Raw genomic sequence first — 57,671 nt, 5'->3', positions numbered from 1 at the left:
ACCGCCGCCGCCGTTCGCTTTATCGATCGCTTTGTCGATAACGTGAGCGGGTACTTGGTCTTTCTTCGCTTTAGCAATCAGGTGCTTAAGAGGTAAGTTCATGTCTGGGTCAGAGCTACCGTTCTTAGCCAGTACGTAAATCTCTTTACCGTATTTAGAATAAACTTTAATTTTTGCGCCTGCAGTTTTCGCCATTGAGGCCTTGCGCACTTCAAAACTTCTTCCCATCGGGATCTTCTCTCTGATTCAATTAACGGTGCAAATTCTAGCAAATTACTGCGTCATTTCAATTCAACAGCTTTGCTGGGTAAGGTTTGTCTGCGTTTATGCGACACCCATTACTCGTTTGTATTTTTCAACAGACTGATCAAACCAAGCCTTTTCTTCTGGATCACCTAGCTTCATTGCTTCTTCAACAATGGCTTCAGGGCCACATTTCGCTTGCTTCAGTTTCCATACAAGAAACGATGCCTGCTTATCCAGTTCGATTTTATTTTTCTCACTGGGTGGAAGGAGTGAAAGGTTGATAGACATTATTAGCCTTCGTCTGTAATACGCTTGGCCGAGAAATATATCATAGAGCAGCCTCATAAAACCAATACTATGAGCAATAGTGGGGGTTGTAGGACGAGAAAGCAGCAAGTCGCTGATGCAGGTCAAGCAACTTTGGGAGAAGTTACGCCCAATGATACGAAAGTATCGCTTATTCAACTCATACCATGAGCCGTTTAAGCGCTTATTCGACTCACCTTATGAGCCGAATAATAAGATAATCACATCACAGAGGTCGGAAAAAAGCCTCATCTATACCCAAAAAGGCTACTCACTCACCGCAAACACATCGCAGCGTGAGGCGCAGATAAAGTCATTCTTGTGCAGGCCTTTGATTGAGTGGCTCCACCAGGTGACGGTGACTTTGCCCCATTCCAATAAGATCGAAGGGTGATGGAATTCTTCTTCTGCTAACTCTGACACTTTGTTGCTGAATGCCCATGCTTGTTTGTAGTTCTTAAACTTAAACACCTTCTCAAGTTGTGGGATGCCGTCTCTTTCGATGATCTGCCAATCAGACAACTCCAACAGTAAAGATTGTTGGTCATCTTTATTAAGAGAAATTGCATCGATACTGCAGGCTTCGCATTTTTGTTCATTCAACATGTGTTGGTTCCTTAGGTTCAAAAAGTGGTGGTAGTAATCCCTCGTCTATCGCGAGATCAACTTGCTGCAATAGGTTTTCCTGACTGATTTTGAAGAGCTCAGACAGCTCATCAATCACGTAATATTTCGGTTGTATGATGTCGATGCGATAAGGGGTTCTTAAAACCGTTTGCAGATCGAACCGCTCACGAACGGCCAAATCCCCTCCCAACGCATACATGGTTTCCGCCGGAGACGAAAGGATGCCACCGCCATAGATTTTCAGCCTATCGCCTTCTTTTACTAAACCGAACTCGACCGTAAACCAATACAAACGGGCAAGATACGCGCGCTGTTTAGGTGTGGCTGCTTGGCCTAGTTTTCCGTAATGCTCAGTGAATGTCGCAAAATCGGTATTGGTGAGCATGGCACAATGGCCGAAAATTTCATGAAAGAAATCAGGTTCTTGTAAGTAATCGAACTCATCTCGTGTTCTCAGAAATGTCGCAACTGGGAATTTCTTGTTGGCGAGCAAATCAAAGAAACGGTCGAAATCGATCAACGCTGGCACAGGCTGTACCTGCCAACCTGTTGTTTCCATTAGCACTTTGTTTATCTCTGGAAGCTGGGGAACTCTGTCTAATGGCAGATCCAGCAAGGTCAGGCCGTGCAAATAGGCATCGCATGCGCGGTCATTAATGACGTCCAGTTGCCTTTTCACTAAGTCGTGCCAAATGGCGTCTTCTTCGAGGCTCCACTCAACCCATCCCTCTTGGCTCACGGGCTTAGAATGATATTGAGTCATTACACACCTCCTTTCGAATGTCTCCCTTTAAGCCTATCTCGACTCCTTATATCCGCCAATTTGCACGATTTTTCGAAACAGGCAATCGTGTAACATTTTATTTACACAATTCCGACAACCCCTTATTTTGCTGATCTTTTGACTTTGTAAAACCTAAATACCAGACTGAAATCGTTAACTTTTTGTTAAAGGTAAAGGAATGCACGAAAGCAATAAGCCAATTTGGCAACCTAGTGAGCAGCGTATAGCACAAGCCAACGTGACCCGATTCATGGATAGCCTTAATCAGCAGGGCATACTCGATCGGGAATTGAAAAACTACGCGGAGCTTCATCAATGGTCTGTGGAACATCCCGAGTCGTTTTGGCAAAACGTCTGGCAGTTTTGTGGAATGGTCGGCTCGCAAGACTGTATTAATAAAGCACAAGGCGAGCACATCAAAATTCAAGGTGGGAGCCGCTGGCAGCAGCCGAAATCAAATCGCGATGCGGTGTGGTTTCCGAATGCTCAAGTTAACTACGCCGAAAACTTGCTGCATTCAGCCAAAACGTTGCCAAACGAGCTTGCGATTTGGTTTGAGAATGAGCGCGGCGAACAGCAAAGCTACACATGGCAAACCTTGTGTGAGGAAGTATCTAGCGTTCAACAATGGCTTGTTGATAGCGGAGTGAAGCAAGGTGATATGGTTGCTGCTTATACGCCTTATCTACCGCAAACCGTGATAGCGATGTTGGCGACCACCAGCTTAGGTGCGATTTGGACATCGACCTCTCCCGACTTTGGCGTTGAGAGTGTGATTGAACGATTTGGCCAAGTGAAGCCCAAGGTGCTGTTCACTTGTGACGGCTACACCTTCAATGGCAAGACGTTCGATATGGCGGACAAGAACCGTGAAATCATCGAGCACTTAAACGAATTAAAACAGGTGTGTCAGATCAGTTACTTGAAACCGAACAATGATTTAGATAAGAGCGATTTAGAGAAGAGTCATTTAGAGAAGAACAACGTTGAACACAATGTGTTAACCCAAAGCTGGCACAGCATCATTAATCACTATCAGCCAAAACCTCTTCGATTCACTCGTGTGAACTTCAATGAACCTCTGTTTGTACTCTACTCTTCCGGCACAACGGGCAAGCCAAAGTGCATTGTGCATTCTGTTGGCGGCACCATCATCAATCACCTAAAAGAGCATCAACTTCATTGCGATATAAAGCCCAACGATCGCGTGTTCTATTACACCACTTGTGGTTGGATGATGTGGAACTGGCACGTCTCTGCACTCGCCAGCGGTGCCTGTTTGGTGATCTTTGATGGCAGCCCAGTTTATCCGCAACCTAACGTTCTGTGGGATTTAGCGCAGCGAGCTGATGTATCGACATTTGGCACTTCAGCCAAGTATCTAGAAGCGATTGAGAAGGCAGAGCTCTCGCCTATCGACAGTCACAACCTTCCTAAATTAAGAGCACTGTGCTCGACGGGTTCTGTACTCTACCCAGAGCAGTTCGATTACGTCTACAAACACATCAAACAAGACCTGCATTTAGCGTCCATTTCTGGCGGCACGGATATTTGTGGCTGCTTTGTTTTAGGTAACCCTATTTCGCCAGTGTATCGCGGTGAGTGCCAACAAGCCGGGCTCGGCGTCGACATCAAGGTGTTCAATTCGTCGGGCCACAAGGTCAATCACGAACGAGGCGAGCTAGTATGCACCAACTCCTTACCCAACTTCCCTGCCGGCTTTTGGAATGATACCGGAGAACGCTATCACAGCACCTATTGGGATAAGTTCGATAATGTGTGGCATCACGGAGATGAAGTCGCGCAGAGCGAACATGGCGGCTACCTGTTCTATGGGCGAGGCGACACCACACTGAACCCTGGTGGTGTGCGAATTGGTACTGCCGAGATCTACCAGCAAGTGAACACCATTGACGGCATAGTTGATTCTATCGCAGTCGGTAAAGACATCGACCGTAACGAACAGATATGGCTGTTTGTTCAACTACAACAAGGTGTAGATCTAGATGTTGAGTTACTGACAGCCATCAAAAGCAAACTCAAATCCTCTTGTTCGCCGAGGCATGTACCAAGCCAGATATTTGCGATCAGCGACGTACCAAAAACACGGTCGGGCAAGCTTGTGGAGCTAGCAGTGAAACAGGTCGTGAATGGCAAAGATGTAGAAAACCTCGGAGCAATCGCTAACGCCGAGGTTTTAGAAGAGATAAAGCGCGCCGTTTCGCTTTAGCGTTAAGCCTTAGAAAGTGGCTAACTATCTCCAATTATCACTTGGCTGTCAGATAACATCTAGAGTAAAGGCAGCCGATTGAAAACCGATGACTGAGTGAAGCAAGCAACGCGAGAAGCATTAAACACTGAACACTTTAAGCAGCCCTTGATTGGCCGATAAAAACCGAATCGAAACCACTCTTTAAGCTCGTGAACCCCCACCTCAGTTTTGCCCCATACCGTTTCTAAAGTTCTTAATGAGATCTGAACGTCATATTTAAAACAAAATTTGAAAATTAATCATTTTATAGCCAGAGATAATATTCACTAAAGACGAATCATTTATACAAAAAAAGAGTCCACCACTGGATTGTATCCAAGCTTATGGATATTTAATCGAATTGCAATAACTCCCGTTTCCACAGCTCCATTTCTAGTGAAATAATAATTTGATAGCTATCACATTTAGGACGGTTATTTTCCCATACTATCTCGGCATGTTAATTACTTAAGAGTAATTAAAAACCTAGTCATTGTTATTAATAAGCTTGAATTTAATTAGAAACAAGCGGTTAATCCCTACGTAAAATAAAATCATTATTAAATGATCGGAGACATTATCATGCGCATAGTATTAGCTTTAGGCGGTAACGCTCTTTTAGCAAGAGGCCAAGCATTAACGGCTGAGAACCAACGTGAAAATATAATCAAATCAGCGGCGAGTATTGCTGCGATAGCACGCGAGCATGAGATTGTTATCGTTCATGGTAATGGCCCACAAGTAGGTTTGTTGATGGAACAAAACGCGGCTTATAGCGAATATTCGCCAGAGACGACACCATACCCAATGGATGTACTCGGCTCTCAAACCTGTGGCATGGTGGGCTACATGTTACAACAAGAGCTCAGAAACATTGACCCTGAATTAGACGTAGCGACGCTAGTCACGCAAACTGAAGTATGCAAAAAAGACCCTGCGTTTGCTAACCCGACTAAATTTGTTGGCCCTGTATATACAGAGCAACGAGCTAAAGAGTTAATGGCTCAAAGCACAATGCAGTTTAAAGCTGATGGCGAGTACTACCGACGCGTTGTGCCTTCTCCTATGCCAAAAAGCATTGTTGAAATTCAGCAAATTGAAACTCTTCTAGATACAGAAAACCTTGTTATCGCTTGTGGCGGCGGCGGTGTTCCCGTGAGTATTGAGCAAGGTAAGAGTACTGGCGTAGAGTGCGTCATTGATAAAGATCTTACGGCCGAACTACTGGCTGAAAAAATCCATGCCGACTTATTTATTATCTTAACCGATGGTTCGATTTTCCGTAACTATGGTAAAGAAGACCAAGCGGAAATGAAGCAAGCAACGCCTGCTGGTTTAGCCGAGTTTTCATTCCCTGCCGGTTCTATGGGACCAAAAATTGATGCCGTTTGTAAATTCGTTGAAGCTGGCTTGGGTAATGCGGCGATTGGTTCATTATTTGATTTAGATAAAATAATTACCAATGAAGCTGGCACTCTGATAACGAAAGGCGAAGGTATTGTTTATTACTAATATTATCGAGTGATAAATACCACTAATATAAATTATATTACAAGCCTCTTATTTAATTATAATGAGGCTTGTTTTATTCGGCCCGTTTAATGCTAGATGAGATAAATATTCATAGAATTGGAAATTAAACCTGAAAATAATGAATACATAATATCTTTAAATATACCAAAGCGTAATTATAACGAGACTTCATCCAAATAATGTTTCCAGTTCATTAAAAAACAATTCAATACGTTCACATCGGTGCATTCGCATCCGCTTGGTTCTCTGGCATCGCATCAATAAAAGCGGGCAACTGATTACACGCTTCGACAATTGAGTTAATCAGCGGAAACGGCGACATATCAACGCCAAAGCGCAGCGCGTTATACACCTGCGGCACTAAGCAAATGTCTACGATACAAGGCGAATCTGTGAGGCTACACACCGAATCACCGTGTGTTTTTCGGTGTTTGGCCAGCTTCTCTTCTAACGCTGAAAACCCTTGGCTCATCCAATGATGAAGCCAATCCATTTTAGCCTCTTGCTCGCACGACAATTCTCGCTCCAAATACTGCAACACGCGTAGGTTATTGAGAGGATGAATTTCCATCGCAATATCCTGAGCCATTGCCAACGCTTGATAACGCAGCGGCACTTGCTCTGGAATGAGCGAGGTGTCTGGGCTGCTCTCACAAAAATAGTGCTCATCAAGATATTGAAGAATAACCAGTGACTGAGTGAGTTGAACGTCACCATCCACCAGCACAGGCACTAGTTCACTGGCATTGAGATCGCGATATTGTGGGTCATGTTGCTCGCCGCCATTACGCACCAAATGCACCGATTTAGACTCATAGTTGAGCTGTTTTAGGTTCAACCCAATACGCACCCGATAGGCAGCCGAAGAGCGCCAGTAACCGTAAAGTATAATGTTCTTGTTCACGATGCTCTCGCTCATACAGAAATCCTATTATGTGGATTATAGCGCTCGATACTGGCTCACTTTTTGGTCTATCGCGCCAAAAATAGAATGACCTGCTGCATCAAACATCTCAAGCTTGATCGAGTCACCAAACGACATGAATTGAGTCGACGGTTTACCATCACGGATGGTCTCAATCATACGAACTTCAGCTATGCATGAATATCCCACACCACCTTCAGAAATCGAGGTGCCATGGTCAGTGCCTTGTTTATTAGAAACCGTGCCTGAACCTATGATCGCACCCGCCGATAATGGTCGAGTTTTAGCTGCATGCACAACCAACTCTGCAAAATTGAAAGTCATATCTATACCGGCATTCGGACAACCAAAAGGCTGGTCGTTGTAGGTCGATATCAGCGGTAAATGTACCTTGCTGCCTTTCCACTGTTCGCCAAGCTCGTCAGGTGTGACTGCGACCGGAGAAAACGCTGAAGAAGGCTTAGATTGGAAGAAACCAAAGCCTTTCGCGAGCTCCGCCGGAATCAAACCACGCAAAGACACATCGTTCACCAGCATCAGCAAGCGAATCGAATCGTGCGCCTGTTTAGCGCTAGCGCCCATAGGCACATCACCGGTGACAATCGCAACCTCACCCTCGAAATCGATGCCCCATTCGTCGCTGGCAAATTCTATGTTGTCACGAGGGCCGATAAACGCATCTGAACCGCCTTGATACATTAATGGATCAACCCAGAAGCTTTCTGGCATTTCAGCACCTCGAGCCTTACGCACCAGTTCAACGTGGTTTACATAAGCGCTGCCATCCGCCCATTGATATGCGCGTGGCAGAGGTGATTCACAATACTGAGATGCAAACACTTCACTGCCAGTCACATGCCCGTTGTTTAACGAGGTGTATAACTCTTCTAACTGAGAAACAACGCTGTCCCAGTTATCCAAAGCTACCTGCATGGTGGGTGCAAGGTGCATCGCGTGGAAGATTTCGGTGGCAGCGACGCACTGTTTGAGATCTTTACTCACGACCATCAATAGACCATCGCGAGTGCCATTTTTCTTGGTTGCTAATTTCATCCTTGTCCCTTATTTCTTATCGTCAGCCATTTCTTTCAAACCAGAGTCTTGCCAACTGTAGACATATTCTTTGTTTTCAACGCTATCGAGTTCCTCAGAGAACTGCAGCGCATGGCGAGTATCGATCATCACCGCCACTTCATCGGTAAACTTCTTCTTGTGCGCTTGCCCAGCCTTGAAGGCCTTTGGATGAGGCCCATGCGTAAAACCAGCCGGATGGAAGGTCACCATGCCCGCTTCAATGTTGTCGCGGCTAAAAAAGTCACCAGCGTGATAGAAGAGTACTTCGTCATAGTCGTCATTGTTGTGGTAGAACGGCACTTTCAATGCACCTGGGTCGCTCTCAATCGGGCGCGGCACAAAAGTGCACACCACAAAGCCTGCGCCAACAAAGGTGGTGTGTGCAGACGGTGGCAAGTGGTAACGATGTGACATCAGCGGTCTGATATCGCGCCAATTCACTTTCACCACCGCTAAGTCGCCATGCCAGCCAATTACATCCAATGGATTGAACGGATAGGTGATCACACTGACTTTGTCGTGGCGTTTCACCTGAACCTGAGTTTGATTTTCTGAGTACTGAGCGCGGAATTGATCGTTGATTGAAGGTATGTCGAGCACCGCCGGATCAAACACCGCGTGATTACCGACCATACCTTTCTCTGGCAGGGAGTAAGCCGCGTCGGTGTTCTCAATCATCAAGATGAACATCGGCTCACTTGGCTCTAAGCGCCAGTTGGTCGAGCGCGGGATCATCACGTAATCCCCTTCACTCACCGCTAGATGACCATAGTCACAATAGAGATCGGCGCTGCCTTGATGAATGAACAGCAGCTCATCACCGTCGGAATTACGCACTAAGAAATCCATCTTCTCATCCATGCGCCACACACGAATTTTGCAGTCCGCATTGTGCAAAAGATGAGGCACCGCCCAAGGGGTTATCTGGCTGGCTTTTTCCACCAGCGTAAAATCAAAAGCGCGAGGGCGCAGATCGCCCTCCCACTCCGACCAACCTGTTGGGGCATGTTGGTGATGAAAATGAGCGGCAGGGCCGAAGAATCCACTTCGGCCCGCCTCTCGCTCATAAATTGCCTCTTCGGGGAAGTCGGCATGCGCTTGTTTAGAGCACACCCCCTCCCGATGAGGAAACGAGATCCATTTATGCATCGTCTAATACTCCTCGACGAATCTGGTCCTCTTCAATCGATTCAAACAGCGCCTTGAAGTTACCTTCGCCAAAGCCTTCATTGCCTTTACGCTGAATGATTTCAAAGAACACAGGCCCGATTACGGTCTGCGTGAAAATTTGCAGCAAGATGCCGTCTTTGGTCGGTGCGCCATCAATCAGAACACGCAGGTCGCGCAGCAAATCAGTGTCTTCCCCGTGGCCTTTCACACGATCGTCAACTTTCTCATAGTAGGTGTCAGGAGTTGGCATAAAGTCCATGCCGCGATCACGCAGAGTCTTCACGGTTTTGTAGATATCATCGGTGGCGAGTGCGATGTGTTGGATACCTTCGCCGTTGTATTCACGAATGAACTCTTCAATTTGTGATTTGTCGTCGGAAGACTCATTGACAGGGATACGGATTTTGCCACACGGTGAGGTCATGGCGCGGCTTACAAGGCCTGTCAGCTTGCCTTCAATGTCGAAGTAGCGAATCTCACGGAAGTTGCCAAGACGCTCATAGAACCCAGACCATACATCCATATTGCCTTGTTTCACGTTGTGCGTGAGATGGTCGATTTCATACAAGCCAACATTGGCTTCGGCCATGCGCTGCTCCGCATCGTCATAGAATCGGAAATCGACGTCATAGATGCTCTGCTTGCCATAACGATCCACAAAATAGAGCAGGCTTTCACCGATACCGTAAATGGCAGGAATGCTCAGTTCCATCGGCCCTATTTCTGTTTTGTACTCTTCACCACCGCCCTTAAACGCTTGTTCCATTGCAGCTGTCGCTTCGTTGACACGAAAAGCCATGCCACAGACCGATGGCCCATGCACTTTAGCGAACGCTTCCGCTTGGCTGTGCGGTTGTTCATTAACGATGAAGTTGATGTCACCTTGTCGATACAGCCAAGCCTCTTTTGAGCGATGCTTGGCGACCTCAGCAAAACCAAGTGACACAAACAGTGCTTTAAGTTGCTCAATCCCCTTGTGGTCAACGGCCGTGTATTCAACAAACTCGAATCCATCCGTGCCAAGCGGGTTGTATGTATCCACCATGAACTTTCTCCTTGTACCTATTGGTTTTGTATTACGTGATTTTTGTCCTTAATTAAATTTGGCCCACAAGCGGAAAGATTGGAATGCATCGAAGGAAATGGGCAATAACGCTAAAAACCCGTCAAATTGTAAAATAATTGTTACACACAAACCCTTACAACAGGAAAGTGAGTGCTATCAAGGGATTGAAGAGTGATGGTTTGATTTACAGCAAAGCAAGAGATGTTACTTAATTGTTACAAGTGATTTTTTGGCTAAAGCAGAAAGAGATAAGTGTATGTTGAACGTAAAAAGAGCATCACAAAACAGGTGATGCTCTTTTAAAAAGCTTCATATCCCAGCGGTATTCTTATGGGACGAAGTATCAAACCTAACCCATTACTTTAATGGTGGATGGTCAAATAGAGGTTGTTTCTCTCGTGAGCACGTCATCAATTTAGGCAATCACAGAACGAGACTTTTTCAAGCGAACTGAAAGCACAGACATTAAACTGATAAGCACCAATAGCCCGGTACCGGCACCACTACGTTCAACATCTTCAGCGCTATCATCACTTCTTTCAGCAATGTCTTCACTTGTTGCTCCAGATATCGGGATAAGTTTTACAGCCACCACCCTCTCGTCACCTACTCCATCATTACAATAAGCAAAGTGTGCGGTTGAATCATAAGCCATAGAAGAGGAGCTACTTTCACTCGCAAAACATTGTATTGCCGTCCCTGAGATAACACCCGCGTCATTAATATCGGTTGCGTCCAATATTCTAAAGTGGTTGTTGGCATCACTGTCGTCACCACCGTTAGTTAGGTCGTCTAACCACCAAGCTTGATCATTATATCTTGCACGTCTATCAGCATCGGTACCAGTGTCGTTATAAGGGAAAATGAAGCCGCGATGCCTTCTTTCATGGCCGTCTACTTCAGCGTGAGTTTCGGCGTCAACATAGCCAACGATTTCATTGTAGCTGTTGATCTCACTTGCTTTTCCCTCTGCACTGTCAAAGAAAATATCTTCACCTAAACTTGCGAAGAATGTGGCTGTTGGCGTTGTGTCATTCGCATCAGCGACGAACATACGATTATCAGACACACGATCCGACGGATAATCACCATCTCGTTTTGCATAACCAATAACCATCATGTTTTCATTAATGTCTGTTGCGACAGAATTACTGTGAATGTATGAATCACTCACTTCTACCGTCGCATTAGCGATAAATGTAGTCGTCCAAGCATTTTCCGAAACGCTGAAATTTGACGTACTGCTTGGCCTAAACACAGCAGCCTGCATAAGAAAGTTATCTGAATCATCTAGTTCCGTATTGTAACCAACTAAAACAGGATAAGAGCTATATGTCCCTCTAGACGAAATCGTTGCAGCCCTCACACTCGCTTGTGCTGAAGCTTCATCATCGTTGTAAGAGTAATAGGTCGAACTGGTTTCCCAATCGGATACTGCAAAACGGTTTCCATCATCATTGGGACCATTCGCATCGGTTATATTCCAGACAAAAGCTCGATTAGCAAAAGCAAAGTTCTGACACTCTGGATATAAAGCAGGCTCAATATCTTCATCGATACAATTATCTAGATCCTCAGCATCACTGTCGGATGTGTACGGAGAGTCATAATCTTTGTATCCATCACTGTAATAAAAAGTCGCAACGGACGCGCTTCCGACCACATAGCTTTCCCCTCCATAACTGAAAGAGTCAAAAGCCATCGTTCTTCCCATTTGGGATATTATATTCGCTTCGCCGTCAGCATCGCTGATCGTAATGCTGGTATCGGCTTCAGGTTGGAGAACCGTAAATTCAGTGCCTGTATCGTAGTAACCACGCTGCCTATACAACTGAATATATTGGTTGTTATAACTGTAGTAACCACTGCTGGTGTTACCAAGAACAAAACCATTCTCGTCAACTTTAGTGATGACCTTCTCCTCTGTTCCATCAACAAAAGAATAACTATAACTGCTCACATCAGGTGAGTTACTACCGACATCGGGGATCTCACTTAATGAGTAAGAGTCATAAAAAGCCGTGGAATTCGTCTGATAGCTCAGCCCGTAATACGCATCACGCTCATTTTTCAAGCCTCCAATGCCCGCATCATCATCGCCATACCACAATAAAGAACTCCAAGCTTCACAAGTCGCGTAGCCAAGTTCGCTCGTGCAGTAGCTATAGATATCGTCATAATCCAAATAGTAGAACGTGTTATCGATACCAAAGGGGACCTCCTCTTTAAAGGAAAAACCTGGTTCTGCATTTTGAGCTTCCCCTGCGAATGCGTAGTCGGTGTCACCACAACTGGTACTAAAGCAATCCGTTGCACCAAGCTCTGGTTCAACTGCGACTCCATACACCGATTCCGTTTCTACTGGTGACTCCTCTAAAACCACCCTATAAAGCGCAGCGTTACTATAAGAAGCAACCAACAACGTAGAAGAGACAACGACTGATTTTTTTACCATTGCCTTCATTCTACGGCTCCTAAAAAATAATCCATTTCAATACCAACGATAGCTTTCTGCCTTTATTGCTAAAGGCATTAAATTCATGAGTTCAATAGTTGACTAGGATAAAAATAGAAAATGTGGAAACTATGTAGAAACAATGGAGGTTTAAACAACCTGACTTGATGGGCTAATGATCTGATGCTCTTATAAAGTTAAGCGCTAACTTTCATCTCCTAGATTTATCCATTTTCTCTGCTAATTTGATCGCTAACCTATTTGCGTCAAAGAATTACACTTATATTTGGTTACGAATAGGAATTAAATGATGAACAAAATCACGACGGCATTACTTTTACTGACATCGACATTCGCGCTTCAAGCGTGTGCTGAAAGCCGTGAAGGCCCAAGAGAAATGCCAAGCTTTGAAGAAATGGATGCAAACGGTGATGGCGAATTACAATTAGAAGAGCTCAGAGGTCCACTCGCCGATGACTTTGATAAACTAGACGCAGATGGAAGCGGTGGTCTATCGGAAGAGGAAGTTCCGCCACCACCACCAAGACGTCAATAATTGTTAGAGGGTTATCCTAAAATAGTGATAATTCAATGCGAGCTGATGGGGTATAGCCCCCTGTCAGCTCGCTATTCGTTTCTAACAAAAGAGTGCTTATACATGGCCTAAGATGAATAAAGAAATCAATGTCCATATTTCCCACACGATCGAGGGCTAATATTGGTTTATCTCATTTTATTGTCTTAACTCACTCTATCGTCTTAATTCACTTTAATTTCTGGAGAGAACGTGCGCATATCAATTTTCACCAAACTGTTTGTTTCAATACTAATGGTGTGCGTGACCATGCTCTTTGTACTGACCTATTTTATTAACTCCAGTTTTCAAAGAGGGCTCCAAGATTTCACAAATAATAATGAGATTGCCCTAGCTCAAGAACTCGCCAATAACTTAAAGCAATATTACTCACCTTCCGAAAAATGGAGGCGGCTAGAGCGTGAACCACATTTAATCGCCAGTAGCATTGGCGGCCCCTCACGACCACATCCTCGTGACAGACACCCATCGCCACCACCATTAAGAGAGCCGGAAGCGCCAGGCCTTCAACCTATTTGGCAACGACTCAACATTTTAGATCAAGACGGGCGAGCCATAATTGGACCGCCTGAAAACCTACATCACCTTGAAGATGGTCAGCATCAAGCGCTAGTCGAAATAACACTGGATGATCAAGTTATTGGGTATATCTCTATCGTCCAGATGGATGAAATATCAGGGCCTTTAGCAGAAAGCTTTTTCAAACAACAAACGACGCATGTAAGCACTATCGCATCGATTACCGTGTTACTTTCATTCCTTATCTCTTTGTTTCTTGTTAGGCGATTTTTGAAACCATTGCGTGCTTTGTCGAAAGGTGCCAAATCTATCGAAAATGGCGATCTCGATTTCTACATTAAAAAAAGCGGCAATGATGAATTGTCTGATCTCATCGGAATATTCAACGGTGTTGTCGAGACACTAAGAAAACAGAAAACACTTAGAGAACAGTGGTTATCAGATATTTCACATGAACTTAGAACGCCTATCACCGTGCTTAGAAGTGAACTAGAGGCGCTACAAGACGGTATTCGATCACCTGAACCAAAATACATCGACTCGTTACATCAACAAATCATCACGTTGGGTCAACTCGTTGAGGATCTTCACCAACTCTCCCTGTATGACATCGGATTTAACCTCAATGTTAAAAACAACGTTGATATACATAAACTGATTGATTCTGTGATCGTTCAAAACTCGATCCGTTTAGAACAAAAAAACATCACATTAACAAAGCACTATGACCATTCAGCCCCACTGTTTACCTCGTGTGATGAGAGATTACTGACACAACTGTTTGTGAATCTGTTGGAAAATAGCGCACGATACACTAGCGATAATGGGCATGTATCGATAGATGTTACCGACATTAGTGATAGTATTATTATCAACGTTGAAGACAGTGATCCAGGTGTACCTGATGCATCACTTCCGCGTTTGTTTGAGAGGCTTTACCGCGTTGATAAATCGCGCAGTCGATCAAGTGGCGGTTCTGGGCTTGGCTTATCTATCTGTAAAAATATCGTTGAAGCGCACCAAGGACACATTACTGCCGACCACTCAGAATTGGGTGGACTACGAATCATCATAGCGTTACCAAAGGAAATAAAATCGTGATTTTAGTCGTCGAAGATGAGCCTGCATTAGCAAGTGTACTGTGTGAGTACTTAGAGCACTCTGGCCTTGAAAGTCATCATATTATCGATGGTAACCTTGTCATTGACTGGGTAAAGCAAGCATCGCCTAAACTCATTATTCTCGACCTCATGCTACCCAATCGAGACGGGTTGGATATTTATCGAGAGCTGAGAACGTTCAGTGACATCCCAGTGGTTATGGCGACAGCCAAGGTCGAAGAGATTGATCGACTCGTTGGGCTTGAACTGGGTGCAGATGATTATATATGTAAGCCGTACAGCCCGAGAGAAGTGGTTGTGAGGGTGAAAAATATTTTGCGCCGTTCCAACAAGCCCCAAGCCACGTCAACAACGAACGCCATTGATATTGATGAATTGAGTATGACCGCCGTCCTATGTGGTATTAAGCTAAGTTTAACGCCAGCTGAGTTTCGGCTTTTACACCTTCTCTATCAAAATGTTGGCCGCATTTATAGTCGCGATCAATTGATTGATAAAATCTACGACGATAGAAGAGTGGTCAGTGATCGCACTATCGATAGCCATATTAAAAACTTACGCAAAAAAATGGTCTCGATAAATGAAAAATGTGACTACATCAAATCCATTTACGGGATAGGTTACAAACTAGAAATAGAATAATACGAATCAAAAAGCCGCTTTCATCAGCGGCTTTTTTCGTTCTAAAGCGAACATAATTCAAAGATGGGATCAGCGTTAATCCCAGTCGAGAATCGACCAATTCGGTTGATCGGCTATTGCTTTTAAACGCGGACACGGATTCACCAGATAGGCAAAATCAGCGTGTTCACACAAAGGTAAGTCATTGATTGAATCCGTATAAAAGTGGATGTCTGAGTAATTGGTTTCTTGTTTATCTAACCACTCTTTTAAGCGAGTCACTTTACCTTCTCGGTAACTTGGCACACCTAAGATTTCAGACGTAAAACGACCTTGGCTTTCTACTAAATCGATACCGAGTGCATTCTCGATACCCACCTTACGACCCACGGCTTCTACTAAGAAAGTCACGCTAGCAGAGATGATCAACATATCGATGTTGTCGCGATCTAGCTGCTCAATCAAGGGTTTAGACTGCTTAAACTGCTTAGGCAAAATATGCTGTTCAACACACTCTTCGACCAATGCTGTAACTTGCTCTGTTGGCATGTCGGCTAAAGGCAGCATGGAGAATGCTAGGTAATCTTCCATGTTCAGTTTGCCTTCCGAATACAGGCCCATTAAGCGCTTATCTTCTTCGATAAAGTTAGGCGCAGTAGCAATGCCCTTTTCAACCAAGAACTCATTCCAAAGCATCGCTGCATCGGCATTGATCAGCGTTTCGTCCATATCAAATACATACAAAGGTTTGAACATCTTAGGCTCTCACAGGTTGAATTTCGTTAAGGTTAAACAGGAGTTCAAGTTGGCTGCCGTTTGCCAACAGTCGCTCAGAGGAGCGGTTAAGCAAGTCGACCGTCAGTTCACACTCATCAACGTCGACTTGGTAGCGAATCACGTTGCCCAAGAGCTGATGGTTGCGAATGGTACCCGTTTTCGGCGCAGAGATGTGTTCGCCATACTGTCGGCCTTGCTCTTTAACGTAGATAGATTCAGGTCGAATCGCCACCTTCCACTCGGTTTCAATATCGAACAACTGCTTAGCCTTGTTCGCTTGCACCAAATTGTAGTGCCCCATGAACCCAGCCACAAATTCATTGGCTGGTTGAGTGTAGATCTCTTCGGGTGTCCCCGCTTGTACGATCTCGCCTTTGTTCATCAAGAAAATACGGTCAGACATGATCATCGCTTCTTCTTGATCGTGGGTCACGAAGATCGTGGTCAGGTTCATCTCTTTTTGAATATCTCGGATCTGTTGGCGTAGGTGCTTTCGGATCTTCGCATCCAACGCCGAAAGCGGCTCATCTAATAACAAAATACGCGGCTTGACCACCAAAGCTCTTGCCAAGGCCACACGCTGGCGTTGACCGCCCGATAACTGATGCGGGTAGAACTTCTCTTTGCCCGTTAAGTCCACCAGCCCAATCACTTTCGCGACTTCACGCTTAATCTCGTCAGCAGCAAGCTTTTTCATTTTCAGGCCAAACGCAATATTTCCTTCAACCGTCATGTTCGGGAACAGGGCATAAGATTGAAACACCATGCCGATACCACGCTGTTGCGGCACTTGGTGGGTGATCTCTTCGCCGTTGACCCAGATCTCGCCACCATCGACAGGATTCAGGCCAGCCAAGCTGCGCAGTAGAGTTGATTTACCACAACCACTTGGGCCAAGCAGAGTAATAAATTCACCCTTCTCAATTGAAAATTGAATGTCTTCAAACACTGTATTGTCACCAAAGCTCTTGGTGAGGTTTTTCGCATTTACATAGCTCATTATTTGGTTCCCTGGCTGAAACGACTTGCCAACCAAGTCAGTAAGAAAATAAACAGGAAGTACGTCATCACAAGGGCTGACGTGAAGTGACCACTGGTTTGACGCATGTTGTATAGGTAGATTTGCAGTGTCTCGTAGCGTGTTCCTACCAAGATGTTGGCGAACACGAACTCGCCCAATAGGAACGAAAACGATAAGAACAGCGACGCCATTAAGCCTTTCTTAAGGTTTGGCAGAATAATCAATAAGAACGCCTTGGTGGTGCTTGCGCCGAGCAGGTGTGCTGCGTCCATCAAGTCATGCAAGTTAATCGCTTCAAAGCTGTTGGCAATCGCGCGATACATGAATGGCAACGCGATGGTGAAGTAGGTGCCAATCAAAATCCACGGCGTGCCTATCAGTGAGATTTCACTGTCTGCATACAATTGAAGTAAACCAACCGATGACACTACTGGCGGTACAGCGAATGGCAATAAGATTAGGATATTCATTACTTTGTCGAGCTTCGGGAAATAGTAAAACACCACAAAAATCGCAGGTAGAACCAACACCACACTCAGTGACAGCGCAGCCACACAGATAAACAGTGAGCGGCCAAAGGCTTGTAAGAAGCGAGGATCGGTCAGCAGGTTGATGTACCAATCTAACGTGAAGCCATCCGGCAGGATCGTTGCGCCCCATCGAGAAGAGATCGAGTAGATAAAGGTCGCTAAGATCGGGATCATCATGATGCCGACAATCGAATAGACAACCGTTTTATGAAAGCGAGTATTGACGGTGTTCATTACTTTCTCTTCCCTGCGTAGCTTTTGCTGATCAGCCATTGGTTAATCACAGTGATGAAGGCCAGCATCGCCATCAGAATCACAGAAATTGCGGCGGCTAGGTTGGGTTCTAAGAACAAGTCGCCTGATACCAAGCTCGCGATTCGAATCGTAATCACGTTGTAGTTGCCCGAGGTCAACGCATACACACTCGCATAGGCGCCAATCGCATTAGCAATCAAGATGATGAAGGTGCCAAACAAGGCAGGCGATAGCACAGGCAGCGCGATTTTGGTCCAGTACTGCCAAGTTTTCGCGCCAAGCAGTGCCGAAGCGGCTTGCCAGTCGTCACTCAGAGCATCAAACGCTGGATAGAGCAACAACACCGCCAATGGGATCTGGAAGTAGATGTAGATCGCCAGCAAGCCCCACTTGCCGTAAAGGTCGAAATCACCCAGCAATCCATACTGCTTGAGCAATAAGGTAATCGCACCATTGGTGCCCAAGATGATGATGAATGCGAACGACAAAGGCACACCAGAAAAGTTGCTGCTCATATTGGTAAACGCGATCACCGCATCGCGGATTTTAGAATCAACGCGGCGCAGTGAAGAAACGAGCAGAGTCGCGATCGCTAAACCAATAATGCTCGACCAAATCGACAGCCATAAACTGTTACCGAAGGCCTGCATCATGAAGGCAGAATCGAATATTTCAGAATAGTTTTCGAGAGAGAGTTCGTCGTCATAGAAGAAGCTGTTGATCAGCACCCAAACCATCGGTGCCAGTTGGAACAGATAGAAAAACAGCGCGAAAGGCGCAAGCCACAAAGCGGGCTTGAAGCGTTGAAACAAAGATTTGGTTTTGGGTTTAAGCGCAGAGCCATCGGTCTGCGTGATTACAGAACTGCTCATAGGGCCAACAATTCCTGAGTGTAAGATTTATCGTGTTCAAGGTTGAGTAGCTGACAGACGTTGCCGCAGATGTCGGTCTGTTTCACTGAACATTCTTGGTGTGTAAACTTATCGCCAATCACAAAGAAAGGCACTTCACGCTCTTCAGGCAGAATGCCACCATGAGACAAGTCATTGTTCATGCCATGGTCACTGGTGATGATCACTTGATAACCATCATTTACCCATTTCTCAAGGTAGTTCGATAGGTAGATATCCGCGCCACGAGCACTATTACGGTACTGGCGAGAATCCAGCCCATGCTTGTGTCCCATGTCGTCAATGTTCATTGGGTGAATCAATAAGAAATCAGGTTGATGAGTGACGCGCAGATGCTCTGCATCCAAGAACAAGGCTTCGTCTGGGTAGTGATCCCAGTGGTAGAAACAACCATGTTGGATGTTCATGCTTTCATCATTGGTGAAACGGTCGCGTACTGCATCAAATGGCGCTCGGTTATATAACTCGCTCACCCAATGGTAAGCCGCAGCTGCCGTCACTTTGTTCTGCGACTTCGCCAAGCTAAAGATCGACTCGTGATTCGACAAACGCACGATTTGGTTGTTGACGATGCCACTCTCGACAGGGCGAACACCGGTCAGGATGCACTCATACAGTGGACGTGACATAGACGGCAGTTCGCACTGCACAGGGTAAAGCGTGGCGCGCAGCTTATTTTTTTGCGTGCTCTGCGAAGTACTCTTTTTATTGTACGAATCGCTCTGTTCATTGTGCGAATCGCCCTGTTTTGTCTGCATATCACTTAGTTCTAGAAGACCGTTCAGGTAGCCCATGCAATCACGGGCTACCTGATAGTTCAGTCCATCTAGAACAACAAGGATAACCTTATTGCTCATGGTCTAATCTCTATTGCTTGTTTCTATAAGCCACCTGTTACAGGTGGCGTGTTGTTAAGCGGGGTTATTGCTGGTGAATCAATACGCTTTCTTGCCATTGGCGTGGTAGGCGACGTGCTGATTTTTCCCATGCTGAGAAGTCAGTCACTGGGTGAACGTTGCTGTATTGCTCGTTCGAGATCAGCTTGTCTTGTACTGATTTAGGTAACGTAACGCTGCTACGGATAGGGCGTGCGTAACCTTCTGCTAGGTTGATTTGGCCTTGGTCGCTGAAGATGTATTCACGAGCCAACTTCGCCGCGTTCGGGTTTTTCGCGTATTTGTTGATGATGGTGGTGTAACCAGAGATCACTGAACCATCTTGTGGAATGCTGACGGTAAAGCGCTCACGGTCAATCTTGTCGCGGTAATTCAGTGCGTTGAAATCCCACATGATTGCCACTTCCACTTCGCCTTTTTCAAGATTCGCGATGCTTGGGTCGGTGTAAGACAGACGGCCTTGCTTCGCTAGCTCACCAAAGAATTTAATCGCCGGTTTTAGGTTTGACTCGTCACCACCGTTAGCAAATGCAGCCGCTAAAATCGCGTTGTTTGCTTGCGCTGCTACGCCTACGTCACCGACTGTGACTTTGTAGTCACCTTCTAGTAAGTCACTCCAAGTTTTCGGCGCATCTTCAACAAGGTTGTTGTTGGAAATGAAAGAGATGGTGCCAGTGTAAGCCAGAGCCCAGTGACCATCTTTGTCTTTTGCCCAGTCTGGAATGTCATTCCAAGTGGTTGGTTTGTATGGCTGAGTGACGTTTTTCTTCACTGCCACACGTGCAAATGCAAAACCCACATCACCAATATCAGCGGTTGCGTTTTTCTTCTCTGCTTCAAATTTCGAGATCTCTTGAGCCGAGCTCATATCGGTATCCTGATGCTTCAAACCGTAGTTTGCTTTCAGATCAGTCCATGTGCCTTTCCAGTTTGCCCAACTGTCTGGCATACCCACACTGTAAACTGCACCCTCTTTTTGAGCGGCTTCAATCAGTGACTCAAGATCAGCATCCTTCGCCATCGCTGGCATTGAAAGTGTTGCCGTAAGTCCTGTTACACCAATCAATTTAGCGGTTGTGCCTATTAGCTTTGTAGGTGAACCCATCAATTTTCTTGGCGATACAGTTGAACGGCTAAGCAAAGTTTTCATTGTCTCTATCCTTCTGGACTAGGTCAGTAAGTTCGTTTTGTATGCTATAGCCGGAATGTGACGGTTTACCGTAAGTTATTTGACAGTTCGAGTGCATTTACGTGGCAGTTATATTTCACTCATATGACAGTAAGCCATTGTTTACTGTCACATTCCTGTTAACTCCATGGTTTACCTTATTAAGCACACGAACTTATGGACTAGATCAGTAATGAGAACATTGGGCACCGGGCAATCAGGGACACAGTTAGGAAGAATTAAGGCGAGTATTCGAGAGCAGCTTCAATCAGGTATCTTCATTGAAGGGCAAAAACTGCCATCCGAAAGAAACCTTAGCGAGCTGTTTTCCACCACACGAATCACGCTCAAAGATGCATTGGTGTCATTAGAAACCGAAGGTCTGATATACAGAGAAGAGCGTCGAGGCTGGTATGTGTCACCCGAACGAATTCGCTATAACCCATTGTCTCGTTCTCACTTTCATCAAATGATTCGCGAACAACATCGTATTGCAGAAACAAGGCTGCTGAGCACCCGCACAGAGATGGCCGCGGGCGATTACGCCAAAGCATTAGAAATAGAACAGATAACGCCAATACACGTGATTGAGCGCTTGCGTTTTATTGATGGCAGAGCAGTGCTGTTCGTTGAAAACGTCTTGAAAGCGCCTCTATTTGAAAAGGTGTTGTCAGAAAACCTCACTATGTCGCTGACAGGCATCTACCGAGAAAAATACGGCTACGAGACCAAACGATCGCGCTTTGATGTGATACCCACCTCTGCCCCTGCGCATGTCGCCAAGGCATTGAATTTGGCAGAGGGCCAGCCCGTTCTAAAGATCTGCCGGGTGAACTACAAACAGGACGGTGAACTAATGGATTGCGAGTTGGAATACTGGCGACCCGATTCTGTGGTGATTCATATTGATAGTATTGGTTAGCGTCACGTAACCATTTGCCTAGGCTTAGGAAAAAAAGCGAGCACATACAAAAACTCCGACTGATTCAGTCGGAGTTTTTATTTTCAACGGTTACGTTTAATGAGGCACTAACTAAACAATCTTTTGCTCATCTTCTTCTTTGGTCGAATCGGTTTCTTTAGATAAAAAACTGGCAACTATCTCTCTCAGCTTTCCTTGATTAACCGGTTTTGGTAAGAACTCATCCATACCCACATCAAAACACAAATGCTTGTCTCGCTGCACAACGTTGGCCGTGAGTGCGACGATTGGAATATGTTGTGAAGAGCCCTCTTCTAACGCTCGGATCTGTTTAGTGGCTTCGAAGCCATCAAGAACTGGCATCTGGCAATCCATAAAAATCATCTCGTATTCGTTGGCCTGGAATTTCTCGACACCAATCTCACCGTTATCGGCAATATCAACCTCAAAGCCAAGTTTCTTGAGCATCATCTTGGCAACTTGCTGGTTTACTCGCGAGTCTTCAACGACCAATACCGTACCACTAAATTCTCCAGCAACCGCGACAGGTTTTGACTCTGCTTGAATTGGATCTTGCTTATCTACTTTTCTGGTTTTAACAGAGACAGTTGGTGTAGCTTCAGCAGAACTCGCAGGTTTAGTTAATGGTACAGGTTCATTGTCTTTGAACGCGACCTCACCTCTGTTTGGATAAGTAAAGTTTGAGGTATCCGCTGCTCTCGCGAGGACTTCACTCAACGTCCATTTAAGTTGGTTATCTTGATAAGGACGAGCTATGTAGGCAACAAAACCCACTTGTTTAGCGCGAGCCTCATCTTGCTTTCTAGGGTCAGCGGAGATCATCACTAATTTAGGACACTCGCTACCAAAGCGTTCAACTAAGCTTCTCGCCAGTTGAAAGCCATCAACGGATGGCATCACTTTGTCTATCAGCACTAGATCATAGGGTGATGACTTAGCCACAGACTCTGAAACAAGCTCTAACGCTTGGGTGGCGGTTTCACAACACTCAGACTTAACGCCGAATGATTGAAGCTGTGTTGAGGTAATACGCATATTCAGCTGACTATCATCAACCAGAAGCACCGAAACTTTATTAAAATCGATATTGCTTTCGTCAACGTCCAGGCTCGGGTCAAAGTCAGCGGTAAAGTAGAATGTACTCCCCTTGCCTACGACACTGGTTAGCTCAAGCTTGCTGCCCATCAATGTCACGATCTTCTCGCATATCGTTAAACCAAGCCCTGTGCCTCCGTAAATACGCGTGGTACTGCCGTCGGCTTGTTGAAACTTATCGAACACCGATTTCTGTTTGTCTTCTGCAATACCTATACCGCTGTCAGTCACCTCAAATTTCACTCTGAGCTTTTGTTTTGGTTCTATGACTTCTTCCAAGCGAAGTGAGAGTGTGACATGACCATGCTCGGTAAATTTGATGGCGTTACCGACCAAGTTATTCAGTACTTGTCTTAGCTGGGTGCCATCGCCAATCACCATAGTTGGGATCTTAGGATCAATCGCCAGTTGGAATCTGAGCCCTTTCTGCTCGGCTTTAACTCTAAACGTCGATTCAACATCGGCAGCAATACCCATCATTTTCATCGGTTCTTGTTGCAGTTCTAGTCGCCCCGCTTCTATCTTCGAATAATCCAAGATGTCATTGATAAGGTCGAGCAGCGTAAGCGAAGAGGTATTGAGCATGTTGATGTACTCTTTTTGCTCTTTCGGCATATCCATTTCAGAAAGTAGAGACGATAACCCGATGATGCCATTCATTGGAGTCCGGATCTCGTGACTCATGTTGGCAAGGAATTCACTCTTGTTGCGGTTGGCAACCTCAGCGACATCTTTGGCTTTTTCCAGTTCTTGGTATTGTTGACGAATACGTTCAACCGACTGGTTATAGCTACTCTCTAGTGTCGAGATCTCGTCTCTGTAAGTAGAATCGGTTGGCGTTATGAAGCGTGGTTTGTTGTCTTCGACCTGTTGCTGGTTGATCTGGGAAGACATAGTCATTAAGCGTTTGACCACGAGGCGATAGACAATCGTTAAACAAACCAGAGACAATAAGAAGATTTTAACGGCTTCGAAGGCGAGCAATAGTAGAACTCGTTCTTCAAAGTCGTTGAGGATCATGCTCAAATCAGATTGCACCGTGAGCGTCGCTAATGGGAAATCTGTCCCCCCCATCTGGTGCACCATTTCCCAAGACTGGGAATAAGACTGACCTGCGGTCTTTTGACCTAATTCTAGAATTTTTTCATCGGGACTTTCGATAAGAAGGTAACTAACCGAGGGTAGGCGGGAGATACCTTCGGCTTGCACAAACAGTTGCTCTCGATCTTCAACCCACAAACTGGACGTTAAACCCGAAAGGTAGCCAGCCTTAACCTGTTCGATCTGAGAACTGATAAAAGAAACTCGACTTTGGTACTCCACATACAACCCTAGACCTGTCACTATAACTGTGAATAGGGTGCTGATTGCTATGATAGTCCCGATCAACTGTCGGGAGAGTCCAATATAGCGTTTTCCTTTTGTCACCATACACAAATTACCATTATTGTTATCCTAGCAAACTACAATTACTCAACTAGTATAATAGTAGTCATTCATCAAATAACTAGGGAAGGTTATGAAAAAACATCTTATATTTGCATCCATAGTCAGTTTGTTTTCAAGCAGTTATGCTTTTGCAAGCGAACCTGTTCACTACTACATTATTGCGAGCCAAGCGCAACCTTTTCAGATCGAAACTGACGGGTCATCTCACAGAGGAATGGTTTCGGATATTGTTGAGGCCGTATTTGATGACAGCCAATACGAGGTCGATTACCACACCTACCCTTTCAACCGCATGATTGACAAGCTCGACGCGAGAGAGAATCCAAACTGGGTAACTTACGGCAGTCCTAGTTGGGGAAATATCCAATCTGTAAACCTGTCTAAAGATCCGATTTACAATGTAAAACACGTGTTACTGAGTAGCGGTAAGGAACCATTTGAGTTCAATACTATCGACGATTTAGACGGAAAAGCGGTGGTCTTGCTGGTGGGATTCGAATATCCAAACCTAGAGCCTTACATCAAACAAGGTAAGCTCAACGAGATTCGAGTTAAAGATTACAGCGCGGCTTTTCGTGTATTAAACCGAACGCCTGGTGATACCGTTTTTGTTGAGATGGAATCGAGAATCAAATACAACCTAAACGAGCAAAAGTTAAGTATTGATGATTATCAGATGCAAGAGTTTGGTTCAGTGATCAATAACTACCCTATCCATTTGGCGTTTGACCCTGAGATGGATCCTAAGCTGCAAAGCTTCATCAACCAACGTCTCGACCAAATGAAAGACGATGGTCAGCTCGATGACATCGTGCAAGGGTACTTATAGATTCTTCGTTTATCTGTAATAGCGCCTAGTTGACGTTGTAGAGCACTTTTCTACTCTTAGTCACCTTAGCTCGACTTGCAACGAAAAGGCCGCTCTGCTTAGTCTAGCTTAGTACTAAATTGCAGAGCGGCCTTTAAAATTTAACGTTTAGGGAAACTATCTTTGAACTTGTACTCGATAGGTTAGTGCGAAGCAATCAAATGCAGTTGTTGATTACGAAGCTGTTGTCGCACCGCCATCAAAATTTCACCTAAGCGGTTCTCACCAGTTCCATCACCACCATCGCCCCAAAAATGGTCTTTATGAGAATGCTCTTTGATCACCGAATCTCCGGTATTGGTAAGAAACAGCGCAAACTGTGGGTTCTGTCTGAACTTCTCAGTCACAATGAACTGCATCACTTCAACACGAATGTCATACCAATCTTCTCGAACTTGGTCTTCATAATCACGACTTAAAGAGAACGCTTCGGCAGGGGTACTGGTTTCCAAAATGGTATTGCGTAGCGCTTCGGAGGCAAACTTCATCGCTTGATAATAATGTTCGCTGGTTGCCCAAACTTGATCACCCACCTTGATAGGGCAAGCGGCAAAATTTGACAGGTATCCGTTCGGGTCTTCGGGTTCGTAAAACAGCACTTCTTTAGCTTGAGCCACAGAATTAGACATAGCCTTCTCCTTACCAACGACATCGCATATTTTTGCTTTAACTTTAAAATTAGTGGCGTCGCATATTACTGTCAAACAACTTAGTTCAAGAGTATGCCATGAGCATGTTTTTAGTCGGGAACAAGCAATGTAAAGGCGGGACGATGGATTTAAATGGTGGGAGACAAGGAGCATGGTTTACTTATAAAAAACTCATAGCCCTTTAAAAAGTTATATAAATCAAAGGGTGGCGGTGCGCCACCCTCTTAAATGCAATAGGGGTCATTAGTGAATAAGACCTAGTTCCCTCGCTTCTTCCAGACTAAAACCGCTTTCTCTAATTTCTCTTAGAGCTTCAATACGACGACGAGCTTCAGCGGACTTCATTTTCTTTTCTGGCTTGAAAGATACTTCTTCTTCAGCATCCCACTTGTTTGCAATATTTGTCATTTCATCATGGTTGATAGAATTAATGGACATGTTTTCCTCCGAAAAGCACCATGTAATGGACAGGTAATCTGTAGCAAATGCTATTTCACTTGTTAAGACATTCTGTACTGAAATGTGATGATTCCGACGCTTCACAAAGCTAATTAATAAATGCCTCATTTAAACTTTGCCAAAGCCATTTTCTGCAATTACATTTACAAGATTCCCCATAAGAAATGTGGTTTGATCCACCTCTCATTTTCCCCGTTCTCATTTCTTGTTTCCCACTGAAATTTCGTGAAATAACCCAAGATAAATTTCGAGGCACTTCATTCTTTTTGTGCTCATCGCTTTCACTAAATTCACTTCATGTTAATGATAATAGTTATCAATATCATAAATGAGTATTTATCATGTCTAGGGAAAATTCAGATAAACCACTTCTCGAAGTGAAGAATCTATGTGTCGATTACATCACCGATGACGGTGATTTTAATGCCGTAAAATCCGTAAGCTTTAGCATAGGCCAAGGCGAGATTTTTGGTTTGGCTGGCGAATCAGGGTGCGGAAAAAGTACCATCGCGTTTGCCATTAACCGTTTACACAAGCCGCCTGCTTTCATCTCTGGAGGGAAGATACTGTTCAACGGGCAAGATCTGCTCGGTTTATCTGACGACCACTTGAACACCTTGCGTTGGAGCGAAATCGCCATGGTGTTCCAAAGTGCGATGAACTCACTCAATCCCGTACTGACCATTGAAGAGCAGTTCGCTGATGTTTTACGTCATCACAAAGGGATGACCAACGAACAAGCTAAAGACCGCGCAGAGAAGCTCCTCGACCTTGTAAACATTCCTCGTAACCGCCTCACCGAATATCCGCATCAGTTCAGCGGAGGGATGCGTCAACGCTTAGTCATCGCCATCGCGCTCGCCCTCAATCCCAAATTGATCATCATGGACGAGCCGACAACGGCGCTTGATGTGGTTGTACAACGCGAAATTCTGCAGCAAATACACCAACTCAGAGAAGAGTTTGGGTTTTCGATATTGTTCATCACCCATGACCTGGCACTAATGAGCCAACTATGTGACCGCATTGCCATCATGCGCCACGGCCAGATCGTTGAAATCAACCAAGCCTATGAGATTCGTAACAACCCTCAGCACTCCTACACCCAAAAGCTATGGAGTTCTTTCCCTAACATTCACGAACATGCGCACGCGACTACGTGCTAGGAGAGCTCCATGTCACAACCTATTTTTCAAGTGAAAAACCTCGTTAAAGAGTTCACCGTCGGCGGTGGATTTGGCAAAGAAGCGATCTTTAGAGCCCTACATGGGGTGAGTTTTGATTTGCATGCCGGTAAAACATTGGCGCTGGTTGGAGAATCAGGCTGCGGGAAAAGCACCTGCGCCCGATTGATGACCAAGGTTTACCCACCGACAGAGGGAGAGATACTGTTCAATGGCAGAGACATCTCTACCCTAAAAAGCCGCAAAGATATCTTGGATTACCGCAGCCGTGTACAAATGATATTTCAAGACCCATTTGGCTCACTTAATCCAACTCACACCATTGAGCACCACTTAACGCGCCCGCTTAAAATCCATAAGCAAGTTGCCACGAAACAGGCTCTCACAGAGCGTCTCAAAGAGTTATTAACGCTGGTGGAGTTACCCATTGAAACTCTAGCCAAATACCCTCATGAGCTCAGTGGTGGCCAAAGACAGCGGGTTAATCTAGCAAGAGCGCTCGCAGTCGGTGCAGAGGTTATCCTTGCCGATGAACCTACCTCGATGTTGGATGTTTCAATACGACTTGGCGTGTTAAACCTGATGCAAAAAATGAAGAAAGAGTTGGGGATTGGCTTTTTGTACATAACCCATGATCTCGCCACGGCACACTACATAGCAGAAGAAACGGCGGTGATGTACAAAGGGCAGATCGTCGAATGGGGATCAACACAGTCGATCTTAACCAATCCACAACATCCGTACACTAAACTGTTGATCTCTGCCGTTCCCGATCCCGATCTGCCATTTGGCGAACTCGTCAAAAATGAGCCAAACTATTCAATAAACGCAGATCGAATTCGAGAGCAGAGCTGTGAAATACAGCATGAAATCAAGCAAGTTGCTGATAATCACTTTGTAAAACAGTGGGATAACGTTGCATGAATGAACTAGACACTTGGTTAGAGCGGATCGGAGATTGGTACAAAGACCGAAAGCATGATCAAGTGGACCGGTTAGAACCTTTGATCTTAACGCCTCCAGATGCACTCTGGGGGCCAATGATCACGGATGAGCAGAGCAAAGGCATCGCATGTTGGCTAGACGGATGCCTGAGAATCTTTACGTTTTATCGATATAAAGACGGAACGCTGACGACATCGACAAAGTTTGCAGCATCAAGCGTATCATCGCTCTCAAACGAGGCTGGTGGTTCGCACAATCAAGAAAAGGCCTATCAATACCTGATGTTTGCCTATAGCAAGCTGCGGGCCGTGTCATGCGACCCAAAATCAGAGCCTGACTTGCAAGAGTGGTGTACGCAGCGGCTACAACACTTGTGTGTATTGGCTTTGGAGTTTACGAACCAACAGCAAGAACCACGTTGGAAAGCAGAATCAGAGAAATTGATCGAATCGCATGTACGCTTTATGGCAACCCATCCCCGAAACTATGATCAAGGCAGCATTCAAAGCCATCTCCACTGATCAAGCCCTTCTCGATCAAACATCAAATCAAAATCTCATCAGAGCTAGATCCGTAGAAAACATGATCTGGCCTTGATCATGCTTCGGCGTTTAATTATGTAAGCTATTGAATTTTAATGATTGACTGAATTTCAGGCAAAAAAAAGCGAGTCCCTTAGGAACTCGCAAAAATCTATTCAGTATGATGTAACAAAATATGAGCCAATCTATTAATCATAAGAAAGGACAAAGGTTGTCTATTCGGGATAAATAATAATCAACTGGATGCGTTACATTGTCAGAACTTTGTCAGCGTTAGGTGCGATTTTAATCAGCACCTAATGTGTTCAAACTATCCATTCATCGACCGTAAATTCGGGCTTCTTGGTAATGGGTATTTCTACTGCAAAAATCAGCTCGAAAGATCAACACGCCCTCATGATTAATGGCCAATCGCCATTTCATCGAGCGCTAGAAACACATTCTCGTCCAAATGACCTTCGTGAACTTGTTTACACACTTTACGACGCACAGCCAAACCAGAAATCAAACGTTCAATGGACAGGTGTCGATTGCTGGTGCTGTCACGGTCGTTGTACAGCTCAATTAAGCGACTCAGTGTTTCGTATGGGATAACATCCTCCCCGACTCTCAACCAATCAAGCTTCTCAATGAGCTCTGAGCACTCTTCTTTGATTGAGGCATGTGAATGCCCGGTCATAGCAGATAAAGCCGTTATACTGCGTTCTAGAGCCTCTGTGGAGGTATATTTAGAGAGAGTAATCATGATCTCATCAGCGTTGATCTCAACAGAGTGTTTACGCTGCTTAACTCGACGTCCCAATTTGCCTCTTGGCGACGGAGCTTTGCGCTGAATTGGTTCAAACTCACCATCGATAATCTCAGACAGCTCTTCCAGCTTCTGCTTAGACACCATCTCGTTACGCAGCGGGTTCGGTAACGTCGGTGCCATATTACGCTTACCGGCGTTGGTGGTACGCGCTCTTGAATAACGCAACACCTCTTCGACATTACATTTGATATCAACCTGATAATCGGTGGTTTTTCCTTTTTCGATCAACGCCGTGATCGTCAAGTGATAACCCCAAAGATTCACCAGGAAGGTATCTTCTTGATCCCCTACTTCGCCCAATTTTCTGAGTTCGCGGATCAAATCCATCGAGAAGCGACGCCAATCGATATTACGAGCCAACTTCTGGTTCAGCTCGCTCAGTAACATACAATCTGAGTGGCGACGTGCCATACGGCTTCTAAAGTACGAATACATTTGGAAGACCAAGGTATGTTGTTTCAGGATTTCTGGCGGAAATAGGAAGAAATAATCACGCGTCAGCAGCTCTTCGTAGAACGAAGGTTCCCAGACAAGGATATACAGGTTCGGTTTAATGCGAATTTCGCCATCAGAGCCCTCTGTAGGCGCTTCTTCTGATGCCGTAATGGTTCTAGCTAAGAATCGGAAACGATCACTCTTGAAGCCTTCTGGCATGTTCTCGCTAAGCCAACGGCCCGTGAGCTCGTGCAGTTGGAAATCCGTAAATTCGATACGATCAATACTGTCACGGATCGAATCGCGTGCAGGACCGCTGTCTTTCTTGCCACGCAAAGACAAAATATCAGTGATGTAGAGTGGGGTTTTGTTCGGTGTGTGTTTCGCGTCGAGATGATAATCATCTTGGTGGTGATCATGATATTGAACAGTAAGCGTGAATAACGCGAACAGCGTCATCAGATCGTCAACCGTCATGATGTTTTTAGAAGATCGTGTCTCGATCACCGCTCGAGTGCCAGAGATCGAAACCATAGATTTCTGGTAACTCTTACGTGTTCTAGGTGGCGCCAACGCTTGATCAATAATCCCCGCCCAATTGGTTGGAGAAACAATGAATTGATCCGCTTCGTCTTTCATCGTCGGTGGTGTATTCAGTCCATGTTCATTCAGTAAGCGCTTGTTTACTTTGGTTTGAGCTAGTGCTTTAGAACGCTTCTGCTTTTCATTTTGCTTGACGCTTTCTGTCACTAAACTGGTGGCACCCAGTACCGATATCAATTGGTTTGGGTTCACAAAGCGATGCAACATGGTTTTACCCGCGAGGCCTTCTTCAAAACGAACTGGGATTTGTTTGAACAGACCAATACTTACAGCGGCTCTCAGCCTTTGTTGCAAGGCGGCGCGAGTCACTTGACCATCAGTTGATTCAATAATCTCGGTGGTGGAGACGTATCCATCTTTGCTGCTAAACCCACGTAGTGAAATTAGGTTAAGAAGCTCAACGATGCTTTTGGTGACCCCTTTGAAGTGTTGATATTGTTCTATCCATTCAACGGCTGTTTCAGATACCTCAAATAAATGACCATCTTTGTGGCTTCGTGCCTTAATTAACAATTTCTCTTCTGGTTTCATTTTTGATCCGTATCACACTAGCCGTAATTTCACTATAGTTCCTGAATGATAAAGAAAGAATGATCATAAATAAAGAGAATTTATTGGCTTTTAAATAACTGATCTTTTTGATTAATATGATCTTAAATGATTAAGTGATCTAATGATCTGGCTGTGAGTTTGCTTTTAAGTGCATGAATTATAAGTGTTAAAAAAAATCCGATTGGAAAGCATGATCATAAAGAACTCGAAACGATGATCATTAAATTAAAGAAAGCATGATCACAGAACCTCAGAACGATGATCATTAAGTCATTGTAAGCATGATCATTATCGGTTCGAAAGCATGATCATTATGCTTATACAGCTTATCCACAGTCCGTAATTGATCAAGTTGTATTAAGCGGCTTCTAAGTCACCTATGTGGATATTTTTGACAGCCAATTCATCGGAACAATGATCAAGTAATGCCCCTTTTACATCGTTTTTCCCCTTTGGCGTTCAAAATTCAATCGGTATTGGTTCCATAATCACTGGTTGGGGGTTTTTAGCTCGATACATCATAAATCAGGAAGCATGATCATGAAATTGTCATGTTTCTGTATTTGTAATCCGTGTCGATTGAATTTCCAAGCAATAAGGCCTTATAGAGCTTGAATCCCCATTGCAAAAGCATTTGTCCGTAAGTTAGCTCTATATTTATATGCTTCCGGAACGATATTTACTTGATCATTTTTCCGTGAGTTGATCATTTCTAACATGCACTTACTCCGATCAATATTGGTGAGTTTAGGCCTTGATCATGCTTCATAATTTGGCCCTGTCAATTATCTAACTGTTGATGTGCTCCATGATCATTCTTCCGGATAGGTTCCAATTCTCTTTTGTTTTATTACACTCGATTTTTACTTCGACTTTGAATTTTTTGTCTATTTAGTCTGTTTGGTTATTTTTTATTGAAAATCTGACAAATTCGAATGCAAATCACACCAACCGTAATCTATGGTTGTATTTCAATCGTTCCGAAGTTTATTTGTTGGAATTACATTTACATTGTAAATAAGTGACGATGTAACATTTTAAATGTAAGCCGGAAATAGCACTGTTAGCGGTGATAAAAATAGACGTTTTTGTGTTCATCTAAGCCTATTTTTCATCAAACTGTAAAAATACAGTCTATTTTATGTGATTTTACTCATAAATGTATGTTCATGTTTTTGTTGTGTTTGTTGTTAATCGCTGTACAATTTGTTCTAGGTTAATCATTACGGAAACTGGCAATGAAAAGAGAACAAACGATTGATAAGCTCTATCAGCTGGCCGAACAAACTCAACAAGTTCAGGCTGACCGAATTGAGATTATTCTGGAAGAGCGAAGTGATGAACATTTCCCTCCAATGTCTAAAGCTATGATGGAGACGCGTTCAGGCTTAACTCGTCGAAAATTGGATGAGGCTATCAACAAGCTTGAAGCGGATGGTCATCAGTTTACAAAGAACAACGCCAATCATTACTCGATTTCATTGACTGAAGCTCACATGCTGATGGACGCAGCTGAAGTGCCGAAGTTCCACCAACGTAAGCAGCATCTAGACAATAAGCCATGGGTTATTAACGTGCAGAACCAAAAGGGCGGTACGGGTAAATCAATGACTGCGGTTCACCTAGCGGCTTGTCTGTCTTTGAACTTAGATAAGCGCTACCGTATCTGCTTGATTGACTTGGATCCACAAGGTTCTTTGCGTCTGTTCTTAAACCCACAAATTAGTGGTGCAGAGCACGACAGTATCTATTCTGCTGTTGATATCATGTTGGACAATGTGCCTGAAGGCCAAGATGTTGACCTTGAATTCTTGCGTAAGAACGTACTATTACCAACACAGTATCCGAATCTAAAGACGATTTCGGCGTTCCCAGAAGACGCGATGTTTAACGCTGAAGCGTGGCAAAGCCTATCTCAAGATCAGTCACTTGATATTGTTCGTCTTTTAAAAGAGAAGCTTATCGACAAAATTGCTGATGATTTTGATGTGATTATGATTGATACCGGCCCGCACGTAGACCCTCTAGTGTGGAACGCAATGTACGCATCGAACGCTCTTCTGATTCCATGTGCTGCCAAGCGTTTGGATTGGGCTTCAACGGTTAACTTCTTCCAGCACTTACCAACCGTGTACGAGATGTTCCCGGACGACTGGAAAGGGCTCGAATTTGTTCGTCTAATGCCAACCATGTTTGAAGACGACAACAAGAAGCAGGTATCAGTATTAACTGAGATGAACTACCTGTTGAATGACCAAGTAATGATGGCCACTATTCCAAGAAGCCGCGCTTTTGAAACCTGTGCAGATACTTACAGCACGGTTTTCGATCTAACGGTGAGCGACTTTGAGGGTGGTAAGAAAACTCTGGCTGTCGCTCAAGACGCAGTACAAAAAAGTGCTCTAGAATTAGAGCGTGTATTACATAGCAACTGGCCTTCACTTAATCAGGGATAACAAGAATGGCAATTAAAACATCTGACTTAAATGCAAAGCTATTTGGTAAAGCAAACAAACGTCGCGTAGCTACGCCACAAGAAGCTCAAACAGCGGCTAAAGAACAGGCTCAAGTGATCGAGCTTTCTGTTGCAGGCGAAGAATTGGTTTCATTTGAACTAGTTCGAATCCCGGCGGCTGACGTAGCAACTCAAACGGTTGTTTTCGAAGAAAATGCTCGTGAGCAATCTTTCTTAAACGAGCACGCGCTTTCTGATGTTCTTACAACATTGAAAGAACGTGGCCAGCAATACCCAGCGGTTGGTCGTAAAAACAAAGACGGTAAGATTGAAGTTCTCGATGGTAGCCGTCGTCGTATGTCGTGTATTTTGGCTGACAAAGAGTTCCTTATCTATGTTGCTGAAAACATCAACGGCGAACACGCTAAGTTCCTATCTGATGTCGCTAACGCTCATAAACCGCTTTCTCTTTACGAGAAGGGTAAAGAGATGCAAGCGAAGCTAGATAAAGGCGAAGCTGAAGACCAGAAAGCACTAGCGAAAATGTTCCAGTGCAGTGAAGCTTTGGTGAGTGGCGCGTTGAAAGCGGCGGCTTTGCCTCTTGAACTGCTACAAGCTTACCCAAATGTGAGCGATCTTGGTCGCCCAACCATTGTTAAGCTACACAAACAATTTGGTGGCCTGACTGGCGAACAACAGCAAACATTACTGACTAAGTGTGATGCTTCTGAAGGTTTTGTATGGCAGCGTAGCGAAGCACAAGGTGTTACGCGTTTAACTAAAGACGTTACTGAAACTTTGGAAGGTTGGATTCTTGAATTGGCACCTGCGCCAGCGAAGAAAGCTTCTCCAAAAGTTGAGCTTATTAAGGGCCGCGCTTCATACAGCCGTAAGGGTTCAAACTTGGCGTTGAACCTTAAGAAAGTGGATGACGCGACAATGGAAGAGATTTTGGCCTTCGTTCAATCCAAGCTCGACTAAGTCGACAACTTTCCATTACGACTCTAAAGCCGCATTATGCGGCTTTTTATTTGGCTGTGATAAACTGTGTCTAGATGAATCTGGACGCTAACTATGACAAACCCAACCAACACTTTTCTGCATACACTTTCTGATGTTGCTCAACATAATGATCACCGTTACGGCGTGGTTTTTAACGGCGATGTCGACTGGCAAAACACGGCTATTTCAACTTTCCTTCAAGATAAGAACGTTAAATCCATTTTTCAGATTGGCGGTGTCCCATTCGACGATGTGACGCATGCACCGGTCAAGAAGGGGCAGAAACTTCTGGGGCGTGAATGCCAGATTCTTGTTTGTGATTTTAGAGAGCAGTTTGACGCGAATGGTTTCAGTGCAGCACTGGGGTCGTTAGTGGGTGGCGGTTTGTTGTTGGTGTTGCCGCCAAACGTCAATGAAGCTGAAGAGGGTAGGAGTTCTTGCTTTGGCCAACGTTGGTTAAAGGGGCATTTCGATAAACTCATTTCTGTTTCGCAAGCTAATGAAGCTGGCGATGTTACTCAAGCAAGTAACGCATTCCCCCCAAAACAAAACGCTGAAATCGGATTGGATAGATTTAAACAGCAAAACGTGGCAGTCGAGTTGGTCAAAAAGGTGTTGTCTGGGCATCGCAAACGTCCTTTGGTTCTCACCGCAGATAGGGGCCGTGGTAAAAGTTCGACGTTGGGGATTGCCGCAGCACAGCTTCTGGTTGAACGTTATGGATTAGATATTATTGTGACTGCGCCTTCAGTGAAAGCAATCGAGCCTGTTTTTTCCCATGCAATACAGCGACTCGAAGTCATCGAAGTGGTTAACGCTACACACATTCGCCATCAAGGGGGAAGTTTAAGATTCGTAGCTCCGGATGACTTACTTAAATCTAAGCCTGATTGCGACCTGCTATTGGTTGATGAAGCGGCTGCTATTCCAATTCCTATGCTCAAGTCCATGGTCGGCATTTATCATCGTATGGTTTTTTCAACCACGGTGCACGGTTACGAGGGTAGTGGACGAGGGTTTGGGATTAAGTTTGAATCTTGGCTTTCTGTACACCGCCCTGGTTGGAAAGGCTTTAAGCTTGAACAACCGATTCGTTGGAACAACAACGACCCACTAGAAGCTTGGTTGTTTGATTGCTTCCTACTTGGTAATGACGCATCACTCACTGAATCGGCTGTTGATGAAATCGATGGCTTTTCTGCTAACGCAATCAACCAATTAAACTTGGTCGAGTTATCAAAAGCAGAATGCTTGGCTAATCCTGAGCAGCTACAACAATGTTTTTCTCTTCTCGTGGATGCGCACTATCAGACCTCGCCTAATGACTTAATGCAGTTTCTCAACAATTCAGCAATCCGTTTGTACGCCGCCTGGAAGCAAGATGAATGCTTAGGTTCTATGTTGGTCATTGAAGAGGGTGGCTTAGATAAAGATTTGACTGCTCAGATTCAAATTGGAAAACGCAGGCCTCAAGGACACCTTGCACCTGTGTTACTGGCAAACCAACTTGGCTGTACAGAAGCGGCGACCAGTCGCTGCCTTCGAGTGATGCGCATTGCAGTTTCAACGCCTCATCAAGGTTTGGGCATTGGCGGTTGGATGTTGGCTAAGTTATCAGAGCAAACCAGCCAAGCGGATTATCTGGCGACAAGCTTCGGTGCGACTAGTGAGTTGATTTCATTCTGGCGCGATAACGATTTTGTACCTGTCCATATTGGCCACCAGCGCGATCAGGCAAGTGGCTGCCACTCGGTACTGATGGTTAAGGCGCTTACCTCAAACTCCCAAAGCTGGATTAACCAAGCTCTAAGTCACTTCGAGCGTAGCTACTGCTTTCTTGTTTCAGGTTCTTTAGTTTCACTTGAAACCGAAATGGTGCGCGTACTGCTGCCAAAGAGTGTCAATACCGTTAGCGAGTTTGAAACTCAGTTAGTTAGAAATTACGTGAACGGTGGCAACAGTTACGATGCGATTAGCTTCAGCGTACTGAACTTGATTCTACTTGGTAACGATCGAAATATAGGTATTTCTGACTTACTCATCGCAAAGGTCGTTCAGCAGAAAGAGTGGGGGACTTGTGTTGAACAGTCTAATCTTGTTGGTCGCAAACAAGCAGAGATTCAGTTTCGTAAAGACGTCGATGTTTTGCTAGCAAATTTACAGTGTAAATAGACAAGCCATCATTTAAATAGACTGACCGTTACAAATTAGATTTACAGTGTAAATTAGAATCTTGGATTTACACTGTAAACTGAAGCTCCATATTGAAATCCGTTTTTACCCTGATTATCAGCTTCATCACTTCTGTTCCACCTCTCCACAACAGCCTTTAATCATCTAAAGCTATTCGCCTTTACTATCTTGCTCTAATATCGAATCGACATTCAATCACACGAAATATTCTGAAAAATTTCCCTATGTATTTGTAAAGGCGAAGTAGATCATAAAATGTGTAAGTCTTATTTATGAGTCATGTTTGCAGAATCGAAAGTAAGTGATGTGACGCTGATTATTCTAATAATGTGATACTCAGCGCAGAACGAATTATATAGACTGAATAACAACTGAGTCATTAGGGATACTCAATTCGAATGTGGGATAACATTGTTACATTGTCAGAAGACAAGCAACAAGTGATGGCATGTCTGCCGTCGGGGTTTGTGGTTGAAGCAAGCTTTGATAACACGACGTTGCCACCAACCTTGGAAGCTTTGGACGCATCAAACTATTTTCTTTTTGAAGAAGAGGTGTTGCGCTTCGTCACTCTTGCCAAAGAAGGTAAAGGGGAAGCTTACGAAGGAGTCTTGATTGCCGAAGTTCGTAACGCAAGCGTTGCCGTCGAACTGTCTGATGACGAGATGCTCGCGAGTCTGGTGGTGACAGGACCACATCATGGTCACGCACTGCGCGGGAGCGACATCATTCACTGTTTAGCCCAAGCCCACATAACAAAGGGAATTAATAAGTTAGCGCTCAGAAAAGTGCTGATGATGAGTAACAAGCTTAAACCCGGTGAAAAGTTTACTCAACCCGTCGCGAAAGGGACGCAGCCAATAAAGGGCAAAGATGCTAAGTTTGCCGCCTTGGTTGAAGACATTACTCGCCAAGTCTTGAAGCCTCGCAGTAAAGACGAAGGCAAGATTGATATGCGAGACTTGGGGCAAACCATTACTGTTGGTCAAAATGATCACTTGATGAAGCGTACTCCCGCGACCAAAGGCATCGCTGGCTTTACAGTTCAAGGTCGAATTATCCCACCGCTTCCTGGACAAGACAGTTTAATTAAGCCTGGAAAGGGCACCTACATCTCCCCTGACGACCCCAATTTATTACTCGCTTCATTTCCTGGATTACCCATAATCAAAGATAGAACTATAGAAGTAGATGACGCCTTGTGTGTTAGCAACGTAGATGTATCAACCGGACACGTTAAATTCAAAGGCAATGTCTTTGTCTCTGGCAACATTGAACCGGGGATGATCGTCAAGGCGACAGGAAGTGTCACGGTTGGTGGCTTTATTGAATCGGCAGAAGTCCAAGCACAGGGTGATATAAAAGTCGCGAAGGGGATTATCGGTCATACGACTAAAGAGGGTGAGCCGAAAAGCTGCAAGGTGTTTAGCAAAGGTTCTATCACAGCAAGCTACGCGCAGAACGCCGAACTCCAAACCTCCACCGACCTTCGACTGGGTGTGCACAGCATGAGTAATGATATTCGTTGTGGTAACAACCTTATCGTGATGGACAGTTTGAAGAAGCACGGTACGCTCAGTGGCGGCGAAGCTAGAGTCGGTGGGAAAGTGGAGTGTGTCTTTTTAGGCGTAGAAGGAGATACCGCAACCAAGGTATACGGATTTGCACGTTACGATGGTTACCGACAAAAGATAGCCGAGCTGAAAGAAACTTATAAGCATGCTCAAGAGCAGACCATGGATGTGATTCGCCAAGAGCTCGAATTTAAGAAGCGACCAAAAGCGGAACGCAGCGAAGAGCAAGCACTAGAAATTGAGCAGCAAAGAGAAAAAAATAATCTTGCGATCGAAAATACTAAATCACAGTTAGATACGCTTGAAGCTGAGTTTGAAACCAACCTTGCCGAGTGCACAGTTGAGGCGCATGAAAAGGTGTATACGCGAGTGACGATTCAATTTTGTGATGAGACAGTCACCACCAAGCGAACCCACGGCGGCAGCGTATTCTCGTTCAACCAATACGAGATTCAATGTTCATTCAAAATGGAACAAGAAGATATCTCGTTGTAATTGGTGCCTATTTACGGCATCGACTCAGCGGTTATCAATAATATCTTCATCGCAATATGACATCATGTTAGAAGAGAGATATCTGTGAATGACATTGCCCCCTGATGTTCATTAGATAAAACAAAGACCAACGGCTATTCAATATTCTTCATTAATCAGAGGACCACACAGAGCGAATATCTGGCCATCCCCAATTAGTGAGCGATATATCTTCTAAGACGCCGTGAAAACGTAATGTTTGAGTGTGATGGAACATAGGAGCAATCCAATATTCACTGATTAGTGTTGAAGCGATGGGTTCTAGTGCGCTTAGGTAATCTTCAAGTGGAGTGAATGCTCGTACGTTTTCCAATTGTTCATCAAGCCATCTTGCATTTACCTCTCCTAAAGTGTGGTACAAAACGTTATTGCTGTAGAAATTAGAAAATGCTGAAGCATGACGGTTATCATCCAAATTGGTATTCGTTAAGATCAGTGTTTCATCGAGCGTGCCGTTCTCTGCTTTTTCACTCAACTCTCGATAGGAATACATTACTATTTCAACCTTACAGCCGTGATCGGTAAGTACAGAAGAAATAGCGCGAGCGCATCGACGCAATGCTGTGTAGTTGTAACCTGCGATGGTGATGGTTTTTGGTAACGCGCAGACTTCACCAAACGGGCGTAATACGGGGCTCCAAATGGGTAATAAGTTGTTGGCTAGTACGCTGCCATAATGCATTTTCTCTTTACGAAATAGTTCGAGCAGTCGCTGTGGGTGAATTAACTCCGTAATGTAACGACGTTGAGCGCGTGTTAATGGATGTTTCGTATGTTGGTTGAATAGAGCGAATAAGCAGCCGTCTTCAGTTCGACTGTGTTGACTCGAGTGAGAGGCATTAGGTGTTTGTATTGAAACCTCAATACCGCTCGTGGTTTCAGATACTTGGATAGGAGCATTACTTGATAGCGATGGGTTCTCCATTTTCTCATCATTTACAATCCAAATCGTGACTAAATCGACTAACACACGACACGAATAGTAGCCATCGAACGCTTGCAACTTTAGTTTATTTTTATCGTGCTCGACCACAGAGAATGGACCACTTCCAATCACCGAATTGTTGTTTGCAACATTCACTTGGTTCGCTGGCTGAATGCCGTATTTGACGCCTGAAATAAGCCCAGCGAACCCACGATCCGGTTTGTTCAATGTAAATACAATCTTTAAGGGATGTGGCGCCGCAATATCGGTGACGTGCGCTAGCTCTTTTTGATAATAATGAAGTGCGCTGAGCTTAGCAAAGAGACCCACAATCGTATCTGCGTTAATTGGTTCACCGTTGTGGAATGTGAGCCCTGGACGAAGATAAAACGTCCATTGATAATTATCCTCATCATAACGCCAATGATGAGCAAGTTCAGGCCTCACAACGCCTTTGTCATGACTGGATACCAAGCAGCAATAAACCTGACGCAAAAAGAAACGCTCACTACAACGGTGCAATTGGTGGGGGACAATGCGCTCAAACATTCGCTTGTATGTCAGCTGGATGTTCACTCGGCCTTCTTGAACAGAAGTCCCAGAGGTTGTTTTTAGTAGTCGGCCAAACATCGCTTCATCTTCATCGAGAATCGCTAATGCTCTCTCATACTTGCCTTGTTGGATTTGCTCTAGCGCTAGGTTCTCTTTTAGGGAGTTTAACTCAATGTTTAAAAGCAGCGTCGAGCGTTTGTTTCGACCTGCTTTTGGCTGCCAGGTCAACCACTCTAGCTCCTGCATTTGCGATAAAAGGTTGCGAGCATGTCGAGGAGAAGCACACAGTAAATCAGCAACTCCCTCTACTGTGGTCTTTATTTCGCTGCCGACTCCTGTGGGTATGAGTCGCTGGTAATACCTAAGCAGGTTGAGATTAGACACCAAAAGCCCTTAATTAGTGGATAGCCTGGTATTTTACTCAACTTAGGTCCAAGAAAATAAGAAAATGTTCGGTTACTTTTTTCCTCTTTTGTTACTTTGTAAGGTAAAAAAGGGGGAGCTGATGCTCCCCCTTTGCTTTTGCTGATATTGATTTAGTTAGATTCTTTAAGTCACATGAGCGCTTTAACTTGCTGCTCTTACCTTGCCTTGCTTCAAGTCTGACAGAACTTGTGCTTTCGGGCCGTCGGCAATAATGCTGCCTCTCTCCATCACAATCACTCTATCTACAATATCCAACATCGATGTTTTGTGGGTGATAAGAATCAATGTCTCGCTTGGCAATAACTGGTTGAGTTGATGTTTGATGTGCATCTCTGAGCGATTATCCATCGCACTGGTCGGTTCATCCATCAAAAGCACGGGTGGACGTCCTAAGAAGGCTCTCGCTATGGCAATCGACTGACGTTGACCACCAGATAGCAAAGCGCCACCTTCGCCCACTTGGCGTTCTAAGCCTGCTGGATCTTGCTGAGTAAAAGCGGTCACGCCTGCACGGTTGGCTGCGTCCATCACATCACGGTCATCGACCAACGGGCGACCTAAGGTAATGTTGTCTCTTACTGAGCCGTAGAACAGGTTACTGTCTTGCGGTACACAGCCTATATTGCGTCGTACGTCGACATGATGCAGTTGTTCCATGTCAGTGTCATCAATGCGCACATGACCTTCTGTAGGCTTGTATAGGCCCATAATCAAACGTTCTAGCGTGGTCTTGCCTGAACCAATTCGGCCAATGATCGCCACTTTTTCACCGGGTTTGATATTAAGGGTTAGGTCTCTGATAGAAGCGACAGGCGAGTCTGGGTAGTGGAACGTCACTTTATCTAGCGCAATATGACCCTGAATAATCGGACGGTGGATGTAGCGCTTACCTTCTTCCTGTTCATCAGGCATCGACATTACTTGTTCAATCAAGGTCATCGAAGACTTTGCTTGGTTGTAACGTGTAGAAAGCAAAGACAGTTGAACAAGAGGGCCAATTGCACGGCCGCTCAACATGGTTGCGGCAATCAAGCCACCCATGGTGAGTTCACCTTCTGCGATGAGGTACACACCAAAAATGATCATACCTACATTGGTACTTTGTTGAACAAAGCCAGCCGTGTTTTGGATGCTGTCGGTGATACGGCGACTTTTGATATTCCAGTTTGCCATGTGCGCAACCGCTTCTTCCCAACGGAATTGGAACTGACTTTGCGCGCTGAATAATTTAACGGTCTCTAACCCAGCCAAACTCTCAATCAGGTTCGCGTACTTCTGAGAAGCAAGTCTAGAGCCTTCTTCAATCGTACGACGTAGTGGCCCTTGGATTAACAGTGCATAGATGATCAAAATGACCACACCGACGACAGGAACAAACACAAGGTTTCCGGCCATCAGCCAAATTAACGCCAAGAACATCAGCGCGAATGGTAAGTCGATTAACGAGCCAATGGTTGCTGAGGTAAAGAACTCACGGATTGATTCAAATTCTTGCAGGTTTTTCGCGAAAGCGCCAACAGAGGCGGGCTTTGCTTCCATGCGAATCCCCAGAACTTTACTGAACAGTTTAGAGGAAATTAAGATATCGGATTTTTTCCCCGCGACATCAATGAAGTAACTGCGCATTAACTTGAGAAGCAGATCGAAAAGGAAGACGACGAAAATACCACTCGCCAACACCCACAGGGTTTCAAAGGCAAGGTTGGGGACTACTTTGTCGTACACCAAACGAGTAAACATTGGCGCGGCAATGGCGAAGATATTGATCAGAATGGATGCAATCAACACATCACGATAGATGTTTTTAGATTCCCAAATGGTGCTCCAAAACCAGTGACCTTTGCGTGTTTTTAGAACCTCTGGTGAACGTTCATCATAACGGAATTGTTTTTTTACCAAGAAGTAGCGGCCGATGAATTGTTCTTTGAGTTCATCGATTGTAATGACGATAGGCACCATCCCGCTTTCTGCGGTGATGATCTCTGCTTCTTGTTTTTCTAAATCGATACTATTTAGAACACATGCTTCGCCCTGTTTGAGAAGTAGAATAGCAGGCAGAATCAGGTGAGGAATACTTTCTAACTCGGAACGGTTTTCTTTCGCCACTAATCCTGCTCGTTCAGCAGAACGAGGGAATAGGAAAGGGGTTAGCTTTCCATCGGATAGTGGTAGCCCATTGATCAACGCTTCGGGCGAGTTAGCTAACCCGTAATACCGACTAACGTAGATCAGTGAGTTTAATAGTGGATCTTGCATGCGATATAACCCTTACAACTATTTATCAACAATGAAGCCTTGGAACACTTCTACGTAGTTATCAGACAGGATATCTAGCTGAGTCTGAGTTTCTATTCGAGACGCAATGGTAGTTATGCCTAGGTTGTGAGCGGTTCTAGAGATCGACGTTAAGGTGAATTTCTGTTTTTCATCATCAAGGTTGTGCGTAAACAAGTAATCCAACTTCACATAGCTTGGGCGGTACTCGTTGATGTAATCCAATGATTGGAAATTACGTCCGTAGTTATCAACCCCGAATACGGAGTCAGCGTTACGAATGGTGTTACACAGCAGCGCCGTGTAGTGCGGAACATTGATGAAACAATTTTCTGGAATCTCAAAATGTAACAGATGAGCAATTGAGGCATTGTGTTCAAGAGTTTTACCAATCCAGCGGATGAAGCTTGGCTGAGAAATACTGCTTGGCGAAATATTGATAGCAACGGGCCTCGTGACTTCTTTCGCATTCAGTTTCTCAATCATCTTCTCGATAACGTATTGGTCGAGAATGTGGCTCATTTCTAACTGTTCTAGTGCGTATAGATATTGGTTTGCACCGTAACGAACTCCCTCTTTTTCAATCGCAGAGAACACTTCTTGGTGATACGTTTTGCCAAAGCTATTGTTTGCAGCTTGCAGACGGAAGGTGACAAGGTCGTTGATGATCGCTTCTTCAACCAACATACGCCATTGTTGTTTGCCCATCACAGCACCATGATCGTCTGCCGTTACGTAGCCGTAAGTCAGTTCACGGTTCGCCTTCGCACTTGAGAGCGCGTTATCGACCAACGACATGATTTCGGTACTGGTTTTTCGCGTGTTGCTGTATGTAACACCTAGCGCGATGTGTGGATTCGCCGTACCTGTTGGGTCTGAACCTAGGTTTTGAATGCAGTTTACGATGCTGCCAGCAACAAGTTTAAGTTCGCTTTCATCAATGTTTGGCATGATGAAACCGAATTCGTCACTAGAAATACGGGCGATGGTGATATCTGGTGATGAGATTGAAGCTTGCAGCTGTTCAGCCAGTTGATGAACCAAGGCATCACCTTCTTGATAGCCTTTTTCGTCGTACTCTTCACTAATAAATTCGGCTTTTAGTACGGCTAAACCACCTAAACTCGACTCTTCTAACCATTGAGTTAACTGAGACATGTAGTAAGCGCGGTTGCCTAGCTGAGATACAGGATCGATATACGCTCTTTCACGCAGCTTTTGAGCTTCTTTCGCTTGGTTTTTAAAGGCCAGTTCAACTTGGGTCGACATGTGGTTGATACCGTCGACAACTAAGGTCAGGTCTTTTGTTTTCGGACGGGCCAGTGGTTCACCAAACTGATTCTTCGCGATCTGATCCATCTTGGTAATGATCAACGAGAGTGGGCGTAATGCGCGTTTAAGGATCCAAGAGATAGACACTAAACCGAGCAAGAAGATCGTGCCAAAGATGCCCAGTAAGCGGATGAACGCTTGCCAAAGTTGATCGTAGGCAGGACCAGGGTGACTTACGATCTCTACTTCTGCCAGTTGCATCCAGCCACTGGTAATCACGCGGCGGTCATGAACAGGCTCAAATAGATTTAGGTTGGTAAACCACTCTGGTACGCCGGTTGGCTTTACAGGGTATGAACGGAGAATGTCATCTCCGGTGTCTAGGAAAATCAATCGCACGACGGAATAAGAACTGCCATCAAATAGGGCGTTGATAACAGACTCCACTGCCACCTTGTCCTTTTCTTCTAGGTAAGGGGCGAGAGCCAGTCCAACAGTATTAATGGTATTACTTACCTCAGAGCGTTGCTGCTCCTCTAAGTATCCACGGGTGGTATTGAATTCGATCATAAAAACTGACGTCATCAGCAGTATGAATACCGCAACCATCCCGACCACAAGCTGTTTATATAAAGTCATTGTACCTACTCATCGTAATTGATAATGGGTTTGTTTAAATTGAGAGAGCGCTCACGAGAACGTAGGTCGTTCCATAAGCTCAATCTTGAAGATTTCCCTGCCAGCTTACCGCTGCCTGCTGCCGACTTAATTAACCAAAGGTTTTTACCATTGAAGCTGTATATCGGTCGCAGGTCTCCGCGTTTAGAACCGCGTTTTATTTCAGGGTTTAAGTTATCCAAAATTAGTGGTTCTGCACTGGGTGTTGAGTAGTACGCCAACACCATATGGAATTGGTTTAACTCAAGTGCTTTTACGTACACCAATCGTAATTTTTTATCTGGGACGCCGAGTTCAAGTAAAGAGAAGTATTTTGCGATAGTGAAGTCTTCGCAATCACCCGCGTTACTGCCTAAAAACTCCAGTGGTGTCGCCCAGTAGTCATTCTTTCCCCACAGTATGTTGTCATCGACAAAGTACATTTGGTTGAAGAACCGGTTTACCGAATCAAGCTTTTCCGTTTCACTTAGCCCTTCGTACGACGTCATATTGGAGCGCCATGTTGCCACTCGTTTTCCGGCTCTTTCCCCGTAGGTTGCAGTAACCGCGTCTATCCACCTTTGGTCGCTCTTGTTGAGCGCCACTGAGGTAAAAGAGGTGAGGACCAGCAACAATAACGAAATCCGAGATTTCATAGCCTCTGCTCTTGTCTGTTCAGTGTGTATTGAAAGGCGCTATCAAGCATCAAACGTCCTTACTCTTTTAATGCGTTGTTTTGAGCGCTTAATAGTGGCTTCAACATGTATTCAAGTACGGTTCTCTTGCCCGTGATGATATCGACAGAGGCTGTCATACCAGGAATGATCGGCAACTCTTCGTTGTGTCCAAAGCTGTATTTATCGGTACGTACACGCACGATGTAGAAGCTATTGCCTTCTTCATCTTGAGTGGTATCGGCGCTGATGTGTTCTAGCACACCTTCTAAACCGCCATATTTTGTGAAGTCATAGGCACTAAATTTAACAATGGCGGTCAGTTCTGGGCGTAGGAATGCGATATCTTGCGGAGCGATTTTAGCTTCAACCAATAGCGAGTCTTCAGTCGGTACAATCTCAACAATGTCCATACCCGGCTGAATAACACCGCCCACGGTATTAATACCGAGTGTTTTGACTGTGCCCGTTACGGGAGAGACCACGATGGTACGGTTTACTCTGTCTTCAAGGCCAACCGAAGATTCGGTCATTGCAGAGAGCTTGTCTTGTGCTTGGTTCAGTTTTTCTTGTTGTTCCGAGCGGAAGCTCAATGCTGCATCAATACGGCTTAACATAGATTCTTTGATTGCGGAACGAAGGAGAGGGATTTTGAGTTCGCTCGAGGTCATTTCTCGACGAGTGTCATTCACTTGTCTTTGAAGCTTGAGGAGTTCAATTCTTGGCACAACGCCTTCATCGGCAAGCGGTTTTGTTATGTCTAATTCTTGGCGGGCAAATTTGTAACTTTGTCTTAAGTTATTGACGCGCGATTTTATTTCAACAAGGTCTTGTTGCTTTTGTTCAACTTGTTGATCAAAAACGGAAAGTTGGTTTCTTAGGTTGTTCAGGTCTTGACGATATTCGGCTTTTTGGCGATTAACCAGTTTAGGTTGAAGTTCGTATAGCTTTGGTGGGAAGGCGAGTTTGCCGTAGTCGAGTACCACACTTTGTTTCCAGTTTTCGACGGAGAACTCTTCGTTGATGACCACGCTGTTAAAGGAAGCTGAAAGCATCAACACGCTGGCAGTTAAGTTTGCCACTTGTTGTTCGCGCTCTCGGAAGTCAGAACGGAATCGAGTGTCATCGATCAACAGCAGCTGTTGACCTTTTTGAACGCGTTGACCTTCCCTTACTAATATCTCTTTTACGAGGCCGCCTTCAAGGTTTTGCACTACTTGGATTTGGGAAGAGGGAATGACTTTGCCTTGGCCAACGGTGACTTTATCGATCTCAGCCCAAGCGGACCACCCAATAGCAGCAATAAAAAACAGAACGATCACCCATAACATAATACGCGCACTGGTGGGCGTATTGAGTAGTAGTGCCGCTGTTTTATCATCGACATACTCAAGTTCGGTTTCGTTCAATTTGCTGTAATTCTTCTGGCTCATGACAGTCCTTGTTTGCTAAATAAAAGTGCAAGCCTATTGAGTGTATTCTTACTTTTGATAAATGTTAAGATTTTGCTCCTTTAAATCTTTGAATTTATATATTTTTTAAGACTTATCGGTTCTTGAAATCTGTTTTATCCAATTGGTGCTTTCTCAGCTTGTCATACAGTGTCTTTCGCGACACTTGCAGCTCTTGTTGCACTTCTTTTAAACGTCCTTGATGGCGATGCAGTGCCTCAATTAAGATAATTTGTTCAAAGCTATCAGTACGTTGGTTTAACGACTGTTGCTGCTCCTCAATGCTCACGTCACGTTCATCCGCGTCACTTTGCTCACCAGTATCACCGTCGAGCGACGGCTGCTTAATTTGAGTCAGCACTCTGAGTTCGGCATGTTGGCGAAGCTGACGAATGTTTTCCGTCCAATGAGTCGCAATGAGTCGTTGAATCTCTTTTTCTGTAATGACGGGTGGCGGCAGCTGATATCGACTTGCCGCACCACGAGCAAAATGCTTAAACAAGGAGCCAATATCTTCGGTTCGTTGCGCCAAGGTTAACAAATCAAATCGGCGGAACTCACCTACAATTGTAGTTGGAACTATTGTGGTTGCGATAATGATACAAGTTGCATTGGTCTTGCATGAGTTTTCACGAAGTAGAGTGGGTTTTAGAGCCGCTAACCAGCGCCACTGTTGTGAAGTTAATGCTTCTGTTTCATGGATATAAAGTGTTCCACCCTGATATTTTCTGAATAATTGCACGACAAACTGATCAAACGTAACTTGGTCATTGCGTGGTAAATTGAACGCAGCGACAGGGCAAAGCTCTGCGGATTGATGGCTGTGTAGATCGTGCGTGTACTGCGCCGTGACCCTTTTACCTGTCCCCAGATCGCCGACAAACAGTAGAAGAGGGTGAGTTTGGGTATCTAAAGTGATCAGTTCTCGGCGTAATGCCTGCATGGATGGCGATTGACCAATCAGTTTTGGTCCCACCTGATTCTGCATCGCCAACTCTTTACGCAATAAGTTGTTCTCTTCAACCAGTGCGAGTTTATCTGCGGCTTTTTTTACCGCGGTGAGTAGGCCATCGACCACAAATGGCTTTTCCAGAAAATCGTAAGCGCCGGCTTTCATTGCCGACACCGCGGTTTGCACGTCACCATGCCCAGTAAGGACGATGATCTGAAAATGAGGATTTTGGCTCAGCAACTTTTGTGTCAATTGAATGCCATCCATCACTGGCATGTGAATATCGGTGATGACAATTCCAGCTTGCGCGGTATCTATTTTCTTTAATGCCTCAATAGCATTAGGAAAGCAGACGATATCGATGCCTTCAATGAGCATGGCTTGTTCTACGGAGTCTCGGATTGCGGGTTCATCGTCGACAAAATAGAGTTTAGGCATAGAGTGCAAAAGTCGAGTCCTTAACAGTATGTGATTTGCTGTATGTCAGATGAGCAGTATGTAACATTCGTTTTCTAATCAACAATAACAACCGCACGTCAGCCCTTATCGTTATATAACGGGATGTTTAGCGAGAATACCATGCCTGAAGGCTCTAATCGGTTCGCGCTGATCGTGCCGTGATACGCCTCAATAATCCGTTTCGATATTGAGAGCCCTAGCCCTAAGCCTTCCGGTTTAGTGGTAAAGAACGGGTCGAACAACTTTTCTAATTTGTCGTCCTGCATGCCAATTCCGTTATCCCAAATGATCACCTGACAAGAGTCATGATGCAGTTGCCATTCGATGCCTATCTGAGGGCTAGCCTGTTGGTCTACGTTTTCCAGGTTTTGTTGCTCCTGCAAGACTTTCTGTTCAAGAACTTGTTGTTGAAGCGCTTGAGTCGCGTTGTGAATCAGGTTAACCAGCACTTGTTCGAGCTCGGTTGGGTGAATCGCAATGTTAATGTCGTCTGGCACTGTGCTTAACCTTAGCGTGATGCCTTGTTTGATCATTAGCGCACTAAGAATACTGGTCGCGTTGTTGATCGATTGATGCAGGTTTGCGACGTGATGTTCTTGCTTGGTGACCTTACGAGTGAAGACTTTAAGACGCGCGATGATGTCGGTAATTGAGGTATTCAAAGCAATCATTTTATCGAGATTGCTTTTGACCAAGTCAGTCCGTTCCATTTCAAGCAGCTTTAAGCTGTTCTCACTGTATGTTCGCAGCGCTGCAAGTGGTTGGTTGATTTCGTGGTTAATGCTGGCTGACAGCTCACCGAGTACCGCTAATTTTGCGGTTTGTGTCAGCTCTTGTTCTGTCTGTTTCAACTTCGACTGCGACTCTTGGTATTGAAAAAGGGTTTGTTGCAGCTGTTGATTGGATTGCTTCAAGTAGTGAGTGCGTTTATCAACGGTTTGCTCAAGGTTTTGGTTGAGTCGGGTCAACGCCACTTTCGCGAGATAAGTCTGGCGCCACGACCAAGCGATGAGCACCACCAAGCTGTAAATCACCACGAAGATGACATCGATCTGCAAAACTTTAATAAGCTCCGCTCTGGTCTCTTTTAGGGCGACGACTTGGTACTGGTTGTTGCTGACCGTTGCAGGGTAAAGATTAAAAGCACTAAGCTTGAATAGCTGGTTAGCGGTGAGCTCTTTTCGGATTTCATTGGATTGAAGGTTCTTAGATTGATTGACGTTGCTAGCTTCTGACTGAGAGCTTGAAGAACGGAAGGCTTCGATGATCGAAATTTCGCTTTGACCGTATTGGCGTTGAAGTGCGATATCCGTTTGTTGTTGCTGGGTTAATGGCAACAATGAATGGTAAAGCCATGGAGCTTGGCTCGATAGAAAGACTACTTGGTTAGAGTCGAGTACCACGATTTCATAGTCGTCGCTGGTTAGGATGTTTTCGAGGTTCTCTAAACTCACCTTTACGGTGATAACACCAACAATGTCATTCTCAACATACAGTGGTGAAGATAAAAAATAACCGCGTACATTCGAGCGAGCGCCTAGCGCGACATATTGTGTATTGTTGCCTTGAATGGCTGAAGCAAAGTAGGGACGAAACGAGAAGTTCTCACCCACAAAAGTACGAGGCTTTTGGTAATTACTGGAAGCGACTACAGTGCCGCTCGGGTCATGAATATAGATGGTGTCAGCTTGGCTTTGGTTTGACCATTCAAACAGTAATTGATTGAGTTGAGTGGCGGAAATTTTGTCTGTTTGTGGTGATGAGTCAAAATAAGAGAGCAGACGCGGGTCATGGCTGAGTAAATCCGGGATCTGTTTGAACTTATCCAGTTCAGAATCGATTTGTAGATTGGCTTTATTAGCCGCTTCATTGAGTTGCTGAGTAACGATTTTTTCTTGGAATTGTACTGCCATAAAGTGGGTTGCAGTCAGCCCTGAAGCTCCCAGTAACAATGAGAATAAAACAAAGGGCGTCATTAGGTTAGGCAGTATCTTGGTCACTTGGATCTCAGCGTGTAATCGGTTTGTATAAAGATTATCAATATGATTGATTGAGTACCGAGATCTTGTTAACACCGAACACCTTCTGTGAGACAAAACCATGGCTTAGACTTGTGTTTCAAAGGATTACAGCGCAAAATCACAAAAAATTGAAAGGAGCAACCAAATGGAACTGACAGATATTCGTCGTGAATACGCTAAGGGTGGATTGAGACGTAAAGACTTGGCCGCAGACCCTATTGAGCAATTCAATCTATGGTTAGAGCAAGCCATCGAAGCTAAGATGACTGACCCTACTGCCATGACAGTTGCCACGGTTGATGAAAATGGTCAGCCATTCCAACGAATTGTTTTGCTAAAGAATGTTGATAAAGACGGTTTCGTTTTTTACACCAACTTAGGTAGCCGTAAAGCGCACCAACTTGAGCACAGCAGTAAGATAAGCCTGCATTTCCCTTGGCATCCTCTAGAACGACAAGTTCACATTACTGGCACCGCTGAAAAGCTGACAGCAATGGAAAACATGAAGTATTTCTCGTCACGTCCAAAAGAGAGCCAATTGGCAGCGATTGCAAGTAAGCAGAGTAGCCGTATCTCAGCTCGTGGCATTTTAGAAGGCAAGTATCTAGAGCTTAAACAGAAGTTTGCTAAAGGAGAGATTCCGGTGCCTTCTTTCTGGGGTGGCTTCCGAGTTCGCGTGGATAGCATTGAGTTTTGGCAGGGTGGTGAACACCGCTTGCATGACCGTTTCTTGTTCTCACGCCAAGACAACAGCTGGGATATTGATCGCCTAGCGCCTTAGGCTTACGGATCTTAAGTGGTCTACACCGAATAGAACATACAAAAATACCGCTGACTTAGTGATTAGAAACATCAAGCAGCGGTATTTTTTTATCTGTGCATTCCCAGATTCATCGACGAGTTGGTCATTCAACTCATTTATCACTGTGCAGCACAACGGAGATCTGTTTATTGAGCAGAGTTTCTGGGATCACGGAGCCTAAGCCCGAGTCCAGTGCATACTCAATTAATTGGCTTTTGCTGCGCGCATCGAACTTCTGTTTCAATCTCGCGACATGACCTTCGACCGTTTTGATTGAAATGTCTAACGTAGACGCAATGTATTGAGGCTTCTTGCCGAAAAGCAGTAAGAACAACACCTCTGATTCTCGCGAAGTCAGCCGCTTTTGCAGCTTAGACACGCGCGGCTCTGATCCCGCAAGTGATGCTTGATTACCTTTCGCTCCTGTTGCCTGACAAACCCAGTGGCCGACTTCTAAGATCGCAGTATCAGTGAGCTCTTGCCCATAGAAGATAGTGCCTTGGACATTGTCGTTATCATCAAGCCAAGGGGTTTTGGTAAAGATATGGGCGTGCCAGCGTCCGTCTGGATAGGGGTGAATATCGAGGATTTTAAGGGTACTGCGTGTATCCATCACATGTTTGTCTTGAGCTCTGAAATCTTGCGCGCACTCAATGGTTTGACTGGGCATGTCGAAGTCGGTCAAACCAGTACAAGTCTCATCGGGTTTTAAGCCAATCAGTTTGTTGTAGGCAAGGTTTGCGTACACGAAGACCGAATCAGTATCTTTGCAGCCCCAGCAACCTGGAAGTTGTTCAAATAAAGAACGATGTATGGAGTTGAATGGATCTGGCAAGGTTTTATCTCGTAAGCAGAGGTATAGCAATAATATCAGTTTCTTATAGCGCTGCAATGGCAATTAGAGTTTGTACTCTGCTCGAAAAATAGGGGGGTGAATGACAGTTAAACAGATTGTTGACTAACTGCTTCAATCACGGAGAATAGGTGGGCAGAAAGGGTGATAAACAGGCAAAAAAAAGCCAGCCTGAAGAGGGGCTGGCTAAAGACAAGATATGCCTTGTCGACATGTAGAAGATTTTCAGCTTAATTTACGAGGGTCAGGTAAATTAAACTGAGGCATCAATTTGATACCCAGAGTGACTTACTACTCTATCGACGAATCTACTCCTAGGAATGCTTATGCATAAGGGGGGAATTCCCCTATAAATGCTGCTCAATGTGATAATTGAGAACTTAGAGTAAATATTTGAGATGCTGAGTCAGTGATTGAAAGCCTACAGCTCTCGCACGACTCTGAATCCTAGATAGTTCGCTGCCGTTGAAGGCGGTACGTACAGTTCGTTAAACACTTTTGCCTCTTCTGGAGAGAAGCTCCACGCGCCACCTTTCGCTAAACCTTTCTGAATGGTTGTCCATTCCCATACGTTACCCACCATGTCGTAGAAGCCTGTTGGTGTTGGCAGGAATGATTTAACTGGAGATGTGCTAACGTTTGACCAAGGCGTACCCGCCCAGCCAGTGTTGGCCTTACCTGAGCGGAACTCGTTACCCCACCAGAAGTTGGTGTCTTGACCTGCTCTTGCTGCAGCTTCCCACTCTTGTGGTGTAGGTAAACGGTAAGTGAAACCGGTGTTTTGAGATAACCAACGAGTATACGCTTTTGCATCATTTTGGCTGACACATACAACGGGTGAGTTATCTGCTTGTTTAAAACCAGGGCTCTGCCAATCATGGTCTGAAACGGTTGTGATCTCTGCATTGACGAACGTATCGCAGGTGTTCATTAGCTCTGCGTCTGTTTGGTAGCCAGTGCTGTCAACAAATGTTCTAAAGTCTTGAACGCGGGTAGGTGTTGCGGCTAATGCAAACGGCTGTTTGATCGTCACTTGTTGTGCGTTGTTTTCACCGAGTAGGTAGCGACCTGAGCCGACAACAATCATTTCAGGGCTCTGAATGTTGTTTCCCATCGGGTCTGCAAACTTGGTACCGACATTCAATGAGTTCTGCTTGGCCTGTAATACGGCTCGTAGGTTGTGATCGCGGGCTATCTTCAGCTCTTGGTGGAAAGAAAGGTAACCCTCTTTCTCAATCGTGACCATGTGCTGGCCTGTTGGTAACATCACTTCAACGGGTGTGCTGCCATAGTTCACGCCGTTGATAGAAACCTTGTCGTTGTATTGATTTGAACGAACCACCAAGTTAACCCAAGCGACTTCTTTTTGCTGGTCGTTGGCTTGTTGCTCGCTTTGAGTGAAACAGTTTGATGACTGAATACCAAGTAGACGACAAGGTGTGTTCTTATCTGGACGAGTTTCTAGGTTCGCCGCAATCACCGCTCGGTAACGGTTATCTTCAGAGAAGCCCGAGGATTTCACTTTGTGTTGCAGAACGTGAATATTCAATGAAGCAGACGCAAGGTGCTCTTTCACTGTTTTCGATTCGGTCGCGTTGTCCACCAGGCTGTGCTGGAATTGTTTTACCGCTTTTTGAAGTGCCAAGGTCACCGTTTGGTCTGAACATTGCGCCAGTGTCATATCGCTGCTGCAACGGTTCGTAAAGCTAACGGTTTGCTCTTCCGTCTGAGTGATCTCGTTTCTGAGTCGCTCAGCTCTTGCTCTTAGCTTATTTTGGTTCAGATTAGCGATTGAAGCTTCTGCCGCCGTTTTCTCTGCTTGGATAGCCTCAAGCTCCATCATCAAGCCTTGCTGCTTCTGCTCTGAATCTGAAATCGCAAGCTTGCCTTCTTTTACTGTTTTCCAAGCGCCTTGGAAGCGGTTTTGAGCCGGCGAGATATCGAAATCGGGCTCATCAATCATGCGCGTGTAATCTTGCTCTAGGCTGGCTTTCGCTTCTGCGAGTGTTAGCTCTGCTTGAGCTGATAACTTGGCTAGACGTGCCGTTTGCTGCGCTTGATTGTCGACTTCATTTTGTTTGTCAGCTAGTTTCTTCTCAACAGCCGTTAAGTCGGCATGCTTTTCGAAAAGTGAGCTTTCAATGTCGCTGACAGAAGACGTGATCGCTGGTGGTGTCGCCTCAGCGAAAACAGCAGGAGTCATTAGGCAGGGAGCAAGTGCAAATAGTAGAGTAGGAAGACCTTGGCGCATGATGGGCTACTTCAATCGTAATTTAGGTTAATCGAATATTCTAAACGAAAACGCCATTTCGTCTGCAGCTACTGTTTATAACGATCAAACAAGGTTATAACGACCGTCAGTTTATAACGATCATACTGTTTATAACGATCATACAGATTATAACTACCAACAAAATGGCGAGTATTCATTCAGCTTTGTGAAATAGGCACGGCTATCTTAATTAGAGCGCTGAGCTATTCATACTGGACTTAGCTTTCCTTGCTAGGAAGAAGCTTAACCCAAATAGTGTCGCTACCGTTGATGGTAACTGCGCGGTTGTAAGACTCGTAACCTTGTTTTGAAATGGTTACTTGGTGACGACCACTTGGTAGCGCAACCTCAAGAGGGGTGCTGCCATACTTAATGCCGTTGATGGTCACTGAGTCATTGTACTGATCAGAACGTACCGTCACGTTAGCCCACTGTTTGTCACTCTTCTTAACGACTGCTGCGTCACTGCCCGTTAAACAGTAGCGCGTTGAAACGTTCAATAAGTTACACGCTGCAACCGCCTCAGGTTTTGCTTGAAGCTGAGCCTGCATCTGCATGAAGTAAGAGTTGTTACCAGAAAAGCCACTCTTGATCGCTTGGCTGTCTTGAACATGGATGTTCAGTTGAACACCTTGCAAGTTCTGTTTTGCTAATGAACTTTCCGTGAGCTGCTCAAGTAATTGGCTCTTGAACGTTTTCACCGCTTTTTGATTGGTCAGGTGTTTACCTTGAGCAGTACATTCACCCAATGTCATCGTTGATGAACATGTGGTGGTGTAGCTGGTTTCAAGAACGGCACTTTCGCGAAGTTCTGATGCAATACGTTTAACGCGAGCTTCAACTTTCGACTCTCTCAAGTTTGCCAGCTCATTATTCAGGCGAGCTTGCTTTTGCTTGATTTGAGAAAGGTGAATTTCGCTCTCGTTCATCGCTTGTTCGTTATCTAGCTGAGACGATTGATTCTCTTTAACCGCAGCCCAAGCGTCTTGGTAACTTTTCTGGAAAGAGACCAAATCCGTTTCTGGATCTTCAAGCAAGCGACTGTACTGTTTGTCGAGTACAGACTTGGCTCTGTTACGTTTTGCCTTAAGTTCTTCACCTTCGCGTAACAACTTGCTGTTCTTATTTTGAAGTTGTTTTAGGTTTTCAGTCGCCGATACTTTGGTTGCTGAAATACGCTCAATATCTGAGTTTTTCTCTGTTAGCTTTGCATCGATAGCTGAAACGGGATCGACTTGATTCAGTTCTTCAGCGGATACCGATGCAGATACCCAAAGTGGGGATAGCGCGAGTAAAAGCGCTGAAATTCGAAAGTTAGTCATAGGTCCCTGCAACTTGTAGATTGAAAATTGGCTCGTTAATAAAGTGTCTACTTCCTAGTTGTGAGTCACTAGTTATTAGCAATTAACACAGTACCCGCCTTTATACCGTTTTATTGCTATCCAATCTACTCAAAAGCCAAGTTTCGGTACTTCGGATACACTTTTTGCAGGTTTATCGCCAATTATTTGAGCTATATAAGAAAATTTATTCATTATGTTGGGGCGACAAAGTATTTATTGGTGGCATGGTTTGCTTGTCGGTGTGATTGCTTGTGAAGCCCCTAAACTCACCGGAACGATTGGTTTTACAATGCCCGTAGTTTATACACTCTTGATCATCTTTCCGGAGGCATGATCAAGACGATCTCGATAATGATCTTTTGTTTAAGGCGAGGAAATGACTCTCATGATCATTTACAAATTCATCTTATGCAGATTTCAGAGTATTATTCTTACTATGTCGACCTGAGTATTTTGATGTTATGCCTAAACCGTTACCCTTTCCGAACTTTGACTTGTCCCCGCTAAGCCTTACTGGCCCTCGCCCTGCGGAGATCATTACTTTGCCTTCGCATATGGATTGTCACGATCACCATTATTCGCAGGTAGTCATTGGTTTAAAAGGTCAGGCGGAATTTGAAGTGAGCGGTAAAGGTAATCTTGTCGGTCCAGGGCAAGGCTGTGTAGTCACGGCTCGCTCTGATCATGCTTTCGGTGGAGTGGTTGGTCAGTCGGATATTCTCGTACTCAACATGCCTATGCCAACCGATGATGACCCTCTGATGCTAGAGAAGATTAACCAGCTAGAATCCTCGAACGTCTACTTCCAATTAGATGCGCAAATTCAAAAGCTTATCCATATGTTGGTGCAAGAGATGCAGGCCAGTCCTGATGATCTATTGTTGAGTCGAGCTTGTAATGACACGGTGATTGCGTTGATGCAAAGACACATCTCGGCATTTGAAACCTCGATTAAAGATTCGCGTTTCGATCTTGAGTCGTTGGATCGCTACATCGAACAACACTTGGCTAATAAGATCTCAGTCGCGCAGCTTGCAGGCAGTGTGTTCTTGGGCGAAAGCCAATTCCACATGCTATTTAAAGATCAAATGGGCATTACCCCTCACCAATATGTTTTAGGAAAGCGTATCGACCGCTCTCGACGCCTTATCGAACAAGGTAATTTAAGCCTTGGACAGGTTGCAGAACTTGCTGGTTTTTCCGGTCAATCCTCCTTTACTCACACCTTTTCTCGCCTTCAAGGCATGTCACCATCTCAATACAAAAAGCAAATTTCTGTTAAATAAAAAAACAAAACGGCATATTATATTAAAGTTTCATATGTGACCTTGTGTTTGTTTTGTTAATAAAGCGAGTTTTTAGCAAAAAACTCGGAGTTTTTGACAAGTAATCCTTATATACTCTAAATACACTGCAGCCATTGTAGAGATCCCGAACTCTTTTCGGGTGTGAGATTAAGGAAAACGCATGTTTACAGCTACTGATGTGTTAAAGCCAGAATTCAACGAGCAGTCGCTTGCTGATCTTTGGACGCTTATCTCACCATTATATATGGTGGATGAAACCCAATGGCTAGAGCAACTTCTGCCGCTA

46 protein-coding genes (2 of these 46 running past the window's edge) are annotated in these 57,671 nt (G+C 44.8%); 17 read left to right on the top strand and 29 right to left on the bottom strand.

Annotation, left to right across the window (positions count from 1 at the left end; translation table 11 throughout):
* The 4 genes from NX845_RS06150 to phhA all read right to left on the bottom strand — a co-directional run.
* Positions 1–228: the 5' end (the start) of a YebC/PmpR family DNA-binding transcriptional regulator gene (locus NX845_RS06150; protein WP_004732617.1), read on the bottom strand. 489 nt of this gene lie to the left of the window's left edge; 228 of the gene's 717 nt are visible here — the first part of the coding sequence; it begins with the start codon at positions 226–228; its stop codon lies beyond the left edge, outside the window.
* Between the two features lie 96 nt (positions 229–324).
* Positions 325–534 (bottom strand): DUF3283 family protein, encoded by a 210-nt coding sequence (locus tag NX845_RS06145; RefSeq protein ID WP_004732615.1) that lies wholly within the window; start codon positions 532–534, stop codon positions 325–327.
* Between the two features lie 285 nt (positions 535–819).
* Positions 820–1,158 (bottom strand): 4a-hydroxytetrahydrobiopterin dehydratase, encoded by a 339-nt coding sequence (locus NX845_RS06140; protein WP_017084970.1) that lies wholly within the window; start codon positions 1,156–1,158, stop codon positions 820–822.
* On the bottom strand, positions 1,148–1,942 hold the full coding sequence (phhA, locus tag NX845_RS06135; protein ID WP_260256650.1) for a phenylalanine 4-monooxygenase: 795 nt from the start codon (positions 1,940–1,942) through the stop codon (positions 1,148–1,150). Before phhA ends, NX845_RS06140 begins: the two co-directional genes overlap by 11 nt.
* Before the next feature lie 199 nt (positions 1,943–2,141).
* Here phhA and NX845_RS06130 point away from each other — a divergent pair, with 199 nt between their 5' ends.
* Together NX845_RS06130 and NX845_RS06125 are read left to right on the top strand one after the other, a co-directional pair.
* Positions 2,142–4,193, top strand: coding sequence for an acetoacetate--CoA ligase (locus NX845_RS06130; protein WP_260256648.1), 2,052 nt, complete (start codon positions 2,142–2,144; stop codon positions 4,191–4,193).
* Between the two features lie 603 nt (positions 4,194–4,796).
* Entirely contained in the window at positions 4,797–5,726 is a 930-nt protein-coding gene (locus NX845_RS06125) for a carbamate kinase (protein WP_012601290.1), read from the top strand.
* 235 nt (positions 5,727–5,961) lie between these two features.
* On the opposite strand, the gene maiA is transcribed toward NX845_RS06125, so the two are convergent.
* The 5 genes from maiA to NX845_RS06100 all read right to left on the bottom strand — a co-directional run bounded on the left by maiA (position 5,962) and on the right by NX845_RS06100 (position 12,446).
* On the bottom strand, positions 5,962–6,666 hold the full coding sequence (gene maiA, locus NX845_RS06120) for a maleylacetoacetate isomerase (RefSeq protein ID WP_260256646.1): 705 nt from the start codon (positions 6,664–6,666) through the stop codon (positions 5,962–5,964).
* A gap of 21 nt (positions 6,667–6,687) precedes the next feature.
* A complete protein-coding gene (locus NX845_RS06115) occupies positions 6,688–7,725 on the bottom strand; it encodes a fumarylacetoacetate hydrolase family protein (protein ID WP_260256645.1) in 1,038 nt (345 codons plus the stop codon).
* A gap of 9 nt (positions 7,726–7,734) precedes the next feature.
* On the bottom strand, positions 7,735–8,895 hold the full coding sequence (locus NX845_RS06110; protein ID WP_260256644.1) for a homogentisate 1,2-dioxygenase: 1,161 nt from the start codon (positions 8,893–8,895) through the stop codon (positions 7,735–7,737).
* Positions 8,888–9,961 carry a 4-hydroxyphenylpyruvate dioxygenase gene (gene hppD, locus NX845_RS06105; protein WP_260256643.1) on the bottom strand — a complete coding sequence of 358 codons (1,074 nt, stop codon included), beginning with the start codon at positions 9,959–9,961 and terminating at the stop codon, positions 8,888–8,890. The genes NX845_RS06110 and hppD overlap by 8 nt, the downstream gene beginning before the upstream one ends.
* Positions 9,962–10,397: 436 nt before the next feature.
* Positions 10,398–12,446 (bottom strand): DUF3466 family protein, encoded by a 2,049-nt coding sequence (locus NX845_RS06100; protein ID WP_065680963.1) that lies wholly within the window; start codon positions 12,444–12,446, stop codon positions 10,398–10,400.
* Positions 12,447–12,747: 301 nt separating this feature from the next.
* On the opposite strand from NX845_RS06100, the gene NX845_RS06095 reads away from it, so the two are divergent.
* The 3 genes from NX845_RS06095 (at position 12,748) to NX845_RS06085 (ending at position 15,314) form a co-directional block, all read left to right on the top strand.
* Positions 12,748–12,993 carry a hypothetical protein gene (locus NX845_RS06095; RefSeq protein WP_017072318.1) on the top strand — a complete coding sequence of 82 codons (246 nt, stop codon included), beginning with the start codon at positions 12,748–12,750 and terminating at the stop codon, positions 12,991–12,993.
* 288 nt (positions 12,994–13,281) lie between these two features.
* Positions 13,282–14,652 carry an ATP-binding protein gene (locus tag NX845_RS06090; RefSeq protein WP_017061238.1) on the top strand — a complete coding sequence of 457 codons (1,371 nt, stop codon included), beginning with the start codon at positions 13,282–13,284 and terminating at the stop codon, positions 14,650–14,652.
* Positions 14,649–15,314 carry a response regulator gene (locus tag NX845_RS06085; RefSeq protein ID WP_017094156.1) on the top strand — a complete coding sequence of 222 codons (666 nt, stop codon included), beginning with the start codon at positions 14,649–14,651 and terminating at the stop codon, positions 15,312–15,314. The genes NX845_RS06090 and NX845_RS06085 overlap by 4 nt, the downstream gene beginning before the upstream one ends.
* A 75-nt stretch (positions 15,315–15,389) precedes the next feature.
* Here NX845_RS06085 and NX845_RS06080 read toward each other — a convergent pair whose 3' ends face one another.
* The 6 genes from NX845_RS06080 to NX845_RS06055 all read right to left on the bottom strand — a co-directional run bounded on the left by NX845_RS06080 (position 15,390) and on the right by NX845_RS06055 (position 20,833).
* A complete protein-coding gene (locus NX845_RS06080) occupies positions 15,390–16,049 on the bottom strand; it encodes an HAD family phosphatase (RefSeq protein ID WP_065680962.1) in 660 nt (219 codons plus the stop codon).
* A 1-nt stretch (position 16,050) separates the two neighbouring features.
* Entirely contained in the window at positions 16,051–17,070 is a 1,020-nt protein-coding gene (locus tag NX845_RS06075) for an ABC transporter ATP-binding protein (protein ID WP_017106039.1), read from the bottom strand.
* Complete coding sequence (locus tag NX845_RS06070; RefSeq protein WP_004732591.1) at positions 17,070–17,855, bottom strand: ABC transporter permease; 786 nt, start codon at positions 17,853–17,855, stop codon at positions 17,070–17,072. The genes NX845_RS06075 and NX845_RS06070 overlap by 1 nt, the downstream gene beginning before the upstream one ends.
* Positions 17,855–18,748 carry an ABC transporter permease subunit gene (locus NX845_RS06065; RefSeq protein WP_102447324.1) on the bottom strand — a complete coding sequence of 298 codons (894 nt, stop codon included), beginning with the start codon at positions 18,746–18,748 and terminating at the stop codon, positions 17,855–17,857. Before NX845_RS06065 ends, NX845_RS06070 begins: the two co-directional genes overlap by 1 nt.
* Positions 18,745–19,644, bottom strand: coding sequence for an alkaline phosphatase family protein (locus NX845_RS06060; RefSeq protein WP_102447323.1), 900 nt, complete (start codon positions 19,642–19,644; stop codon positions 18,745–18,747). The genes NX845_RS06065 and NX845_RS06060 overlap by 4 nt, the downstream gene beginning before the upstream one ends.
* Positions 19,645–19,708: 64 nt before the next feature.
* Positions 19,709–20,833: an ABC transporter substrate-binding protein gene (locus tag NX845_RS06055; protein ID WP_065680960.1), complete on the bottom strand. Its 1,125-nt coding sequence runs from the start codon at positions 20,831–20,833 to the stop codon at positions 19,709–19,711.
* Positions 20,834–21,044: 211 nt separating this feature from the next.
* Between NX845_RS06055 and NX845_RS06050 the strand changes: the two genes are divergently transcribed.
* Entirely contained in the window at positions 21,045–21,773 is a 729-nt protein-coding gene (locus tag NX845_RS06050) for a UTRA domain-containing protein (RefSeq protein ID WP_065680959.1), read from the top strand.
* A gap of 111 nt (positions 21,774–21,884) precedes the next feature.
* Here the strand turns inward: NX845_RS06050 and NX845_RS06045 are convergent, their stop codons facing one another.
* Entirely contained in the window at positions 21,885–24,320 is a 2,436-nt protein-coding gene (locus tag NX845_RS06045) for a hybrid sensor histidine kinase/response regulator (RefSeq protein ID WP_065680958.1), read from the bottom strand.
* Positions 24,321–24,408: 88 nt separating this feature from the next.
* On the opposite strand from NX845_RS06045, the gene NX845_RS06040 reads away from it, so the two are divergent.
* The gene (locus tag NX845_RS06040) at positions 24,409–25,167 is read left to right on the top strand and encodes an ABC transporter substrate-binding protein (protein ID WP_065680957.1); all 759 of its coding nucleotides are present in this window, start codon (positions 24,409–24,411) and stop codon (positions 25,165–25,167) included.
* Positions 25,168–25,349: 182 nt separating this feature from the next.
* Here NX845_RS06040 and NX845_RS06035 read toward each other — a convergent pair whose 3' ends face one another.
* Positions 25,350–25,835: an NADAR family protein gene (locus tag NX845_RS06035; RefSeq protein WP_065680956.1), complete on the bottom strand. Its 486-nt coding sequence runs from the start codon at positions 25,833–25,835 to the stop codon at positions 25,350–25,352.
* A 264-nt stretch (positions 25,836–26,099) separates the two neighbouring features.
* Positions 26,100–26,294, bottom strand: a complete 195-nt coding sequence (locus tag NX845_RS06030) for a PA3496 family putative envelope integrity protein (protein WP_004732575.1) — start codon at positions 26,292–26,294, stop codon at positions 26,100–26,102.
* Between the two features lie 362 nt (positions 26,295–26,656).
* Here NX845_RS06030 and NX845_RS06025 point away from each other — a divergent pair, with 362 nt between their 5' ends.
* Genes NX845_RS06025 through NX845_RS06015 form a run of 3 tightly spaced genes read left to right on the top strand, consistent with a single transcriptional unit; the run spans position 26,657 to position 28,965 of the window.
* A complete protein-coding gene (locus tag NX845_RS06025; protein WP_004732572.1) occupies positions 26,657–27,481 on the top strand; it encodes an ABC transporter ATP-binding protein in 825 nt (274 codons plus the stop codon).
* Positions 27,482–27,490: 9 nt separating this feature from the next.
* Positions 27,491–28,423 carry an ATP-binding cassette domain-containing protein gene (locus NX845_RS06020; protein WP_065680955.1) on the top strand — a complete coding sequence of 311 codons (933 nt, stop codon included), beginning with the start codon at positions 27,491–27,493 and terminating at the stop codon, positions 28,421–28,423.
* A complete protein-coding gene (locus NX845_RS06015; protein ID WP_065680954.1) occupies positions 28,420–28,965 on the top strand; it encodes a transcriptional regulator in 546 nt (181 codons plus the stop codon). Before NX845_RS06020 ends, NX845_RS06015 begins: the two co-directional genes overlap by 4 nt.
* A gap of 421 nt (positions 28,966–29,386) precedes the next feature.
* On the opposite strand, the gene NX845_RS06010 is transcribed toward NX845_RS06015, so the two are convergent.
* Positions 29,387–31,366: a replication initiator protein RctB domain-containing protein gene (locus NX845_RS06010; protein WP_004732568.1), complete on the bottom strand. Its 1,980-nt coding sequence runs from the start codon at positions 31,364–31,366 to the stop codon at positions 29,387–29,389.
* Between the two features lie 1,259 nt (positions 31,367–32,625).
* Between NX845_RS06010 and NX845_RS06005 the strand changes: the two genes are divergently transcribed.
* From NX845_RS06005 to NX845_RS05990, 4 genes are all read left to right on the top strand, one after another.
* On the top strand, positions 32,626–33,843 hold the full coding sequence (locus NX845_RS06005; RefSeq protein WP_065680953.1) for a ParA family protein: 1,218 nt from the start codon (positions 32,626–32,628) through the stop codon (positions 33,841–33,843).
* A 5-nt stretch (positions 33,844–33,848) separates the two neighbouring features.
* Positions 33,849–34,823, top strand: coding sequence for a ParB/RepB/Spo0J family partition protein (locus NX845_RS06000; protein WP_004732564.1), 975 nt, complete (start codon positions 33,849–33,851; stop codon positions 34,821–34,823).
* A gap of 93 nt (positions 34,824–34,916) precedes the next feature.
* Positions 34,917–37,016, top strand: a complete 2,100-nt coding sequence (locus tag NX845_RS05995; RefSeq protein ID WP_260256642.1) for a GNAT family N-acetyltransferase — start codon at positions 34,917–34,919, stop codon at positions 37,014–37,016.
* 419 nt (positions 37,017–37,435) lie between these two features.
* Entirely contained in the window at positions 37,436–39,106 is a 1,671-nt protein-coding gene (locus NX845_RS05990; protein ID WP_065680951.1) for a FapA family protein, read from the top strand.
* Positions 39,107–39,257: 151 nt separating this feature from the next.
* Here NX845_RS05990 and NX845_RS05985 read toward each other — a convergent pair whose 3' ends face one another.
* The 7 genes from NX845_RS05985 to NX845_RS05955 form a co-directional block, all read right to left on the bottom strand.
* The gene (locus NX845_RS05985; protein ID WP_065680950.1) at positions 39,258–41,006 is read right to left on the bottom strand and encodes an SgrR family transcriptional regulator; all 1,749 of its coding nucleotides are present in this window, start codon (positions 41,004–41,006) and stop codon (positions 39,258–39,260) included.
* Positions 41,007–41,189: 183 nt separating this feature from the next.
* Positions 41,190–43,304, bottom strand: coding sequence for a type I secretion system permease/ATPase (locus NX845_RS05980; protein WP_017084947.1), 2,115 nt, complete (start codon positions 43,302–43,304; stop codon positions 41,190–41,192).
* An 18-nt stretch (positions 43,305–43,322) separates the two neighbouring features.
* On the bottom strand, positions 43,323–45,233 hold the full coding sequence (locus NX845_RS05975) for a LapD/MoxY N-terminal periplasmic domain-containing protein (protein WP_065680949.1): 1,911 nt from the start codon (positions 45,231–45,233) through the stop codon (positions 43,323–43,325).
* A 5-nt stretch (positions 45,234–45,238) separates the two neighbouring features.
* Positions 45,239–45,907, bottom strand: coding sequence for a transglutaminase-like cysteine peptidase (locus NX845_RS05970; RefSeq protein WP_017078414.1), 669 nt, complete (start codon positions 45,905–45,907; stop codon positions 45,239–45,241).
* 59 nt (positions 45,908–45,966) lie between these two features.
* Entirely contained in the window at positions 45,967–47,358 is a 1,392-nt protein-coding gene (locus tag NX845_RS05965) for an HlyD family type I secretion periplasmic adaptor subunit (RefSeq protein WP_017081323.1), read from the bottom strand.
* 112 nt (positions 47,359–47,470) lie between these two features.
* Positions 47,471–48,766: a sigma-54 dependent transcriptional regulator gene (locus NX845_RS05960; protein WP_065680948.1), complete on the bottom strand. Its 1,296-nt coding sequence runs from the start codon at positions 48,764–48,766 to the stop codon at positions 47,471–47,473.
* 98 nt (positions 48,767–48,864) lie between these two features.
* Positions 48,865–50,787, bottom strand: coding sequence for an ATP-binding protein (locus NX845_RS05955; RefSeq protein WP_029406058.1), 1,923 nt, complete (start codon positions 50,785–50,787; stop codon positions 48,865–48,867).
* A 166-nt stretch (positions 50,788–50,953) separates the two neighbouring features.
* Between NX845_RS05955 and pdxH the strand changes: the two genes are divergently transcribed.
* The gene (pdxH, locus tag NX845_RS05950; protein WP_065680947.1) at positions 50,954–51,589 is read left to right on the top strand and encodes a pyridoxamine 5'-phosphate oxidase; all 636 of its coding nucleotides are present in this window, start codon (positions 50,954–50,956) and stop codon (positions 51,587–51,589) included.
* A 133-nt stretch (positions 51,590–51,722) separates the two neighbouring features.
* On the opposite strand, the gene NX845_RS05945 is transcribed toward pdxH, so the two are convergent.
* The 3 genes from NX845_RS05945 to NX845_RS05935 all read right to left on the bottom strand — a co-directional run bounded on the left by NX845_RS05945 (position 51,723) and on the right by NX845_RS05935 (position 56,057).
* Positions 51,723–52,508, bottom strand: coding sequence for a helix-turn-helix transcriptional regulator (locus NX845_RS05945; RefSeq protein WP_017078417.1), 786 nt, complete (start codon positions 52,506–52,508; stop codon positions 51,723–51,725).
* Positions 52,509–52,884: 376 nt separating this feature from the next.
* Positions 52,885–54,714 carry a formylglycine-generating enzyme family protein gene (locus NX845_RS05940; protein WP_065680946.1) on the bottom strand — a complete coding sequence of 610 codons (1,830 nt, stop codon included), beginning with the start codon at positions 54,712–54,714 and terminating at the stop codon, positions 52,885–52,887.
* A 239-nt stretch (positions 54,715–54,953) separates the two neighbouring features.
* The gene (locus NX845_RS05935; protein WP_029222554.1) at positions 54,954–56,057 is read right to left on the bottom strand and encodes a PEGA domain-containing protein; all 1,104 of its coding nucleotides are present in this window, start codon (positions 56,055–56,057) and stop codon (positions 54,954–54,956) included.
* 482 nt (positions 56,058–56,539) lie between these two features.
* On the opposite strand from NX845_RS05935, the gene NX845_RS05930 reads away from it, so the two are divergent.
* Together NX845_RS05930 and putA are read left to right on the top strand one after the other, a co-directional pair.
* Positions 56,540–57,364 carry an AraC family transcriptional regulator gene (locus NX845_RS05930; RefSeq protein WP_017075637.1) on the top strand — a complete coding sequence of 275 codons (825 nt, stop codon included), beginning with the start codon at positions 56,540–56,542 and terminating at the stop codon, positions 57,362–57,364.
* Between the two features lie 181 nt (positions 57,365–57,545).
* Positions 57,546–57,671, top strand: partial view of a bifunctional proline dehydrogenase/L-glutamate gamma-semialdehyde dehydrogenase PutA gene (gene putA / locus NX845_RS05925; RefSeq protein WP_260256641.1) — the 5' end (the start) only. It continues 3,012 nt past the right edge of the window; 126 of the gene's 3,138 nt are visible here — the first part of the coding sequence; it begins with the start codon at positions 57,546–57,548; the stop codon falls past the right edge of the window.

The sequence above is a fragment of the Vibrio sp. NC2 genome (assembly GCF_025195005.1).
Lineage (GTDB): Bacteria > Pseudomonadota > Gammaproteobacteria > Enterobacterales > Vibrionaceae > Vibrio > Vibrio splendidus.
This window is presented reverse-complemented; position numbering and strand designations above follow the sequence as displayed.

Coding starts and splice junctions, on each gene's coding strand:
- maiA (WP_260256646.1), bottom strand. CDS start 6,666: ATGAGCGAGAGCATCGTGAACAAGAACATTATACTTTACGGTTACTGG.
- NX845_RS06080 (WP_065680962.1), bottom strand. CDS start 16,049: ATGTTCAAACCTTTGTATGTATTTGATATGGACGAAACGCTGATCAAT.
- NX845_RS06050 (WP_065680959.1), top strand. CDS start 21,045: ATGAGAACATTGGGCACCGGGCAATCAGGGACACAGTTAGGAAGAATT.
- phhA (WP_260256650.1), bottom strand. CDS start 1,942: ATGACTCAATATCATTCTAAGCCCGTGAGCCAAGAGGGATGGGTTGAG.
- NX845_RS06010 (WP_004732568.1), bottom strand. CDS start 31,366: ATGAAACCAGAAGAGAAATTGTTAATTAAGGCACGAAGCCACAAAGAT.
- NX845_RS06005 (WP_065680953.1), top strand. CDS start 32,626: ATGAAAAGAGAACAAACGATTGATAAGCTCTATCAGCTGGCCGAACAA.
- pdxH (WP_065680947.1), top strand. CDS start 50,954: ATGGAACTGACAGATATTCGTCGTGAATACGCTAAGGGTGGATTGAGA.
- NX845_RS06000 (WP_004732564.1), top strand. CDS start 33,849: ATGGCAATTAAAACATCTGACTTAAATGCAAAGCTATTTGGTAAAGCA.
- NX845_RS06145 (WP_004732615.1), bottom strand. CDS start 534: ATGTCTATCAACCTTTCACTCCTTCCACCCAGTGAGAAAAATAAAATC.
- NX845_RS06055 (WP_065680960.1), bottom strand. CDS start 20,833: ATGAAAACTTTGCTTAGCCGTTCAACTGTATCGCCAAGAAAATTGATG.
- NX845_RS06095 (WP_017072318.1), top strand. CDS start 12,748: ATGAACAAAATCACGACGGCATTACTTTTACTGACATCGACATTCGCG.
- NX845_RS05990 (WP_065680951.1), top strand. CDS start 37,436: ATGTGGGATAACATTGTTACATTGTCAGAAGACAAGCAACAAGTGATG.
- NX845_RS06040 (WP_065680957.1), top strand. CDS start 24,409: ATGAAAAAACATCTTATATTTGCATCCATAGTCAGTTTGTTTTCAAGC.
- NX845_RS05935 (WP_029222554.1), bottom strand. CDS start 56,057: ATGACTAACTTTCGAATTTCAGCGCTTTTACTCGCGCTATCCCCACTT.
- NX845_RS06045 (WP_065680958.1), bottom strand. CDS start 24,320: ATGGTGACAAAAGGAAAACGCTATATTGGACTCTCCCGACAGTTGATC.
- NX845_RS06070 (WP_004732591.1), bottom strand. CDS start 17,855: ATGAACACCGTCAATACTCGCTTTCATAAAACGGTTGTCTATTCGATT.
- NX845_RS05940 (WP_065680946.1), bottom strand. CDS start 54,714: ATGCGCCAAGGTCTTCCTACTCTACTATTTGCACTTGCTCCCTGCCTA.
- NX845_RS05970 (WP_017078414.1), bottom strand. CDS start 45,907: ATGAAATCTCGGATTTCGTTATTGTTGCTGGTCCTCACCTCTTTTACC.
- NX845_RS06130 (WP_260256648.1), top strand. CDS start 2,142: ATGCACGAAAGCAATAAGCCAATTTGGCAACCTAGTGAGCAGCGTATA.
- NX845_RS06035 (WP_065680956.1), bottom strand. CDS start 25,835: ATGTCTAATTCTGTGGCTCAAGCTAAAGAAGTGCTGTTTTACGAACCC.
- NX845_RS05965 (WP_017081323.1), bottom strand. CDS start 47,358: ATGAGCCAGAAGAATTACAGCAAATTGAACGAAACCGAACTTGAGTAT.
- NX845_RS05930 (WP_017075637.1), top strand. CDS start 56,540: ATGCCTAAACCGTTACCCTTTCCGAACTTTGACTTGTCCCCGCTAAGC.
- NX845_RS06020 (WP_065680955.1), top strand. CDS start 27,491: ATGTCACAACCTATTTTTCAAGTGAAAAACCTCGTTAAAGAGTTCACC.
- hppD (WP_260256643.1), bottom strand. CDS start 9,961: ATGGTGGATACATACAACCCGCTTGGCACGGATGGATTCGAGTTTGTT.
- NX845_RS06065 (WP_102447324.1), bottom strand. CDS start 18,748: ATGAGCAGTTCTGTAATCACGCAGACCGATGGCTCTGCGCTTAAACCC.
- NX845_RS06060 (WP_102447323.1), bottom strand. CDS start 19,644: ATGAGCAATAAGGTTATCCTTGTTGTTCTAGATGGACTGAACTATCAG.
- NX845_RS06110 (WP_260256644.1), bottom strand. CDS start 8,895: ATGCATAAATGGATCTCGTTTCCTCATCGGGAGGGGGTGTGCTCTAAA.
- NX845_RS05960 (WP_065680948.1), bottom strand. CDS start 48,766: ATGCCTAAACTCTATTTTGTCGACGATGAACCCGCAATCCGAGACTCC.
- NX845_RS06075 (WP_017106039.1), bottom strand. CDS start 17,070: ATGAGCTATGTAAATGCGAAAAACCTCACCAAGAGCTTTGGTGACAAT.
- NX845_RS05980 (WP_017084947.1), bottom strand. CDS start 43,304: ATGCAAGATCCACTATTAAACTCACTGATCTACGTTAGTCGGTATTAC.
- NX845_RS05995 (WP_260256642.1), top strand. CDS start 34,917: ATGACAAACCCAACCAACACTTTTCTGCATACACTTTCTGATGTTGCT.
- NX845_RS06090 (WP_017061238.1), top strand. CDS start 13,282: ATGCTCTTTGTACTGACCTATTTTATTAACTCCAGTTTTCAAAGAGGG.
- NX845_RS06125 (WP_012601290.1), top strand. CDS start 4,797: ATGCGCATAGTATTAGCTTTAGGCGGTAACGCTCTTTTAGCAAGAGGC.
- NX845_RS06100 (WP_065680963.1), bottom strand. CDS start 12,446: ATGAAGGCAATGGTAAAAAAATCAGTCGTTGTCTCTTCTACGTTGTTG.
- NX845_RS06030 (WP_004732575.1), bottom strand. CDS start 26,294: ATGTCCATTAATTCTATCAACCATGATGAAATGACAAATATTGCAAAC.
- NX845_RS06015 (WP_065680954.1), top strand. CDS start 28,420: ATGAATGAACTAGACACTTGGTTAGAGCGGATCGGAGATTGGTACAAA.
- NX845_RS06025 (WP_004732572.1), top strand. CDS start 26,657: ATGTCTAGGGAAAATTCAGATAAACCACTTCTCGAAGTGAAGAATCTA.
- NX845_RS05975 (WP_065680949.1), bottom strand. CDS start 45,233: ATGACTTTATATAAACAGCTTGTGGTCGGGATGGTTGCGGTATTCATA.
- NX845_RS06115 (WP_260256645.1), bottom strand. CDS start 7,725: ATGAAATTAGCAACCAAGAAAAATGGCACTCGCGATGGTCTATTGATG.
- NX845_RS06140 (WP_017084970.1), bottom strand. CDS start 1,158: ATGTTGAATGAACAAAAATGCGAAGCCTGCAGTATCGATGCAATTTCT.